Genomic DNA, 48,948 nt, shown 5'->3' on the forward strand with positions numbered 1-48,948 from the left:
CCGCCGCTGCCCGTCCTTGACCGGCAAAAACCCTGCAAAGAAGAACGCGTCCGACGGCAGCCCGGCGATCGAGAGCGCGGCCAGCGTCGACGACGCGCCGGGGATCGGCACCACGCGATGTCCGGCCTCCACCGCCTCGCCGACCAGCCGGAAGCCGGGGTCCGAGACGAGCGGCGTGCCCGCATCCGAGCAGAGCGCGACCGACTTTCCCTCACTGAGCGCCGCGATCAGCTTCGGCCCGGCCTCGGCCGCATTGTGCTCGTGATAGGCGATCAGCCTGCGCCTGATGCCATAGCGCTCCAGCAGGATGCGCGTCACCCGCGTGTCCTCGCAGGCAAGCACATCCGCGCCCGCCAGCGTCTCCAGCGCGCGCAGCGTGATGTCGGAAAGATTGCCGATCGGCGTCGCGACCAGATAGAGCGCAGGCTCGGGCACCGGCGCACGCATCTGCGCCTGTCCGATCATGTAGATTCGCTCGCCCTCCGCCATCGCCGTCTTCCTTTATCCGGGCGCCGAAAATTCGCCGCGATCGGTGGGAACAATTTGGGCATCTGCCCGGTTCGAAGGCAGAATGCGGAGGTTTCCCCAATGCCCCTGACCATCCAGGACAGTTTCGAACCCTATTACGCCGGCAAGACCGCGCGAAACGACAATCAGCGCGCCAAATCCGCCACCACCGCGTCGAGCACGATCATCCCGTCCGCCGTCGCCCGCAGCCGCGAATTGCCGACCGGCGCGACGAGGCGTTCCTCCTGGAGCACCGCGATCCGCTTCGACGACAAGGACCGCCCGGACAACGATTCGTAGCGCGCGAGGTCGATCCCCTCGGCCAGCCGCAACCCCATCAACAGGAACTCGTCGGCCTCCTCCTCGCGCGTCAGCCGCTCGCCGCCGGTAATGCCGTGCCCGCGCGCCTCGACGCGCTCCAGCCACGCCTCGGGCAGCTTCTCGGTAAACGTCACGATCCGCTCGCCATTCTCGACGAAACGCCCATGCGCCCCCGGCCCGATGCCGACATATTCGCCATAGCGCCAGTAGATCAGATTGTGCCGGCTCTCCGCGCCCGGCCGCCCATGGTTGGAAATCTCGTAGGCCGGCAGCCCGCGCGCCGCGGTCACCTCCTGCGTCAACTTGTAGAGGTCCGCCGCGTGGTCCGGCTCGGGCATCACGAACTTGCCCGCCTCGTGCAGAAGCTGGAACCGCGTCCCGTCCTCGATGGTGAGTTGGTAGAGCGACAGATGATCGGCCGCATAGCCGATCGCCCGGTCGAGTTCGCTTGCCCATTCGTCGAGACTCTGGTGCGGCCGCGCATAGATCAGGTCGAACGAAAGCCGCGGGAAAATCTCGCGCGCCAGCCCGATCGCGTGCAGCGCGCCCTCGACATCATGCAGCCGTCCGAGGAACCGCAGATCGGCATCGTTCAGCGCCTGAACGCCGAGCGACACCCGATTGACCCCCGCCGCCCGATAGCCGCGAAACCGCGCCGCCTCGACGGATGACGGATTCGCCTCCAGCGTGATCTCGATCCCGTCCGGCACGGTCCAATGCCGCGCGACGCTCTCCAGCACCGCCCCCACCGTCTCCGGCTCCATCAGCGACGGCGTGCCCCCGCCCAGAAAGATCGAATCGACCTTTCGACCACCCGTCCGCGCCCGCATCGTCGCCATCTCGCGATCGAACGCAGCGGCAAACCGCGCCTGGTCGACCGGCTGGTGGCGGACATGGGAATTGAAGTCGCAATAGGGGCACTTGGCTGCGCAGAACGGCCAGTGGATATAGATGCCGAAACCCGGATCGTCGGTCATCGGCCAGTCCTGACAGGGCGCGCACCCCCACCCCATACCCCTCCCCACAAGGGGGAGGGGGGCATCCACGCCCCGCCAAAGCTTGACCCGGCACCGAAAAGAAGGCGCCACGCCGACGCCCTCCCTCCCCCTTGTGGGGAGGGATAAAGGGTGGGGGTCACTTCAGAAAAACCGGCGATACCCAACTCACCCCGCCCCCAACATCTCGCGCGCAAACGCCTGAAACGCCCTTGCCCGGTGCGACAGCGCTTCGTCCTGCCCCGGCTTCCAGCCATGCTTCTCCTCGGCGCTCATCTCGCCGAACGTCCGCTCGTGACCGGAGGGCTGGAACATCGGATCATAGCCGAAACCGCTCGTCCCGCGCGGCGGCCAGACCAGCGTTCCCTGCGCCTCGCCGCGAAAATACTCCGCATGCCCGTCCGGCCAGGCAACGCAGATCACCGAGACGAACTTGCCCTGTCGGTCCTGCGGCATGTGCGCGTTTTTCTGGTCGAGCAGCTTCTGCGTCCGCTCCATCGCCACCTGAAAGTCGCGCGTGCCGTCGGCCAGCTCGGCCCAGTTCGCCGTATAGACGCCCGGATCGCCGCCCAGCGCATCGACCATCAGGCCCGAATCGTCCGACAGCGCCGGCAGCCCGGTCGCGCTCGCCGCCGCATGCGCCTTGATGTAGGCGTTCTCCTCGAACGTGGTGCCGGTCTCGTCAGGCTCGGGCAGGCCATACTCGGCCGCCGACTTCGCCTCGAAGCCGAACGGCGCGATCAGGTCGGCGATCTCCGCCAGCTTGCCCTTGTTGTGGCTCGCCACCACGATCTTGCGGTCGTCCAGAGTGCGCATTCAAAGTCCCCAGATCTTCGGATTGGCGATTTCCAGCGAATTGCCTGCCGGATCGCGAAAATAGATGGACCGCCCGCCGGAAGGCTCGTCCGGCTTCGACGACGGCCACCGGAAATCGGCCTCGATGGCAACGCCGTGCGTTTCCAGATGCCCCTTCCAGCGCTCGATCTCGTCTTCGGTGCCGGCGAAGCACAAATGCCCCGCACCGCTCGCGCCATGCGGCGGAACGGGAAGCCTGGCATCAGGTGCCGGCGGCTTCACAGTCTGCGCGGGATCGAACAGCAAGAGCACCCCGTCGCCGCACTTGAAGAACACGTGCCGGCCGTCAACCTTGGCGATGCGTTTCAGGCCCATCACGTCGCGGTAGAAGGCTTCGGCCGCGTCGAGGTCGTCGACATAGAGCGCGGATTCGAGGATGGCGGTCGGCGTCAGCACGAGACATCCCCTATCAAAGGCTGCGTTCTGTCGCGCCCCCCTCTGTCCTGCCGGACATCTCCCCCGCAAGGGGGGAGATCAATGTCCGGCAGGACAGAGGGGGGCAACGTAGGGCGCAACCATCGACAAACCTACCCCATCGCCATCTTCTGCAAATCCACCAGCCTTGCGATGCCCTTCTTCGCCAGCCCCATCAACTGCGCGAACTCCTCCTCCGAAAACGGCTCGCTTTCCGCCGTCCCCTGGATTTCGACGATCCCGCCGCGCCCCGTCATGACGAAATTCGCATCCGTGTCGGCCGCCGAATCCTCCGGATAGTCGAGGTCGATCACCGGCACGCCATTGTAGATGCCGCACGAGATCGCCGCGACATGGTCCTTCAGCACCTTGGAAACCTGCACCATCTGGCGCGCTTCCATCCAGCGCAAGCATTCGTGCAGCGCGACGAAGCCGCCGGTGATACCTGCCGTGCGGGTGCCGCCATCGGCCTGGATGACATCGCAATCGACGGTGATCTGCACCTCGCCCAGCGCCTGCAGGTCGACGACGGCGCGCAAGGATCGCCCGATCAGGCGCTGGATTTCCAGCGTGCGGCCGCCCTGCTTGCCGGCCGAGGCCTCGCGGCGCATCCGGTCGCCCGTCGCGCGCGGCAGCATGCCGTATTCGGCCGTCACCCAGCCCTTGCCGGAATTGCGCAGCCATCCCGGCACGCGCTCTTCGAGGCTCGCCGTGCACAGCACGTGCGTATCGCCGAACTTCACGAGGCACGAGCCCTCGGCATGTTTGGAGACGCCGCATTCGAAGGAGATCGCCCGCATTTCGTCGGGCTGGCGCTTGGATGGCCGCATGGGTCGGGGCTCTTTTCGTTCGGTTGAGGTTCGTCCCCCGTCTAGCGCCACCGGGATGACGAGGCAAAGGAAAACCGGCCGCCGCGATGGATCACCAGTTCCGCACCGGGCGCAAATGCCTATATTCAGAGGCCGAACGCTTGAAGATCGCGATTGAATGAACCCGTTGACCGACCTGACGCTGACCAATCTGGACGCGCGCTCGCGCGAAATCTTCCGGCTGATCGTCGACAACTACCTGCGCGAGGGCGAACCGCTCGGCTCGCGCAACCTGTCGCGCCTGCTGCCAAGCTCGCTGTCGCCGGCGACCGTGCGCAACGTCATGTCAGATCTCGAGCATCTGGGTCTCATCTACGCGCCGCACGTTTCGGCGGGACGTCTGCCGACGCAGGCCGGCCTGCGCTTCTTCGTCGATGCTTTCATGGAACTGGGCGACCTGACCACCGAGGAGCGCCGCCAGATCGAGGCGCAGGTGCGCGCGTCGGGCTCCGGCCAGACGTTGGAACACATCCTCACCGACGCAAGCCAGATGCTCTCCGGCCTGTCGCGCGGCGCCGGCCTCGTCATGACCGCCAAGAGCGAGGTACCGCTGAAGCATATCGAGTTCATCAGGCTCGAGCCGACGAGGGCGCTCGCCGTCATGGTCAGCCAGAATGGCGACGTCGAAAACCGCGTCGTCGATCTCCCGGCCGGCGTCACCTCCTCGCAACTCGTCGAGGCGTCCAACTTCCTCAACGCCCACATTCGCGGCCGCACGCTGGCCGAGGCGAAGGCGGAGATTGCGCGGCTGAAGGAAGAGACGCGCACCGCCCTCGACACGCTGTCGCAGGACCTGGTGGAGCGCGGCCTGGCGGTCTGGGCCGGCGAGGGCTCGGGGCTTCAGGCCCGGCTCATCGTGCGCGGCCATGCCAACCTCCTGGAAAACGTCACCGCCCAGGCCGATCTCGAACTCCTGCGCCATCTCTTCGAGGATCTCGAAACCAAGGACGGGATGCTGCAACTCCTCGACCTCGCCGAGGAAGGGCCGGGCGTGCGCATCTTCATAGGCTCGGAAAACAAGCTCTTTTCGCTCTCCGGTTCCTCGCTCGTCGTCGCGCCCTATCGCGACAAGGACGCCCGCGTCATCGGCGCGCTCGGCGTCATCGGCCCGACCCGGCTGAACTATGCCCGCATCGTTCCGATGGTCGACTACACCGCCCAGATCATCACCCGCATGCTCGGCTGAAATCCCGCCGACACGCTTTCATCACGGCATGACGCAGCGGAATATTCTTTCGCGCGACCCGTTGGCGAAGGGCGATTCAGAAAGGGTTAAGTCAAATTTTACTACAATTGATCGTTTCGTGGCCGGGAACGCTCTGTTCCGGAACCAACCCGCCCCGAAGGCGGTTCTTCTCCTGCAAACGAGGTTGTGAGTCATGTCTGCAAGGAAGCGAATTGAGATGAGAGAGGCAGAACTTTCCACCGTGATCGTCAAGGAACTGGGCTCGGAAACCAACCGCCGGTTTCTCAATCGCATGCCCGGCCTGCGCGCCGAGCACGCGCTGCCGCAAAACCTGCGCAGCCTGCTTGAGCGTCTCGACGACGTCGAAGACGGCCCGCGCACCTACCGGCACTGAAGGCTCCAGCCTCGTTGCAACAAAAAAGGCGGCCGGATGGCCGCCTTTTTGCTGTTCAGCGAAATTCTTATGCCGCCGAGCTTTCGGGGCGTGCGCCCGGACGGCCCGTCGGGCGTGCCGGCTTCTTCTTCATCGGCAGCAGGCCTTCGCGCTGCGCCTGCTTGCGGGCGAGCTTGCGCGACCGGCGCACGGCTTCCGCCTTCTGGCGGGCGCGCTTTTCCGACGGCTTCTCATAGGACCGGCGCGCCTTCATCTCGCGGAAGATGCCCTCGCGCTGCATTTTCTTCTTCAGCGCGCGAAGCGCCTGCTCGACATTGTTCTCACGTACGACGACCTGCAATGTGATCCTGTCCTTTCTCGAATTGAAATGGCATCGAACACCGCCGGAAGCGGGCCGATACAGCGAATTTTGCCGGAAGGAACCGACCGAACACCCCTGCGCCGCCGGGCGGCATGATTGCGGGACAATGGCCCGAAGCAGGGGCGGGATGACCTCTATATAGGCCCCTTTTCGCCAAAAGGCAAAACCGGATCACTCCGCCCTTCTGGACTCCGGCCCGCCAAGGCTTTAGGCGAAGCGCACTGTAAATCGCCTCGGAAATCCTGCAGCCATGACGACCAGCCCGACCCTCATCGCCCCGTCCGTCCTCTCGGCCGATTTCTCGAAGCTCGGCGACGAGGTCGAAGCCGTCGTCAAGGCAGGCGCGGACTGGATTCACCTGGACGTCATGGACGGCCATTTCGTGCCCAACATCACCTTCGGACCGCAGATCATCAAGTCGATCCGCAACCGCACCGACAAGGTTTTCGACTGCCATTTGATGATCGCGCCGACCGACCAGTACTTCGCCGCCTTCGCCGATGCGGGCTGCGACATCATCACCGTCCACGCCGAGGCCGGCCCGCATCTCGACCGCTCGCTGCAGGCGATCAGGAACCTCGGCAAGAAGGCCGGCGTCTCGCTCAATCCCTCGACCCCGGAGAACGTCATCGAATACGTTCTCGACCGGCTCGACCTCGTCCTCCTGATGACCGTCAATCCCGGTTTCGGCGGCCAGGCCTTCATCACCGCCGTGGTCGAAAAGGTCGCCCGCATCAAGGCGATGATCGGCGACCGGCCGATCGACATCGAGATCGACGGCGGCGTGACGCCGGAGACGGCGCCGCTGGTCGCCAGGGCCGGCGCCAACGTCCTCGTCGCCGGCTCGGCGGTCTTCAAGGGCGGGTCGGTCGACAGCTATGCGAAGAATATCGCGGCGATCCGCGATGCGTCGGACGGCGCGCGCGGGCTGATCGCCTGAACTTATCCGCGCCTCGCTGGAAACTGCGCATTTTCGCCCGAAACCTCCGATCAGCGGCAGATTTCCAGCGAATTTTAGACGACTTTTACCGCGAAACTTCAGCTTTCGTTAAGGTTTCGGTCGGGTTTTAACCCCGCATTAACACATCGGCGAACTTATCCGCGTATTGCTCTGGACAAAGCCTCATCGTTCGGAGTGAACGCAAGTGCAGACCGCCAACCGAGCAGCATTCGCCGATCGCGTCGGCTGGGTCGATGCCGCCAAGGGCATCTGCATCATCTTCGTGGTGATGATGCATTCGACGCTCGGCGTCGGTAAGGCGATGCAGGACCATGGCTGGCTGCACTATGTCGTCGAGTTCGCCCGGCCGTTCCGGATGCCTGACTTCTTCCTGATTTCCGGCCTCTTCCTCGGCCTCGTCATCGACCGGCCATGGATGCGCTTTCTCGACCGCAAGGTCGTGCATTTCGCCTATTTCTACGTGCTCTGGCTGACCATACAGTTCGCCTTCAAGGCGCCGGGAATCGCGATGGAGGAGGGCGCCGCAGCGCCGCTGCACCACTATCTGCTGGCCTTCGTCGAGCCCTTTGGAACGCTCTGGTTCATCTACATCCTGCCGATCTTCTTCGTCGTCACCCGGCTGGTGAAATCCCTGCCGGTGGCGCTCGTTTTCGCCGCCGCGGCGGCGCTGGAGATCCTGCCGATCGAGACCGGCTGGATGCTGGCCGACGAATTCGCCTCGCGCTTCGTCTATTTCTTCGCCGGCTACGCCTTCGCCGCCAACATCTTCCGCATCGCCGCCTGGCTGCAGGCGCGGCCGGTCGTGGCGCTGGCGATCCTGGCGCTGTGGGCTCCGGTCAATGGCTGGCTGGTCTTCACCCCCGCACCGACGCATCTGGCGCATCTCCTGACGGCGGAGATCGGCCAGTCCGGCGCGACGCACGGCCTTTCGGAACTGCCCTTCGTCTCGCTCATCCTCGGCCTTGCCGGCGCGCTGGCGGTGGTGGCGGTTGCGGCGCTGGTCGCCGAAAAAGCCTGGAGCCGCTGGCTTTCCTGGCTCGGCGCGCATTCGATCGTGATCTATCTCGCCTTCTTCCTGCCGATGGCGATTTCACGCGCGGTGCTGATCCGCACCGGTCTCGACACCGGCACGATCTCGGCCCTCGTCACCGCCGCCGGCATCGTCGGCCCGGTCATGCTCTACGGCCTGATCCAGCTCACCGGCTATGGACGGTTCCTGTTCGAGCGGCCCGGTTGGGCGAAGATCGACGGACGGCGCGGGGCGGAAGGCCGTATGGTCGCCGCGGAGTAGAACGCCCGGTCACTGCGCCCCCTCCACCATGCTTCGCATGGTCCTGGAGGGGGCGCTCTGGCGCTTAGCTATGGGCGAAGATGTCTTCCTCGGCCCAGCCCATCAGATCGAGCTTGGCGCGCGTCGGCAGGAAGGTGAAGCACGCCTCGGCTTCCGCCATCCGGTCTTCGCGGCGCAGGCGCTCCAGCAGCTTTTCGCGCAACTGGTGCAGGTAAAGAACGTCCGAGGCGGCGTAGTCGAGCTGTTCGGGCGAAAGCTGCGTCGCGCCCCAGTCTGACGACTGCTGCTGCTTCGACAAGGAGATGCCGAGAAGCTCGTTGCAGACATCCTTCAGGCCATGGCGATCCGTATAGGTGCGGGTCAGGCGCGAGGCGATCTTGGTGCAGAAGACCTGTTCGGCCAGCGCGCCGAAGGCGTTGTAGAGAACCGCGATGTCGAAGCGGCCATAGTGGAAGAGCTTGGTCTTCTGCGGATCGTTGATGAGCGCGACGATGTTCGGCGCTTCTTTCTGTCCGGGCGCGATCTGCACCACGTCGGCCGTGCCATCGCCCGGCGAAAGCTGGACGACGCAGAGCCGGTCGCGATGGGGATTGAGCCCCAGCGTCTCGGTGTCGATGGCGACGGCGAGGCCGCGATAATTGTCGAGATTGGGCAGGTCGCCCTTGTGGAAGCGAACGGTCATTTGGCTCAAGCCTTGGAAAGTGCGTCGAGGATGCGCGCCCAGGAGCGCTGGCCCTTGGCGAAGGAGGTGAGGTTGTACTTCTCGTTCGGCGAGTGGATGCGGTCGTCGTCGAGGCCGAAGCCGACGAGCAGCGATTCCATGCCGAGCATCCGCTTGAAGTCGCCAACGATCGGGATCGACCCGCCCATGGCGATCATCACGGCCGGCTTGTTCCATTCTTCGGTCAGCGCGGTCTGCGCCTTGACGAGGAAGGGCGCGTCGTAGCCCAGATTGATGGCGGGCGAGCCGCCATGCGGATGGAACTCCACCGAGCAGTCGGACGGAATCCGCTCCTCGACGAACTTGCGGAACGCGGCGCGGATGGCGACCGGGTCCTGGCTGCCGACGAGGCGGAAGGAGACCTTGGCGGAGGCCTCGGCCGCGATCACCGTCTTGAAGCCCTTGCCCGTATAGCCGCCGGAAATGCCGTTGAATTCGGCCGTCGGCCGCGCCCAGACCAGTTCGAGCACGTGACGGCCCTTTTCGCCCGACGGCTCGGACAGGCCGATCGGACCGAGGAACGTCTCGGCCGTCTCGCCGAGGCCCTTCCACGATTCCAGGATCTGGCTCGGCGTCTCCTCGACGCCGTCATAGAAGGCGGGGATGGTGATGCGGCCGGTCTCGTCGTGCACGTCGGCGAGGATCTTCGCAAGGATGCGGATCGGGTTGGCGGCGGCGCCGCCATAGGAGCCGGAGTGAAGGTCGCGATCGGCGGCCTTGACCGTGATCTCCTCGCCGACGAGGCCGCGCAGCGCGGTCGAGATGGCGGGCGTCTCGGCGTCCCACATGCCGGTGTCGCAGACCAGCGCGAAATCGGCGGTGAGTTCCTTGGCATTTGCTTCGAGGAACGGTTTCAGCGAAGGCGAGCCGGATTCTTCCTCGCCTTCGAACAGGATCGTGATCTCGCAGGGCAGCTCGCCATGGACTGCCTTGTAGGCGCGGCAGGCTTCGACGAAGGTCATCAACTGGCCCTTGTCGTCGGCCGAGCCGCGACCGGTGATGACCTTGACGCCGTCCAGCTCGACGATCTTCGCCTCGAACGGATCGGCGTTCCAGAGTTCGACCGGATCGACCGGCTGGACGTCGTAATGGCCGTAGAAGAGCACATGCGGAGATTTTGTCCCGGCTGGTCCGGCGTGGTGGGCGACGACCATCGGCCGGCCCGCCGTCGGGCGCACCGAGGCTTCGAAGCCGATCGACTGCAGGTCGGCGACCAGCCATTCGGCGGCGCGCTGGCACTCGGCGGCATAGGCATCGTCGGTCGAGATGGACGGGATCGCGATCAGGTCCACGAGGCGCTCGACGCTGGCGTCGAGATCGGCGTCGAGGCGGGAAAGGACGGGGGAAATATCGGACATGGGCAGGCCTTTCGATTCAATCGGGCCGGACCCTAGTCGGTTTGGCGCGAAGCGGGAAGCCGGAAGGCGTTGAGCCAGAAGGTTCGGCAGAAGATGACCGCGCGCCGCAGGCATGGGGCGCTGGCCGATGCCGCGAAAACAGAAAAGCCGGACCTTGCGGCCCGGCTTTCCTGATGGCGGTGTCCTGTTGCCTGGACGGTTCGCCTAAAGAACGATGACCTTGGCGCCGTTTTCGGCGCGATTGTAGAGGTCGATGATGTCCTGGTTGATGAGCCGGATGCAGCCCGACGACATCGCATGGCCGATCGATGCCCATTCGGGCGTGCCGTGCAGCCGGTAGCCGGTATCGCCGCCGGAATTGAAGAGGTAGAGCGCGCGGGCGCCGAGCGGATTGTCGAGCCCGCCGGGCTGGCCGCCCCGCCATTTGGCGAGTTCCGGCTGGCGCTTGATCATGGCGGCGGGCGGCGTCCAGCGCGGCCATTCGCGCTTCATGGCGATGCGCGCGGTGCCCTTCCACTCGAAGCCTTCGCGGCCGACGCCAATGCCGTAGCGCATCGCCTTGCCGTCCTCGAGAACGAGATGGAGGTGCTTGGCATTCGTGTCGACGATGATGGTGCCGGGCTTCTCGTCCGTCTGGTACTTGACGATCTGGCGCTGATACTGGCGCGGCAGCTTCGACAGCGGCACGGCGGGGACCTGATAGCCCGCATCGCGCACGGAGGCGTAATTGTCGCTGAAGACGCGCCCGCCGAGATCGGTCGAGCAGCCGGCAAGGCCAAGGCTGGCGAGAACTGTGAAGGCGACTGCGAATTTCAAGACGTTCATCGACGGGCGATCCCAAAGGCCGCAAGCCGACCTTTCTTCGGTCACGATTTATTCGCGCCGGACATGCTCTGCCAAGATAAAAACGGTTGAATGAGCGGTTGCGAGCGCATTGGCGCCTGCCGCTGCGGCAAAAGCGCAACAATTCGCGCGCGCTTCCTTTGCGAAACTCTTTGCCGCGCGGGCGAATCCTGCGAAAATCGCCTCATGCCGATCGTCTCTCCAGTCCCCATCAATCCGCTTGCCGACGGACGCCAGTCCGACCGCGCCCTGCTCGTGCGTCGCGGCGTCCAGCGGCTTTTCGCCCAGATGGGCGCCTCGGTCCTGCCGGAACTGTGCCTGCCGACCGGGCGCCGGGCCGATCTCGTCGCCCTGACCGCCAAGGGCGATATCTGGATCGTCGAGATCAAGACGTCGATCGAGGATTTCAGGGTCGACCGCAAATGGCCGGAATACCGGCTCCATTGCGACCGGCTCTTCTTTGCCACCCATCCCGGCGTGCCGGCCGAGATCTTCCCCGAGGAGTGCGGCTTCATCCTGTCGGACGGATATGGCGCCGAGATCATGCGCGAGGCCCCGGAGCACCGCCTGTCGGCGCCGTTGCGCAAATCGCTGACATTGCGGATCGCACGCGCCGCCGCGGCGCGGATCACGGCGGCCGAGATCGCCGGCGTGCCGGTGCCGCTGCTCGAACCAAGGGACGAATGCTGAAGGGCCTTGCCCTGATCGAAGGCGGATGCGGCTAGCGGTCCGAATGGCCGAGATCGCGCTGCGGCCATGCCACGTCGCGCACGCGCTGCTTCAGCACCTTGGCTTCGGGAAACCCGCCATCTTCCTTGCGGTCCCAGATGGTCTGCCCGTCGAGCGCGATGACGAAGACACCGCCGGTGCCTGGCACGAGGGCGACTTCGCCCAGATCCTGACCGAAGGTAGAGAGGAGTTCCTGCGCCATCCAGGCCGCGCGCAGCATCCAGTTGCACTGGGTGCAATAGGTGATGGCGATGCGCGGCCGGGGAGCGTCGGTCATCAGGCGGCGGAGAGCTTCGCCATCGTGGCCTCGTCGACCTCGAAATTGGCATAGACGTTCTGCACGTCGTCATCGTCGTCGAGCGTGGCGACGAGCTTCAGGATCGACTGCGCCCTTTCCTCGTCGACCGGCGTGCCGGTCTGCGGACGCCAGATCGCCTTGACCGATTCGGCCTCGCCGAGCGCTGCTTCGAGCGCGGAGGTGACGTCGCCGATATCCTCGAAGGCGCAATAGATCGTGTGGCCGTCCTCGTCCGACTGGACGTCTTCGGCGCCCGCCTCGATAGCCGCTTCCATCACCTTGTCGGCGTCGCCGACCTCTGGCTTGTAGACGATCTCGCCGACGCGATCGAACATGAAGGCGACCGAGCCGGTTTCGCCCATCGCGCCGCCGGACTTTGTGAAGGCTGCGCGCACGTTGGAGGCGGTGCGGTTGCGGTTGTCGGTCAGCGCCTCGACGATGACGGCAACGCCGCCGGGGCCGTAGCCCTCGTAGCGCACTTCCGCATAGTCGTCGCCTTCGCCACCGGCGGCCTTGTTGATGGCGCGCTGGATGTTGTCCTTGGGCATGGACTGGGCCTTGGCGTTCTGGACGGCAAGGCGCAGGCGCGGGTTCATCGCGGGGTCGGGCGCGCCCATCTTGGCGGCGACGGTGATCTCGCGCGCGAGCTTGGAAAACATCTTGGAGCGCACCGCATCCTGGCGGCCCTTGCGGTGCATGATGTTCTTGAACTGTGAATGGCCGGCCATGGCACCCCTGTCGATCGTTCGGCTGAGTGGAAATTTGGCCGGGTTATAATGAAAACCGCCATGGGCGTCCAGAAGCCCGGCCTCGCGCAATCGTGACCCCGGGGCGGTCATGCGGCGGTTACGCTGCGGCAGCCCTTCGCCCGGAGCCTTGCCCATGAAACTTCTGCTCGCCACCGCTCTCTTCGTTCTCATTGGCCTTCCAGCCGCCGCGCAGGACGCGCCCGTGCCCAGCCAGTGCCTGGCGATCGCGAATGCGGTGCCGAACGTCGTCTATGCGAATTTCACACCGGTCCAGGCCGAGGCGGAAACGGTCACGATCACCTATGCCGGGCATTCGACCTACATCATCGAGACGCCCGGCGGGGTCCGGATTGCGACCGACTTCTCGGGTGCCTACGGGGCCGAGCCGCTGCCCGATATCGTCACCATGAACAAGGCGCACGGCACCCATTTCACGCTCAACCCCGACCCGCGCATCGCCCATGTCCTGCCGGGCTGGGGCGAGGAGGGCCCGGCGCGGCATGCGCTGGTGGTCGAGGACGTCTATGTCCGCAACGTGCCGACCGACATCATGCGCTGGGGCGCCACGGAAGAAGGCGGCAACTCGATCTTCATCTTCGAGGTGGCGGGGCTGTGCATCGGGCATCTCGGCCATCTGCACCACGCGCTCGCGCCCGAGCATTACGGCGCGATCGGCCGGCTCGACGTGGTGATGGTGCCGATCGATGGCGGCATGACGCTGTCGCTCGGTGACGTGTCGGAGATCACGGCGCGGCTGCAATCCTCGATCGTCCTGCCGATGCACCGTTTCTCGACGCCGATCTCCACCTTCGCGGCGATGATCGGCGAGACTTTCGAGGTCGAGTATCGCGACAGCCGGTCCTTCGATGTGTCGCTCCGCTCGCTGCCGAGGCGGCCGACCGTGCTCATCCTCGAGGGAGTTTGAGCACGGCCGATTTTGGCCTCAGTGCGTGGGCGTGACGGTGTCCGCAGCGGGCGGCATGGACTTCGCCTTCCTGCGGCGAGCCAGCATGTTGAGCGCCTCGACCAGCGCCGAGAAGCCCATCGCAGCGTAGATGTAGCCCTTGGGAACGTGGAAGCCCATGCCTTCGGCGATCAGCGTCATGCCGATCATCAGCAGGAACGCCAGCGCCAGCATGACGATGGTCGGGTTCTTGCCGATGAAGTTGGCGAGCGGCGTCGCGGCGATCAGCATCACGGCGACCGTGATGATGACGGCGATGTACATGATCGCGATGTGCTCGGTCATGCCGACGGCGGTGATGATGGAATCGACCGAGAAGACGAGGTCGAGCAGCAGGATCTGGAAGATCGCCCCGCCCATCGTGACCGTCGCCGTGCGCGAGACCATGTCCTCCTTGTGGTCGACCGGGTCGACCGTGTGGTGGATCTCCTTGGTCGCCTTCCAGACGAGGAACAGGCCGCCGACCAGAAGGATGATGTCCTTCCAGGAGAATGGCTCGCCGAACAGGGTGAAGACGGGCTGCGTCAACTGGACGATGAAGGCGACCGTGCCGAGCAGGATCAGGCGCATGACGAGCGCCGCGCCGATGCCAAGCCGCCGGGCGCGCTCGCGCTGATGCTCGGGCAGCTTGTTGGAGAGGATCGAGATGAAGATGAGGTTGTCGATGCCGAGCACGACTTCCAGTGCGATGAGGGTGGCGAGCGCCACCCAGGCGGTGGGGTCACCGGTCCAGTCGAAGTAGCCGAGAAGCCATTCCATTGTCGTGATTCCAGCCGCAAAGGATCGGGTGCGGGTGCCCTGATGTCGTGAAGCGTTAGGCGCCGGCCAAAGGGCCGTCAACCAACGGTTCGCAACAATGGCGAAACACGCGTTTTAGTTCCAGAAGGCGGGAATGGTTTCTTCGAGCCTCGGCCCGAGCCGCAAGGGCGCGATCTTCTCGGCAAGGCCGGTCCGGTCGGAAATCTCGACGCTGACGCCGCAGATCGTCGCCGGGCCGGAAGCGGCCTCGAAGCGGCCCTTCGGCACCTTGGACAGGAACCGGTTCAGCGGCTCCTCCTTGTCCATGCCGAGCGAGGAATCGTAGTCGCCGCACATGCCCGCATCGGTGAGATAGCCGGTGCCGCCATTGAGGATCTGATGGTCGGCGGTCGGGTGGTGCGTATGCGTGCCGACGACGAGGCTGGCGCGGCCGTCGACGAAATGGCCGAAACACATCTTTTCCGACGTCGCCTCGGCGTGGAAGTCGATCACCACCGCATCGGCCTGTTCGCCAAGCGGGCAGGCGGCGAGTTCTTCCTCGGCGCATTTGAACGGATCATCGAGCTCGGGGTGCATGAACACCCGGCCCATGATGTTGGAGACGAGCACACGCGCGCCGTTCTTCGCCATATAGACCCCGGTGCCGCGTCCGGGCGTGCCCTTGGGAAAGTTGGCGGGGCGCAGGAAGCGTTCCTCGTGCGGGGCGAACTGAAGCGCCTCGCGCTGGTCCCAGACGTGGTTGCCGGTGGTAACGACATCGGCGCCGGCATCGAGCGTCAGGCGGAAGATTTCTTCCGTGATGCCGAACCCGCCAGCGGCGTTCTCGCCATTGACGATGACGAAGTCGAGCTTGAAATCGGAGATGAGGCCCGGCAGCCGGTCCCAGACCGCCGTCCGGCCCGTCCGTCCCACCATGTCGCCCAGAAAGAGAAGTCGCATCGCCTCCCTATAGCCCGTTCAAGAAGGGGCGCAACCCGCTTTCCGTCAGGATTTCGGGAAGCTGGACGTCGTGGTCCTGGTCGGGCACGCGCTCCACCTCCTGGCAATCGAAGGCGATGGCGACGAGGCGCGGGGCGTGGCCCTTTGCCTGCAGTCGGTCGATCGCGCGGTCGTAATAGCCCGCGCCATAGCCGATCCGGTGGCCGCGATCGTCGAAGGCGGCGAGCGGGATCAGCATCAAATCGGGGTCGAGCTCGGCGGCATCGGGGCCGGGCCCGAACGTGCCGAAGCCCATGTCGACCATCTTCCCGTCGCGCACGAGTTCACGAAAGACGATGGTCTGCTTGTCGAGGATGGCGGGCAGGCAAAGCCTTGCGCCGCGTTCGCGCAGGGCGAACATCAGCGGCCGCACGTCGACCTCCGAGCGCATCGGCCAGAATCCCGAGACGACCATGCCCGGCTCGACGCCGAGACGGTCGGCGGTCTCCGCCATGCGCAACGATGCCTCGATGCGCCATTGCGGATCGAGCCCGTCGCGCCGCGCAAGCGCTTCCTCGCGCAGGGCCTTCTTCAGTTCGCGTGGAGTCATGCTTCGCCCTCCTGTCCATCCCCGATTACAGATCGAAGCGGGGAGACGGAAGGGGAGAAGGCGACATGAAGGTGTCGTGTGCGGGCGAATGGAAATAGGAAAAGCGAACCACGACGACCGATGGAGAGGTTGATCCCGGGTGCCTACAACGTAGGTGGGCGCCGTGTGTCCGAACCCACGGGTCCGGCCAGGGACAGCTCCCTAGAGATCAGTAAGGCCCCGAGAATTAAGTTACTCCTGTCGAGAAGCGCAGAACGCCGATCCCAATATAGAGAGAGGCCGCCCGTTTCGCCAGTCGCGTTCACAAGGCGCCGCCGGATTTCGTGACGGCGCGCGTGAGCCGCGTCACGGCGCGGCGACGCTAAGGCGCGCATCCGTCCCGCCTCGTTGTTTTGCCAGTGAATTCGCAACCGCTCATATTCGCATCCAGAGCTAAGTGACCTCGGGCGGAGGGTTCCAAGGGTCCGGTCACGAAGCCGCGATGAAATCGGTGACGGATTGTTCAACGTTGAACACATTGCGACCCCTTAGCCGATTTCCCAAATGCCACTCATCGGACGGCGACATGGCCGCCTCGAAATTTCAACGGTCCCAAAAACGCATCCTCCCAAGGGCGTCGGACCAAACCAGGAGTACTACCATGAACCGCATTCTTCTCGCCTCCGCACTCGTCCTCGGCGTTTCGGGCGCAGCCTTCGCACAGCAGGCTCCCTACTATGCCGGCAATTACGACGGCGCTGTCCTGACCCAGCTCAACGATGCAGTCTCTGGCTCGAACGTCGCCGTGGCGCCTGCTCCGGCTGGCAATTTCGAGACGATCACGACCGCCTCGATCAACGACATGTCGAGCGCCCCGGCAACCGCGACGGACAACGTCTACAATGCCTGGCAGGTCGGTTCGGGTCGCTAAAGCCCGATCGAACGACGCTTCAAAGCCCCGTTGCGCACCTGCGCAGCGGGGCTTTTTTCATGGCTGGTTCTTGCGCCGCCGAAAAGCCCTCCCTACTGTCCGCCCCTGTTTGAAAACGGAGTTCGCGGATGCGTTTCGAAGGGACATCGTCCTATGTCGCCGACAAGGATCTGATGGTTGCGGTCAATGCGGCGATCGCGCTGGAACGCCCGCTGCTCGTCAAGGGCGAGCCGGGCACCGGCAAGACCGAACTCGCCAAGCAGATCGCGGCATCTCTCGGGCTCGACCTCCTCGAATGGCATGTCAAGTCGACGACCAAGGCGCAGCAGGGCCTCTACGAATATGACGCCGTCTCGCGCCTGCGCGACAGCCAGCTCGGCGACGAGCGGTTCAACGACATTCGCAACTACATCAAGCGCGGCAAATTGTGGGAAGCCTTCGCGGCCGACCGCAAGGTCGTGCTCCTGATCGACGAGATCGACAAGGCCGACATCGAGTTTCCGAACGACCTTCTGCAGGAACTCGACAAGATGGAGTTCTATGTCTACGAGACCGGCGAAACGGTGCGGGCCGTGCACCGGCCGATCGTCATCATCACCTCGAACAACGAGAAGGAACTGCCGGACGCGTTTTTGCGCCGCTGCTTCTTTCACTATATCCGCTTCCCCGACGCCGAGACGTTGTCGAAGATCGTCGATGTCCATTATCCGGGCATCAAGCAGGAACTGGTTCGCTCGGCGCTGACGCAGTTCTACGAGGTGCGCGAGGTGCCGGGGCTGAAGAAGAAGCCCTCAACCTCCGAGGCGCTGGACTGGATCAGGCTGCTCGTCGCCGACGATGTCGACCCCGCCGACCTTCGCGCCGATCCCAAGAACGCGCTGCCCAAGCTGCACGGAGCGCTGTTGAAGAACGAGCAGGACGTGCACCTGTTCGAAAAGCTCGCCTTCATGGCGCGCCGGCAGGGCTGAATTGACAGGCGTGGCCGTCCACGACCTGACGCCGGCTGACTATGCCGACTGGCGTCGGCTGTGGACCGGCTACCTGACTTTCTACAAGACGGCGCTGCCGGACGAAATCTACGATACGACCTGGCGGCGACTGTTCGCACCGGGTGAGTTCGAGCCGCGCGGCGCGCTGGCCATCGCCGACGGCCGGGCCGTCGGGCTCGTTCATTTCATCCAGCATCGCACCTGCTGGTCGACTGCCAACAATCTCTATCTGCAGGATCTGTTCGCGGACCCGGACATGCGCGGCAAGGGCGTCGGGCGCGCGCTGATCGAGGCGGTCTATGCGAAAGCCGACGCGGCCGGCATCCGAAACGTCTATTGGATGACCCAGGAAGACAACGCGGTCGGTCGCCGGCTTTATGATCGCGTCGCGCGGCGGACCGGCTTCATCGAATACGACCGCGGCTGACGCATACGAAAAAGCCCCGCTGCAAGAGCGGGGCTTGATCGGTGTGGGCCGCTGTTATTCGGCCGGTTCGGTGGCCGGAGCCGTATCGGCGGGAGCCTCGTCGGCAGGGGCCGGAGCGGTGTCTTCGGCAGCCGGAGCGGCCGGGGCCGTGTCAGCCGGAGCCGTCGTTGCCGGGGCTTCAGCCGCCGGAGCCGGGGCGGTCGCGTCACCGGCGGGTGCCGGTGCCGTCGCGGCGGGCTCCTCGACGGCTGCGCCGCCGGGATCGACCGCGGTGTCCGTGCCGGGCGACCAGTTCATGAACACCAGCAGCGCAACGACGATCGCCGCGGCGACCACGCCGATGACGAGCGCGTTGGAGCCACCGCCCGAGCGGCCGGTATTGTCGACGACGACCGTATCGGAAGGCCGCGCCGCGCCCGTCGCCGGGTCGACATAGCGGGGATCGTTGGCTGCATAGCGGGGGTCCGCCGGATCGGCGGGGTTCAGCGGATCATGCGCGATGGGATCGCGGTTACGCAGGGGGTCGGCCATGGTTCAGGCTCCTCAAGATGACTTATCGGAACCTAAACGTTCACAAGAGCGTGCAGTTCCCGCGGCTCAATCGCCGGAGGGGAGCGGGGTGGCGGAATAGCCGGCTTCCTGAAGCAGCGCGACGACGCCTTCCTCGCCGGGAAGGTGCAGCGCGCCGATGGCGACGAAGGCGCCGCCGGCGTCGAGGAGAGGCTGCATGCGCTCTGCCATCGTCCGGTTGCGGTCGACGATCACCGACTGCTCGAAGCCGGCAATGGCGATCCCGTCCGAGGCGTCGCCAGGCAGGGCGGCCTGGAAGAAGGGCCAGAACAGCCCCGGCTCGCCGCGCGCATGGATGACGACCATCGTCTCGATGACGTCGTCGATCGTCTCGCCCAGCGCGATCGTCTCGACGAGGGCGCGCATGTGGAAATCGAGCGGCAGGGCGGCCATCGCGCCAAGCTGCTCCGCCGTCGTCTCCAGCCCCTCGATCTCGATTCCCGCCGCCTTCGCGCGGGTGGCAAGCGCGACGTCGAGAATCTCGGCGCCGGCGGACTTGCGCGCGAGTTCGCAGGTCGGCAGCGTCGCCATCGCGGCGATCATCCAGGGCTTCATCTTGTCGACGGCGCCCAGAGAAAGCCCGCGCTCGTTCATCGCTGCCTCGATCCGTTCGCGATCGGCCTCTTCGAGAAGCGACGACAATGTGGTCGCGTCGGTGAACATCATCAGCTCGGGGTGCTCGGCCATCGTCGCCATGATCGCGGCGGGGTCGAGGATGTCGGTCGTCTCGATGACCAGCGTTTCGGAGGCGTCGAAGGCGGCGGTCGCCGCGGCGTCGAGCTCGACGATGCGCGGATCGGTGACGTGCATGGTGCCGTAGAGATGGGAGACGCCGCCGCCGGGCGCCTCGATCTGCCACAGCATGGCCTCGCCGTTGACCGTCGCGGCCGAGGCGTCGAGGAGGCGCGCATAGGCAGCCGGGTCGTCGCGCTCCATGATGGCGAGAAGATCGTCGCCGGTGCACACGGCTTCGGCCTGCGCCGTCCATGTTCCGGCGAAGAGGATGAGCGTGAAGCTTGCGAAGGCGAGCGTCGTCAGCGCGGCGAGGAGACGCAGCGCGGCATCGGCAATTCGGTCGGGATCGAGGCGCATCAACATGGCCGGAGCGTAGCTGGGATTTGAGGCGAAATCGTTAAGCGGCCGAGCGGCTGCGCGGATGGGCCTTGTCATAGATTTCAAGAAGGCGTGCGGAATCGACGCCGGTATAGATCTGCGTCGTCGAGAGGCTCGCATGGCCGAGCAGTTCCTGGATCGCGCGCAGGTCACCGCCACGGGCGAGGAGGTGCGTCGCGAAGGAATGGCGCAGCGCGTGCGGCGTCGCGGTCTCGGGCAGGTTGAGCGCGGAGCGCATCTTCTTCATAGCGCGCTGGATGATGGCCGGCGCGAGCGGCCCGCCCTTGGCGCCGCGAAACAGCGGCTTGGCGGCGTCGAGGTGATAAGGGCAAAGGCGGCGATAGTCTGCGATGGCGGCGAGGGCTGCGGGCAAGACCGGGACGAGCCGCGTCTTGCCGCCCTTGCCGGTGACGCGCAGCACGGTGTCGGACGTGGTCGAGAGGTCGTCGCCGGTGAGGCCGAGCGCTTCGGAAATGCGCAGGCCGCAGGCGTAGAGAAGCGTCAGCACGGCGGCGTTGCGGGCGGCGATCCAGGGTTCTTCGGCAAGCTGGTCGCCTTGCGAGACGACGCGGCGGGCGTCCGATGCCGTCAGCGGCTTGGGCAGCGATTTCGGCTGTTTCGGCGAGCGCAAGGCCGACGCACCGGCGGAATTGACGAGGCCGCGCCGTTCGAGAAACTTCAGCAGCGAGCGGATGCCGGCAAGGCCGCGACCCAGCGTGCGCGCGCCTGCGCCTTCGCCGCGCCGTGCGGCGAGATAGGCGCGCAGATCGGCCGGGCGCAGGTCGGCGATGTCGGAAATTGCGGGCGGCGCGCCGAGATGGCCTGTCAGGAACTGGAAGAACTGGCGCGTGTCGCGCTCATAGGCCTCGACCGTCAAGGCGGCGAGGCGGCGCTCGACGGCAAGCGATTTCAGCCACGCCGTGCGGGCATCCTGCAGGTCGGGCCGGGCGATGACGAGGAATTCGGACATGACGTCATCTTCACCGTCCAAGGTTGACAGGCGGTGAAGGGCGGCGTTTGAAGCTGGCCGAAACAGGAAAGAGAATAGATGAGCGACCAGCGAGTTCTGATGGCGGTGATCGGCGCGCCGCACGGCGTGCGCGGCGAGGTGCGGATCAAGACCTTCACCGGCGATCCGCTGGCGCTCGGCGACTACGGCAAGCTGACCGACGCCAAGGGCGCGGCCTACACGATCGCCAATCTGCGACCGGCGAAGAACGTCGTCGTCGCGCGCATCAAGGAGATCACGACGCGCGAGGCGGCGGAAGCGGCAAACGGGACCGAACTCTTCGTTTCGCGAAGCGCGCTGCCGGACGATCTGGGCGAGGACGAGTTCTACCATGCCGACCTGATCGGGCTCGAAGCGGTGGACGCGGCCGGCGCAAGGCTCGGGACGGTCAAGACGATGCACGATTTCGGCGCCGGCGACATCATCGAGCTGACGCTTTCGACCGGCGGCACGGCGATGGTGCCGTTCACCCGCGCGGCGGTGCCGCAGGTTTCGATCGCCGAGCGGCGGATCGTCGTCGACCCGGCAGCGGCAGGCTTGCTTCCCGACGAGGACGAGGACGAGGAGCGCCCGTGACGTTCCGCGCGACGGTCCTGACGCTCTATCCGGAGATGTTTCCCGGCCCGCTCGGTCTGTCGCTCGCCGGCCGGGCGCTGGGCGAGGGCACTTGGGCGCTCGACACGGTGCAGATTCGCGACTTCGCCACCGACCGCCACCGCACGGTGGACGACACGCCGGCCGGCGGTGGGGCGGGGATGGTGCTGAAGGCGGACATCATCGCGAAGGCCGTCGACCATGCCTCGCCGCAGGGCGACCTGCGCCCGCGCCTCCTGATGAGCCCGCGCGGGCGACCGCTGACGCAGGCGCGCGTGCGCGAACTGGCCGCCGGGCCCGGCGCGGTGATCCTGTGCGGCCGGTTCGAAGGCGTCGACCAGCGCGTGATCGACGCGCGCGGCCTCGAGGAGGTTTCGATCGGCGACTACATATTGTCGGGCGGGGAGATCGCCGCGCAGGTGCTGCTCGATGCCGTCGTGCGGCTTCTGCCGGGCGTTATGGGCAACATGGCGTCGGGCGAAGAGGAAAGCTTCGAGAGCGGCATGCTGGAACATCCGCACTATACGCGTCCGGCCGCGTTCGAGGGCATGGCGATCCCCGACGTGCTGACCTCTGGAAATCACAAGAAGATCGCCGAATGGCGGCGGGCGCAGGCGTTGGAGCTGACGCGCGCGCGGCGGCCGGACCTGCTGGACGAAAAATGACGCGGCGGGCGTGACAATCGCGCCAAAGCCATGTATGAGCGCGTCGCTGAGCCCGGATTGCGTGTCCGGACCCGTCAAGAATTACTGACCACCGCTCCTGCTTCCGGCCTCGGCCGGTTCGCATAGCCTGCCGGTCCATCGAGACTGAGAAGGCGAGTGCCGAGCGCTCTGGCTGTTCGAAGAACAAGAAGAGGTTTAGTCCGATGGACATCATCCGTCAGCTCGAGGCCGAACAGGCCGCCAAGATCGAAGAGAAGCGCAAGCTCCCCGAATTCCAGCCGGGCGACACCGTCCGCGTGCTGGTCCGCGTCACGGAAGGCACGCGCACCCGCGTGCAGGCCTATGAGGGCGTCTGCATCGCCCGCTCCGGCGCCGGGCTCAACGAGAACTTCACCGTCCGCAAGATCTCCTATGGCGAAGGCGTGGAGCGTGTGTTCCCGGTCTATTCGCCGATGGTCGAGGGCGTCGAGATCGTCCGCCGCGGCAAGGTGCGTCGCGCCAAGCTCTACTACCTGCGCGATCGTCGCGGCAAGTCGGCCCGCATCGTCGAGAACACGAGCGTTCGCGCCCGCAAGCTCAACGATTCCGAGCGCGAAGCCGCCAACGCAGAGAAGGCCCGCATCGAGGCCGAGAAGGTCGCAGCCGCACAGGCGCTCGCCGCCGAGAAGGCGGCAGCCGACAAGGAAGCCGCCGACAAGGCCGCTGCCGAGGCCGACAACGCATAAGTTTCCTGCCTTTCGGGCAGATCGAGAAGGGCGCGGGTTTCCGCGCCCTTTTTCGTTTTGCGGCGGGAAAAAGCCGGCTATGGATGACGACGCCGTCAACCGGACACCGACACACGCATGAACGACATTCTCGCCGATTTCGGCCATCCGACCTACCTGCCCTTTGGCGTCATCACGGCCCGGCTGCTCGTCGCTGCGCTGTTCGGGGCCATGATCGGCTTCGAGCGCGAATGGCGCGACCATCCAGCGGGCCTGCGCACGCACATGCTCGTTTCGCTCGCGGCAGCATCCTTCGCGATCCTCGGCATCGAGATCGTCCATTCCTCGCAGTTCGATGCCGATGCCTCGCGCCTCGATCCGCTGCGCCTGATCGAGGCCGTGACGGCGGGCGTCGCCTTCCTGGCGGCCGGCACGATCATCTTCGCGCGCGGCAAGGTGAAGGGCCTGACGACCGGCGCGGGGCTCTGGCTCTCCGGCGCCATCGGGCTCGCGGCCGGGCTCGGCTTCTGGCAGGTGGCCGCGCTGGCGACCGTGCTCGCCATCATCGTGCTCGGCGCGATGCATGTTCTGGAAAAGAAGGTCGGCCGCATCGACGGCAGGGATGGCCCGCCCGACGACTGAGACGGACAGATTGAAGGCCGGCCGAAAGGCTGGTAATGAAACGGTCCATGGAAAAGCTCTTCGGGAACCCGGCCTATAAGAGGTTCGTGCTGCAGGATCACAAGCGCCTGCCGTCCCGTTTCTTCGCCCGGTTTTCCGGCGCGACGGCGAGCCTCGCGCGCTAGGCGCGCGCCCCGCCTTTCGCCCTTTTCCGCCCGCATTCTCGACCGAACGGATTTCACGCCATGAGCGCACCGCGTACACTCTACGACAAGATTTTCGACGACCACGTCGTCGACCGCCAGGATGACGGCACCTGCCTCCTCTATATCGACCGTCACCTCGTCCATGAGGTGACCAGCCCGCAGGCCTTCGAAGGGCTGCGCATGGCCGGCCGCAAGGTGCGCCATCCCGAGCGTACGCTGGCCGTCGTCGATCACAACGTGCCGACCTCGCCCGACCGCAAGCTCGGCATCAACCGGAACGAGGAAAGCCGCATCCAGATCGAGGCGCTGGCCAAGAACGCGGCCGATTTCGGCGTCGAATATTATGACGCCGCCGACATCCGCCAGGGCATCGTCCACATCATCGGGCCGGAGCAGGGCTTCACCCTGCCGGGCATGACGATCGTGTGCGGCGACAGCCACACCTCGACCCATGGCGCGTTCGGCGCGCTCGCCCACGGCATCGGAACGTCCGAGGTCGAGCACGTGCTCGCCACGCAGACGCTGATCCAGAAGAAGGCGAAGAACATGCTGGTGCGCGTCGACGGGCAACTGCCCCAAGGCGTCACCGCCAAGGATATCATCCTCGCCATCATCGGCGAGATCGGCACCGCCGGCGGCACTGGCTACGTCATCGAATATGCCGGCGAGGCGATTCGCGCGCTGTCGATGGAAGGCCGCATGACGATCTGCAACATGTCGATCGAAGGCGGCGCCCGCGCCGGCCTGATCGCGCCCGACGAGACCACCTTCGCCTATGTGAAGGACAAGCCGCGCGCGCCGAAGGGCAAGGCGTGGGAGATGGCACTCGACTACTGGAAGACGCTCAACTCCGACGAGGGCGCGCATTACGACAAGGTCGTGGTGCTCGACGCCGCCAATCTGCCGCCGATCGTCTCCTGGGGCTCCTCGCCCGAGGACGTCGTCTCGGTGATGGGCGAAGTGCCGGACCCGGCCGCGATCACGGACGAGAACAAGCGCACCTCCAAGCAGCGCGCGCTCGACTATATGGGCCTGAAGCCGGGCACCAGGATCACCGACATCGCCATCGACCGCGTCTTCATCGGCTCCTGCACGAACGGCCGGATCGAGGATCTGCGCGCGGCCGCCGCCGTCATCGAAGGCCGCAAGGTGGCGGCGACCGTCGACGCCATGGTCGTTCCGGGTTCGGGCCTCGTGAAGCAGCAGGCGGAAGAAGAAGGTCTCGACAGGATCTTCATCGAAGCCGGCTTCGACTGGCGCGAGCCGGGCTGCTCCATGTGCCTGGCTATGAACGACGACCGGCTGAAGCCGCAGGAACGCTGCGCCTCGACCTCGAACCGCAATTTCGAGGGCCGGCAGGGTTTCAAGGGCCGCACCCATCTCGTCTCGCCGGCCATGGCCGCGGCGGCTGCGATCGCGGGTCATTTCGTCGACATCCGCGAGTGGAAATGAGCGCTGGCGGGGCCCGCTTCGGCGGGCCCTCCCGAACGCCCTGTTGGTTCGGGGGATGCACAACGCATTTGCGAAGCTGAGAAAGCTGAAGTGACGTTCGGGCATCACGCAACTACCTAACAGTAAGTTACTATCAAATGACGGCATTGTTCATGCGTGTATATTGCACGCATGGGTTTAAGTGTTGCATGCTTGCTACAGACATCTGCGGTTGCGGTTTGTAATAGGGCGTTACTTCTGACTCACGAGGAAATGCCCCAATGAAAAAGTTCCTTCTCGCTTCCGTCGCCGCTTCGGTATTTGCCGTCCCGGCCATTGCTGCCGACGCCATCGTCTACGCTGATCCGGCTCCGGCACAGCCCGTCGCCGAGCGCTTCGCCTATGACTGGACCGGCCTCTATATCGGCGGCATCGGCGGTCTTGGAACCGGCGATTTCGACTATGCCGGCGGCTTCGTCGGTGGACCTGAGGATATTTCCGGATCGGTTTCGGCCGGTGGCGCCTTCGGCGGCGTGCAGGTTGGTTACGACTGGCAGGTCGGTTCGTGGGTGTTCGGCGCGGTGGCCGACATCGCCAAGACCAACATCGAAGCCGATGCTTCCCTGACGGACGGCACGGACACGCTTTCGGCATCGTCCGAGCTCGACTATCTCGGCACCGTTCGCGGCCGCGTCGGCTATGCCTTCGACCGCGCGCTCGTCTATGCCCACGGTGGCTATGCCTATGGCCGCACCGAGCAGAACATCAACCTTTCCGGTGCGGACTTCTTCGACGGCCGCACGCGTCGCGACGGCTATGCAGTCGGCGGCGGCATCGAATATGCCGTGACGGACATGATCTCGATCGGCACGGAATACAGCTACGTCGACCTCGGCACCAAGGACGTGTTCGTGGGCGATCTCGGCTTCGGCGGCGGCGATGTCTTCATCAATGAGGACGTCAAGTTCCATCAGGTCAAGGCCGCGGTGAACTTCCGCTTCTAATACTCCTGGCCTCCAGCCAAACTTGAGAAGGCCGGGCTTCGTGCCCGGCCTTTTTTGTCGCGGAGCCCGGCATGATGGCCGGTATCCAGCGCTGTTTGGAGCAAGTCGAGGCGACGGTCGTGCGGCGGGTTAACGGCTTGTTCGGCTTTCCCGCCTAGCTTCGGCGAAGGTTGGGTGGGGCCGGCGGTCTTGGATTCATCTTTGTTCATTGCGCTGATCATACCGACGCTCAGCGGTATCTTTTCGGCGGCGCTTTTCCTGCTTGCACGGCATCAGGCTGACCACGTCGTGGAACGCGCGGCCTGGTCCTATGCCGGCTTCGCCATCGGCATGTCGCTCCAGTATTTCGAGCCGTTCGGCTTCGAACTGTCGCGGTTCTTGTCGAACGCGATCTTCCTTGGAAGCATGGTGCTCTTGTCGACCGCGCTGATGGCGCGGCATGGCAGGCGCGCGCCGTTGGGCGCGATGTGCGCGATCACGGCAATCTCGCTGACGGTGCTCGCCGCCGGTCTCGTCGGAGAGCCCAACCTTGCGCTGCGGGTCGCGGCGGCCAGCCTCGGGTTCGCCGCCGTTTCGGGCCTTCTGGCATATAAATTGTGGCGGGCCGGCGCGCAGACGCTCGTCGATCGCCTTCTGCTCGGATCGGTCGCTTTCATTTCGGCGGGATCAGTGATCCGGCCGACGGTGATATACCTGCTGCAAGGTGGGCTCGGCACCGAACAATTGTTCTTCCAGTCGCTCTACTGGCTGTCGCTGGTCCTGTCCGCGGTGTTCTTCCTGTCGGTCATCGCGCTGACGCTCATTTCCTCCGCCTCGCTCGATACGATCGAGGCGCTGCGAACCGAGGCGGGCACCGACATGCTGTCGGGCGTGCTCAACCGGCGCGGCTTCGAGCAGGGTGCGATCCGGCTCATCCGCAAGGCCGAGCGGCAGGGCCAGCCCGTGTCGCTGGTTCTGGCCGACCTCGATCATTTCAAGCAGGTCAACGACCATTTCGGCCATGCCTGCGGCGACGCGGCGATCCGTCAGTTCGCCGCGTGCCTTGCCGCACGGGCGGGAGCGGATGCGGTGGTCGGCCGGATGGGCGGCGAGGAATTCGCCATTTTGGCGAGCGGTACGACCGCCCAGGCGGGACGGTTGATGGCGGAAGGCATGCGGATGGGATTGTCCGTCTGCGAACTCGACTTCATGCCCGCCGGCAGGCGGCTGACCGCCAGCTTCGGCGTCGCGCAGCGCGTGCCGTCCGACACGCTCGCCAGCCTGATCGACCGTGCCGACCAGGCGCTGTACGCGGCCAAGGCTGCGGGCCGGGACCGCGTTCGCGTGTCAGCGGAAGTCGACGAGGAGCGCGACGGCGACGAGGTGGCGGCGCCGGTCCGCGCCGGCCATCGTCACTGAAGACGAGCCATCGGCCCGGTCGAGGTGACGAGCTTGTAGCCGGCCATTTCCTCGGTCGACAGATAGTAGAGCGCGCGCGGCGGCGTATCGAGCGCGTGCAGCCACATGGCCGGATCGACGCCCATTTCCGACAGATAGCGCGAGATGCGCGCGGCGGTGACCTGCGCGTCCGACATCGCCTGCTCGGGACCGGGCAGGCTGGACGTGCCGGCATAGAACTGGTGGAGGCCGATGGCGGCCTTGTCGCCGACCGTGCGCGTCGTGCCGCCGGCGAAGACCAGCGGGCAGGACGAGGCGCAGAGCGCGCCGTCCGGCACCAGCGTCGCCAGGTCGCGCTCGCGGATCATCCGCGCCATCGCCATCGCATCCTCGAGCGAGCCGCCGGGCGAATTGAGCGAAACCGTCTGGACATATTCGCCGCGCGCGTCGAGCTCGGCGGCAAGGCGCGCAGAGGAACCGACATCGATCGAGCCGGTCGCGGCGAGGACGCCGCCGGGCTTCAGCTCGAACCGGACGGCATCCTTCAGAAGCGCCTCGTCGGTCTGGACGTTCTCGCGCGGGTCCTGCGAGCCGGAAGACGAACCATCGGTCTCGACGGCCGGCGGCAGGATCGGCTCGGTGACGTGCACGGATGCCTGGTCGGACGGCCACAGCCCGCCGGCCTGCTGGCGCAGCTCGTAGAGGTCGAAGGCGAGGACGCCGACGACGCCCGCGAGCATCGCGCCGAAGGTGAAGCGCATGACGTTGCCGTCGTCGACGCGATCGACGAGCCGGGCGAAGCGGCCCTGCGGAGCGATGTCGGAATGGTGCGCGTGGTCGGTCATGGCTCGAACCGCTTGCGTTCGTTGAGGGAAAGGGGCGTGACGTTTTCGTTCGTCGCCGGCTGCGCGGGCGGCGTCTCGGCTATTTCCGGCTCGGGCTCTGGAGCCGGCGCAGGCTGGCGTGCGGCGCGGGCGGCGGCCAGCGTCTCGTGCAGTTCGATCGAGCGCAGCATGTCGGCTGCGGTGATGCGGTCGGCGTCGGTGAGGCCGTCCTCGTTCCGACGTAGCGCCGCCATCACCACCGCCATCACGGCGACGAAGACGCCCGGCAAAAGATCGATCGATATCGCGCCAGCCCAGCTCGGCAGGAAGCTCGTCGCGTAGACCAGAACGGCTTCGGCCGAGGACAACGGCACGAAGCGGCGCTCGTCGACGCGGGGCTGGGCGAGGATTTCGTTGGCGGCTTCCGAAAGGGCGGCGGACTGAGCGGCGACCGAGGCGCGCACGGTTTCCATGACGGTGGACTGGCGGCCCGCGAGATCGGCATCGGCGCCGCTCGTCACCGGGGCGATGAAGCCCATCGACAGATCCTGCGCGGCGCGGGCGACCGAGGGCGCGATCGAGGTCTGTTCGAGCGAGGCGATGACGCCGGACAGCGCGACCGTTTCCTGCGCGAACTCGTTGGCGCGCGGCTCGACCGGGCCGGAGGCGGAGACGAGCTGGCGCATCGCCGTCAGGTGAAGCTGGCCTTCCTCGAACAGCGTCTGCACGCGCTCGCGCGAGCCTTCGATCGTCGCCTGCAGCTCGTTCATCTGCGCCGACATCTGCGTCAGGAGCTGGACGACGCTGCCCGAACCGGACGTGCCGGTGAGCGCGCCGGACGCGCGCTCGTCTTCGGCGAGGCGGGCGAAACGCTCCTGCGCGCGCTGGATATCGGGCAGGAGCGAGAGTGCGCCGAGCGCGTTCGAATGGGCCTGGTCGAGATCGGCGGTGTATTCCTGCTGGGTCGTCGCCAGATGCTGCTCGACGGCGGCCGAGCCGGCGAGCGCGGCGGCGTTCAGCCAGGACGACATGGCGATGATCATCACCGAGCCGACGATCATGATCAGGAAGAGCGCGATGCGCGAGGCGCCGTCGCGCATCTCGGGAACGAAGCGGATCAGATAGGTCCAGAAGCCGTAGATGCCGACCGAGACGGCGACGGAGTAGATGATGGCGCCGAGGAAGACGAGCGTCGCCGAACCGTCGAGCAGGCCGCGCACGCCGAGATAGGTGTAGACGCCGCTTGCCAGCGCCAAAGTCGCCAGGACGAAGCGCGTCATCGTCTGCAGCGAGGCGATGTGGTTGCGCAGGCGGCTCGCGGATGCCGATGTCGAATGGTTACTCATTTCTTAACCTCTTCATTCGCAAAGGCAAAAGAAAGGTGTCGAAATGTGGACGCGCGCCCGCGCGCCGGCATCACGAGGATGTGTGCGCTCAGCGGCAAAGCGCGTCCGCCGGGGTCGGCACGACATGGTCCGGCAGGCCATACATGTAGCTGCGGCCGTGGAGGAGGACGGCGCCGAATTCGCAGTCGCGATAGGGGCGCAGTTGCAGGCGCTGGCCGCCGTGATAGGCGACGCGCGGCGCGTCGGTCTCGTGGTAGGAGCCGGTCGCGCGGTAGCCCGAGGCCGCTTCGCCCGCGCCGACGATGATGCGCTTGTAGCCGGCCGGAGAGTAGATCACGAGATTGCCGAAACTGTCGGCATGGACTTGGTCCTGGTAGAGGCTGCCGGCAGTGGCGGCCGATGCCGTGGCGGCGAAGAGCGCGGCGGTGAGGGCGTATGCGAGCGTGTTCATCACGGTCCTCCGGAACGGGGCTTGCGGCATGTTAAGACAAGTTAACGCTTTCTTAACCCTTGTCACCCGAAACGGGGCGCTTGCCCGCGCGTCTTTCTGCGGACATGGTTAACGCCGGACCGTCGCAGTCGCGCCTTGAACAAGGACACGCATGAAACGCATCCACATTCCGCTGGCCTTGGCGGGCGTCCTCTTCGCCTCCGGCTGCGTCGCCGATCTCGACGATGTCGCGACCGGCTCGGTGCCGGCCCAGCCGCCGCTCGCGACCTATGCCTGCGAGGACGGGAGCCAGCTCAAGGTGGCGGCAGCCGGATCGTCGGTCGTGGTCGATGCGCAGGGCGAGGAGGAACCGGTCGCGCTGCCCGCAAGCCCGCCCAACCAGCTCTACCGATTCGCCGAAGGGCTCTACTCGCTGGTGGTCGAAAACGGCGAGGCGCCGTGGATGAAAAACGGCGAGGGCGCGCTCGCCTGCCGCACCTGACCAAACATTTCAGCGGTTAATCGATTGAAGCGGCGAGGGGGCGCTTTTCATTTGCGGCCGCACCGCTAAATGGGCGCTGGTCCAGCGTTTTCCGGCTTTGACGCATTGCAAAAACCGCATTAGAAAGCGCCCAACACTTCACGTCGCAGTCCGGCGACGGCATGACGCATAAAGGGTCCGTGCCGCCGTCGAACGGGGGAGCCATGAGCAAGACCACAGCCACCCGTGCGAGACCCCTGTCTCCGCATCTCCAGATCTACAAGCCGATCCCCACGATGATGATGTCGATCATCCATCGCATCACCGGCTGCGCGCTCTATTTCGGAACGCTGCTGGTCGCAATCTGGCTGATGGCGGCTTCCGGCACACCGGAGACCTTCGCCCGCGTGCAGGCGATCTACGGTTCGTGGCTCGGGCTGGTCGTTCTGTTCGGCTTCACCTGGGTGCTCGTCCACCACATGCTCGGCGGCATCCGCCACCTCGTCATGGATACGGGCAGCGAAGCTGCTCTCGGCAAGGATCAATCGAGACGGGCAGCCGTTGCCATGCCGATCATCTCGATCGTGCTGACGATCCTCGTCTGGATCGTCGCCATCATGGCGCGGGGAGCCTGAACATGACCGATATGCGCACTCCGCTCGGCCGCGTTCGCGGCCTCGGTTCGGCCCGCGAGGGCACGATCCATTTCTGGCGCCAGCGCCTCACCGCCATCGCCAACGTGCCGCTCGTCCTGTTCATGGTCGGGCTGATGGTGGCGCTGGTCGGCGCGCCCTATGAGGAAGTCCGCGCGACGCTCGCCAACCCGTTCGTGACGCTGGTGGTGATCCTGTTCCTCGTTTCGGTGCTCTATCACATGAAGCTCGGCATGCAGATCGTCATCGAGGATTACGTGCATCGCGAAGGCGCGAAGGTGGCGCTGATCGCGCTCAACATCTTCTTCCCGCTCGTCATCGGCGTCGCCTCTGTCTTCGCCCTTCTCAAAATCGCATTCGGAGGCTGATCCGTGGCCGACGCTGAAACCAGAATGAACGCCTCGCGGCCCGCCAGCGACAGCTACACCTATGTCGACCACAAATATGACGTCGTGGTCGTCGGTGCCGGCGGCGCGGGCCTGCGCGCCACGCTCGGCATGGCCGAGCAAGGACTGAAGACGGCCTGCATTACCAAGGTCTTCCCGACCCGCTCGCACACGGTCGCCGCGCAGGGCGGCATTGCCGCCTCGCTGCAGAACATGGGCGCGGATTCGTGGCAGTGGCACATGTACGACACCGTCAAGGGGTCGGACTGGCTGGGCGACGTCGACGCGATGGAGTATCTCGCCCGCGAGGCGCCCGCCGCCGTCTACGAGCTCGAGCATTACGGCGTGCCGTTCAGCCGCACCGAAGAGGGCAAGATCTACCAGCGCCCGTTCGGCGGCCACATGCAGAATTTCGGCGACGGCCCGCCGGTCCAGCGCACCTGCGCCGCCGCCGACCGCACCGGCCACGCCATTTTGCACACGCTCTACGGCCAGTCGGTCAAGAACAACGCGCAGTTCTTCATCGAATATTTCGCGCTCGACCTGATCATGACGGACGGCGTGTGCACCGGCGTCGTCGCCTGGAACCTCGACGACGGCACGATCCACCGCTTCTCGGCGAAGATGGTGGTGCTGGCGACGGGCGGTTATGGCCGCGCTTATTTCTCCGCGACGAGCGCCCACACCTGCACCGGCGACGGCAACGGCATGGTCGCGCGCGCCGGCCTGCCGCTCCAGGACATGGAATTCGTTCAGTTCCATCCGACCGGCATCTATGGCGCGGGCTGCCTTATCACCGAGGGCGTGCGCGGCGAGGGCGGCTATCTCGTTAATTCGGAAGGCGAGCGCTTCATGGAGCGCTATGCGCCGTCGGCGAAGGACCTTGCCTCACGCGACGTCGTCTCGCGCTGCATGACCATGGAAATCCGCGAAGGACGCGGCGTCGGCAAGGCGAAGGACCACATCTTCCTTCACCTCGACCATCTCGACCCTGCCGTCATCCATGAGCGCCTTCCGGGCATCGCCGAGAGCGCGCGCATCTTCGCCGGCGTCGACGTGACGCGCGAGCCGATCCCGGTCCTGCCGACGGTCCACTACAATATGGGCGGCATCCCGACCAATTACTGGGGCGAGGTGCTGAACCCGACGGCCGAGAACCCCGATGCGATCGCGCCCGGCCTGATGGCCGTCGGCGAAGCGGCCTGCGCCTCGGTCCACGGCGCCAACCGCCTCGGCTCCAACTCGCTGATCGACCTCGTCGTCTTCGGTCGCGCCGCCGCCATCCGCGCCGGCCAGGTGATCGACCGCGATGCGTCGATCCCGGCGATCAATGTGGCGGCTTGCGACAAGATCATGGAGCGCTTCGACCGCATCCGCCATTCCAATGGCGGCACGCCGACCGCGAAGCTGCGCGACCGGATGCAAAAGGCGATGCAGGACGACGCGGCCGTCTTCCGCACGCAGGACTCGCTCGAGAATGGCTGCAGGCAGATTTCGGAAATCTGGAACGGCCTCGCCGACATCAAGGTCACCGACCGCTCGATGATCTGGAACTCGGACCTCGTCGAGACGCTCGAGCTCGACAATCTGATGGCCAACGCGATCACCACGGTCTATTCGGCCGAGGCGCGCAAGGAAAGCCGCGGCGCGCATGCCCGCGAGGACTTCTCCGAGCGCGACGACGCCAACTGGCGCAAGCACACGCTCTCGTGGGTCGACGAGGCCGGCAACGTTCGCCTCGACTACCGCCCGGTCCACACCGAGCCGATGCTCGCATTGGCCGATGGCGGCATCGACCCGGCGAAGATCGCCCCGAAGAAGCGGGTTTACTGAGGCTGTGATACTGTCCGGGCGAAAGGATCTCGCCATGAACGTGATTGGGCACAACAGTAGGAGTTTCGGCAAGTCCATGTTTGCGATTGCATTCGATCTCGATACCGACACCCTCAAGAAAAGCTACCACAATGCTTCGTGGCAGAACGCCTACAACGACATCGCCCGGTTTCTGCGCGATCAAGGGTTCGATCGGCAGCAGGGCAGCGTCTATTTCGGCGGACCCGACGTGGACATGGTGAAATGCCAGACCGCCGTTCAGCGGCTGACTCTGAACTATGAGTGGTTTGCACCCGCCGTTCGAGACATCCGAATGCTCCGGATCGAAGACAACAACGACCTGACGCCCGCAATCGAGTTGGCGTTGGAAGCAAAGAAGATGGCGCGGTAAATGGTCGAAATCACCCTTCCCAAGAATTCGCGGATCAACGAGGGCAAGACCTGGCCGAAGCCGGCCGGCGCCACGAACTTGCGCGAATACAAGATCTATCGCTGGTCGCCGGATGACGACGAGAACCCGCGCACCGACACCTATTATGTCGACATGGACGATTGCGGACCGATGGTCCTCGACGCGCTCCTGTGGATCAAGAACAATGTCGATCCGACGCTGACGCTGCGCCGCTCGTGCCGCGAGGGCATTTGCGGTTCGTGCGCGATGAACATCGACGGCACCAACACGCTCGCCTGCACCAAGGGCGCGGACGAGGTGTCGGGCGTCGTCAAGGTCTATCCGCTGCCGCACATGCCGGTGGTCAAGGACCTCGTGCCGGACCTGACCGTGCCTTACGCGCAGCTCTCCTCGATCCAGCCCTGGCTGCAGACGGTCTCGCCCGAGCCCGCCAAGGAATGGACGCAGAGCCATGAGGATCGTCAGAAGCTCGACGGCCTCTATGAGTGCATCCTGTGCTTCTGCTGCCAGACCTCGTGCCCGTCCTACTGGTGGAACGGCGAGCGCTATCTCGGCCCTGCCGTGCTTTTGCAGGCCTATCGCTGGCTGATCGATAGCCGCGACGAGGCGACCGGCGAGCGGCTCGACAACCTCGAAGACCCGTTCCGCCTCTATCGCTGCCACACGATCATGAACTGCACGCAGGCCTGCCCGAAGGGACTCAACCCGGCCAAGGCGATCGCGGAAATCAAGAAGATGATGGTCGAGCGGCGGGTGTAAGCCAGCCCCAAGGCGCGTCATCCCGGAAGGGGATCGGCGCGTAGCGGCGATACTCTATCCGGCAACTGTATTGTTTCATGCCGCGTATGGTGTTTTCGACCGCAGCATTGCATTGAGCGTGACGAGGATTTTGCGGGCGAGCGCGATGAGGGCGACCTTGGCGGGTTTGCCGGCATTGCGCAGCCTGTCGTAGAAGGCTTTCAATGGGGAGCGGGTGCGCAGAGTGACGACGGCTGCCATGTAAAGTGCCTGCCGGACGCGAGCCTGCCGCCGCGGATCGAACGCTGTCCGCGCCTCGTGCCGCTGTCCTGGTTGACCGGGGCGAGGCCGGCCAGCATGGCGATCTGTCTGGCCGGGCGGCATCCCAGTTCCGGCAGAAGCCCGATCAGGACGGCCGCCCCGACCTCGCCGATGCCGGGCGTCGAGCGCAGCAACGTCTCGGCCTCGGTGAGTTCGCTCGAGGCTCTGACGAGATCGCGAATGGCGGCCTCGATCTCGCCGACCGCCCGATCGAGCCAGTCGAGATGTGCGTCGAGGCCGGCGCAGACGACCGGGTCGGCCGCCTCCATCCGGCGTAGTCTCTCTTGCTGGCGCATCGCCACCAGCTNATTGAGCTTTTCGCGCGTGCCGTCTGGCACCGGATCCGGCGCAAGGCACAGGGCCCGGCCCATTTCGGCCAGCATTGCGGCATCGATGGCGTCGGTCTTGGCGAGCCGGCCCGTCGCCCGGGCAAAGTCGCGGGCACGCTGCGGGTTGACCCGCACACAGGCGACGCCCGCCGCCGCCAATGCATGGCGCAGGCATGTGTCATAGACGCCGGTCGCCTCGAACACGACGATGACGTCGCGTCCTGCCAGCGTCGCTGCGAACGCGGCGATCGCCGGCTCGCCATTGGCCACCCGCGCAGCCCGTTCCAGCGCCGGGTCGGCGATGTCGAGCCATGCCTTGGAGATGTCGATTCCAATCCAGGACGGTGTTATGCTCATGGTGCCTGCCCCTGTGATGCGAGGTCCGCGCCAACGGCCTCGTGCAACTGTTCAGGTGTATCAAAGCGGGCGGGGACCAGAGCCGGATATCGGTCTCAAGACCAGGGACCCAACGGTCTCCCGCCCGCAGCCACTATGACATGGACACGATACACAGGGACCCATGCCGTGACATTCGACCGCACGGAATGGTTCCCGGCTCTCGCCTCGCTTCGCTCGGACTTCGGCCGGGATGACGCCGGCCGCGGAAGATCACATTCGCTTCCCGCAGCCTTGATTTGAAACTGCCGCGCGCGGCGTTACGTTCCTTCGCAACACCCTCGGAGGACGACCATGTTCCGCACTGCCGCGCTTGCGCTCACCCTTGCCTTTACCGCCCTGCCGGCCTCCGCGCAGAACACCGAGCGGGCGATTTTCGCCGGCGGGTGCTTCTGGTGCGTGGAGTCCGATTTCGACAAGGTCGGCGGTGTCATCTCGACGACGTCGGGCTATATCGGCGGGACGAACGAGAATCCGACCTACGAAAACCACACCGCCGCGCGGCACCGCGAGGCGGTCGAGATCGTCTACGACCCGTCGCGGGTCAGCTATGACGCGCTGCTGTCGGCCTTCTTCCGCTCGGTCGATCCGACCGATGCGGGCGGGCAGTTCTGCGATCGGGGCTTCAGCTATTCGACCGCGGTCTATGCGGTCGGCGACGCCCAGCTTGCAGCCGCGCAGGCCGCGAAGACGGAAGCCGCGCAGGCGCTCGGCGGCGTACAGCTTGCGACCGAGATCGTGCCGGCGCCGCAATTCTGGCCGGCCGAGGAATACCATCAGGACTATTACACCAAGAATCCGCTGCGCTACCGCTACTATCGCGGCGCATGCGGCCGTGATGCGCGGGTGAAAGAGGTCTGGGGCTCCGAGGCGATGGCCGGCATCAAGGGCAGCTAAGCAGGACGTGCCGATATCAGGCCTGAGCGGACTGCAAATGGCAGCTTTCTGCGCTTCCGATGCTCATGGACCGAATGTCCATTCCGCTCCGGTTCTCGAAATCCGCCATTTTCGTCTCGCCCATGCCAGATATCGACACGTCCTGAGCCCATTCCGGCCGGGGTCGGTTTTCCGATCTCCCGGCCGGTTCCCCCGGAAGCGATCAGTGGCGCGCGGCGACGCGCTCGTCGGCGATTTCCTCGGCGATCGCATTGGTCGGGCGCTTTTCGGCGTCCGCGCGGCTGAAGATGTCGGCAAGCGTCGCGGGGATCGTCTCGACGAGCTTCATCGCGCGGGCGCGGACATAGCCGCCGGGCAGGAGTTCGCTCGCGACGTTGATCAGGCCGCCGGCATTGATGACGTAGTCGGGTGCGTAGAGGATGCCGCGTTCGGCGAGGAGCGCCGCGTCGGCCTCGTCGGCGAGCTGGTTGTTGGCGGCGCCCGCGACCACCTTCGCCTTGATGGCACCGATCATGCCCGCATGAATGACGCCGCCAAGCGCGCAGGGGGCGAATACGTCGACATCGGCGGTCGCCATGGCGTCGGAAGCGAGCACGGTCGCGCCGAAGTCGCGGACGGCCTGATCCACGCGCGCCTTGTCGATGTCGGCGACGACCAGCGTCGCGCCGGCTTCGTGCAGTTGCTCTGCCAACCGGCGGCCGACGGAGCCCAGACCCTGCACGCCGATGCGCAGACCCTTCAGATCGTCGCGGCCGAAGCGGTGCTTCACGGCAGCCTTCAGGCCAAGGAAGACGCCGTGGGCGGTGACGGGCGAGGGGTTCTCGCTGCCGCCGATCGTGGTGCCGGTAACGTTGGGCGTGCGGGCGCGCAGGAAGTCGGCGTCGGCGAGCGTCAGGCCGACATCCTCGCCGGTGTAGTAGTCGCCGTCGAGTTCGGCCAGCATCTCGGCATAGGCTTCGAGGAGTTCGGGCGTCTTGTCCGTCTTCGCATTGGCGAGGATGACCGCCTTGCCGCCGCCGAAGGGCATGCCGGCGATGGCGGATTTATAGGTCATGCCGCGCGAGAGCCGCAGCGCATCGGTGATCGCGGCCTCCAGGCTTTCGTGCTTCCAGACGCGCGTGCCGCCGAGCGCGGGGCCGAGCTTCGTGTCGTGGATCGCGACGATGGCGATCAGGCCGCGCGTCTCGTCGCGGCCGAGCACGATGCGCTCATGGCCGTCGAAGCCGGGCAGAAGCTTCGCGTCGTCGGTGATGTCGGTGAGTTCGAGCGTGGAGCGCATCGCGGTGCGCTGGATGGGCTTGTGAGCCTGCAACATGGCGTTTCCTCCCGTCTGTTACATGTGCAACAGTCTAGGCGAAACGCGCGGTTCTTTGGTTGCGAAGACGCAAGGGAAACGGATGTTCCCTTGCGTAAAAGCCGGTCGGCTGCTCAGGAAATTACGCGAGCTTCGCGTCGAGCGTGACCTTGATCGCGCCGAGCGCCTTGGAGACCGGGCAACCGGTCTTGGCCTTTTCGGCCAGTTCCCGGAACTTGGCCTCGTCGACGCCCGGAACCTTGGCGTTGAGCTTCAGTGCGCTTTCGGTGATCTCGAAGCCGCCGCCGGCAGCCGGGCCGTAGGTGACGGTCGCGGTCGTCTCCAGCTTTTCGGCCGGGGTGCCGCTTTCGGCCAGAAGATGCGAGAGCTGCATGGAGAAGCAGCCGGCATGGGCGGCGGCGATCAGTTCTTCCGGGTTGGTGCCGGACTTGCCGCTCTCGTCCTCGAAGCGGCCCTTGAAGGAATAGGGCTGCTTGGAGAACGCGCCGCTCTGCATGTCGAGCGTGCCCGATCCGTCCTTGAGCGCGCCTTGCCAGATTGCCGTTGCGTGCCTGTTCATGTTGCTCTCCTTCAAGAGGTTGGTGTCGTCCACAACGTAGGAGCGGGCCGCATGGTTTCCAGTGGCTATTGGCAGACGTCGATCCATTCGGCGCCGGTGAGCGCGACGAGGCGGGTCGTCGGCAGGCGGATCGCGGCGTTGGTGGCGCCGGCGGCGGGGACGACCTCGTCGAACTTTTGCAGCGACACGTCGCAATAGATGGGCAGCGCCGAGGGCAAGCCGAAGGGGCAGACACCGCCGACCGGGTGCGACGTGACTTCCACCACCTCGTCGGCCGGCAACATGCGCGCCTTGCCGCCGAAGCGGTCCTTGAACTTGCGGTTGTCGAGCCGCGCCAGCCCCGAGGCGACGATCAGCATCGGCGCCTCGCCGACGCGCAGGCAGATCGTCTTGGCGATCTGGTCGGGCGCAACGCCATGCGCTTCGGCCGCGAGCGCGACGGTGGCGGAACTCTGTTCGGTTTCGATGACGGAAATGTCGGGGGCGTTCTCGGCGAGAAACGCGCGCACGCTTTCAAGGCTCATGGATTGTCCTGAAGGTTCAGATGGCTTCGCCGCGCAGGAGGCGCGGGGCGGCGGGCGAGAGGCCGGAGGCCTGGCGGATGAAGAACTCCTTCAGGCGCGGCATGCGCTCGACGAGGCCGAGCCCGATGTCTCGGACGGCGCGGACGGGCGCGATGTCATTGGAGAAGAGGCGGTTCAGGACGTCGGTGGTGACGCCCATCTGAACCGTGTCGAAGCGGCGCCAGCGCTCGTAGCGCTGGAGAACGTCGAGCGCGCCGATGTCCTGGCCGAGCCGGTCGGCCTCGACGATGGTTTCGGCGAGCGCTGCGGCGTCCTTGAAGCCAAGATTGAGGCCCTGACCGGCGATCGGGTGGATGCCGTGCGCGGCGTCGCCGACGAGGGCGAAGCGGTCCTTGACGAAATCGCGCGCGAGCGTCAGCCCCAGCGGCCAGGCGCGGGGCTTGCCCTCGACATGGATTTCGCCGAGTTCGAGGCCGAAGCGCTGCTCGAGCTCGTGCTCGAAGACGATCAGGTCGTCGGCGACGAGCCGGTCGGCGTCCTCGGTGCGCTCGGTCCAGACGATCGAGGAGCGGTTGCTGCCGTTCTCGTCGGGTGCGAGCGGCAGGGTGGCGAAGGGGCCGGCGGGCAGAAAGTGCTCTTCCGCCCGGCCATTGTGCGGGCGCTCGTGGCGGACGGTGCAGACGATGCCGGACTGGCCGTAATCCCAATGGACGGTCCGGATGCCGGCCATGTCGCGCAGCCGCGATTTGACGCCATCGGCGGCGGCGAGCAGCCGCGCCTCGACACTCGACCCGTCGGCAAAGTCGACGCGGGTCGTCGCGGCAAGCGGCGCGAAGCCGGTGACGCCAAGCCCCTCGCGGATTTCGACGCCGAGTTCATCGGCACGACGACGCAGCGCGCCGTTGAGATTCCTGTTGGCGACCATGTGGGCGAAGGCTTCGCCGGGGCCGACTTCGCCGTCGAAGGTGAGGAAGACCGGCCGCACCGGGTCCGAAGTGCGCGAATCGGTGACGATCATCTCGGTCATCGCCTGGGCGCCCGGTGCGATCTCGTCCCAGCAGTCAAGTTGGTCGAGCATCCGCGTCGCCGCCGCCGCAATGGCCGAGGCGCGGGTGTCGCGCTGCCAGACGCCTTCGGGCGCGGCATCGACGATCAGCACCGACAGGTTCGGCCGCGCCGCCTTGATCGAGACGGCGGTCGCCAGACCGACATAGCCCGCGCCAGCGATGACGATGTCGACCGCGCGCGTCTTCGTGTCTTCAACCATGGATCGGTCCTTCCGAATGCTGTGTCTTCTTGACTTCGCGGTGCGTAGCTGTTGCAACCCGCGCATATTTCCAAGGAATGTCGGCCTTCGCCGGGGGATTTCAACATGACGACCGCCATGCAGGAACTTCTGTCCATACTCGATCTCGAGCGGCTGGAACACAATCTGTATCGTGGTCGCAGCCCTCAGGCCGGCTGGCAGCGGGTTTTCGGCGGTCAGGTGATCGGCCAGGCGCTGGTCGCCGCGCAGCGCACGGTGGAGGCCGAGCGCCACGTCCACTCGCTGCACTGCTACTTCATGCGGCCGGGCGATCCGTCCGTGCCGATCATCTACGAGGTCGACCGCATCCGCGACGGCGGCTCGTTCACGACGCGGCGCGTGGTCGCCATCCAGCACGGCCATGCGATCTTTTCGCTCGAGGCCTCGTTCCAGGCCGAGGAAGAGGGGCTGGAGCACCAGATCGACGGCCCGACCGACGTGCCGGAGCCGGAGACGCTGAAGTCGCAGACGGAGCTCATCGAGATGATGGGCGACAACGTGCCCGAAGCGATCCGCAAATTCTGGGCGCGCGAACGGCCGCTCGAGATCAAGCCGGTTATCCTCGAGCATTACACGACGCGCAAGAAGCTGCCGCCGCAACAGCGCGTGTGGGTGCGCACCTCCGGCGACGTGCCGGACGACCGGGCGCTGCAGGCGGCGATCCTCGCCTACCTCTCCGACATGACGCTGCTCGACACTTCGACCTTCGCGCACGGCCGGACCGGTTTCGACCCGGACCTGATGATGGCGAGCCTCGACCACGCGATGTGGTTCCACCGCCCGCACAAGCTCGACGACTGGCTGCTCTACAGCCAGGACAGCCCTAACGCGATCGGCGCCCGCGGCTTTACGCGCGGCTTCCTCTACGCCCGTGACGGACGGTTGATCGCTTCGGTGGCGCAGGAAGGCCTTGTCCGCGTGAAGACGACGCCCAAGAAATAGGCAATACGCGCCCGGCTTCACGAAACTGATCATTAATTAGGCGACCGCTCGCTTCGCGGCGGTCGCCAATGCCCCATTTCGGCCCTGATTCCCGCACGCGCGCCAATTGGCACGCGGCTTGATTCCCTTTTGCCTGATCGTCAGCTCGCACGGCCGGCCGGCGATGTCACGCAACGGCGGGGGACCGCAGGGAAAAGGGCGAAAGCTTATGAAAATCGTGATGGCTATCATCAAGCCGTTCAAGCTCGACGAGGTGCGCGAGGCGCTGACCGCCGTCGGCATCCAGGGCCTGACCGTGACCGAGGTGAAGGGTTACGGACGCCAGAAGGGGCACACCGAAATCTATCGCGGCGCCGAATACGCCGTCTCGTTCCTGCCGAAGATCAAGATCGAGGTCGCCGTCGGCGCAGAGCTCGTCGACCGGGCCGTCGAGGCCATCTCGTCGGCGGCCAAGACCGGCCAGATCGGCGACGGCAAGATCTTCGTCTACGGCATCGAGCAGGCGCTGCGCATCCGCACCGGCGAAACCGACACCGACGCGCTTTGACGGCCGGCCCAGTTCTCAGGAGAAAATCATGAATAGTCGCAATTACCTGGCCCTCGCGCGGCCAATGGTCGGAGCGCTCGCGCTCATCGGACTGACGATGCTGCCGGCCGGCGCGCAGGAAGCGGCCCCCGAGGCGGCCGAAGCCGTGGCGGGCGAGGCTGCCCAGCACACCCAGTTCATCCTCAACTCGCTTCTGATGCTCATCGGCGGCATCCTCGTCTTCTGGATGGCGGCGGGCTTCGCCATGCTTGAGGCCGGCTTCGTTCGCACCAAGAACGTGTCGATGCAGCTTCTGAAGAACATCACGATGTATTCGCTCGCCTGCTTCGCCTACTACCTGATCGGCTACCAGATCATGTATCCGGGCGATGGCTGGACGATCGCCGGCGTGATCGGCGCCTTCGGCGTCGCGGCGCTCGAGCCCGTAGCCGTCGGCGCGGACGGCGTCGACCTGACCTATGCCACGGTCAGCGCCGACTTCTTCTTCCAGGTCATGTTCTGCGCCACCGCCGCCTCGATCGTCTCGGGCACGGTCGCCGAGCGCGTGCGCCTGTGGCCGTTCCTGGCCTTCACCTTGTTCCTGACCGCGCTGATCTACCCGATCCAGGCCTCCTGGAAGTGGGGCGGCGGCTTCCTCGATGAGGCGGGCTTTCTCGACTTCGCCGGCTCGACAGTCGTACATTCGGTCGGAGGCTGGGCGGCGCTGGTCGGCGCGATCGTCATCGGTGCGCGCAAGGGCAAGTACAATGCCGACGGCTCGGTCAACGTGCTGCCGGGCTCGAACATGCCGCTGGGCGTCCTCGGCATGTTCATCCTGTGGATGGGCTGGTACGGCTTCAACGGCGCATCGCAGCTCGCCATGGGCACGATCGGCGACATCGCCGATGTCGGCCGCGTCATGGCCAACACCAATGCGGGCGCCATCGGCGGCGCGCTGGCAGCGGCCATCTTGACTCAGCTCCTCTACAAGAAGGTCGACCTGACATTCGTTATCAACGGCGCGCTCGCCGGCTTGGTCTCGATCACGGCCGAGCCGCTGACGCCGGGCCTCGGCACCGCTTCGCTGATCGGCGCGGTCGGCGGCGCGATCGTCGTCTTCTCGGTCCCGCTCCTCGACAAGTTCCGCATCGATGACGTCGTTGGTGCGATCCCGGTCCATCTCCTGGCCGGCATCTGGGGCACGATCGCGGTCGTCTTCACCAATGCCGAGGCGAGCCTCGTCACTCAGCTCTACGGCATCGTGGTCGTCGCGATCTTCGTGATCGTCACCAGCGCGGTCGTCTGGCTGGTCCTCAAGGCCGTCATCGGCCTGCGCCCGACCGAGGAAGCCGAATATCTCGGCCTGGACAAGGCCGAGGTCGGCGTGGAAGCCTATCCGGAGTTTCCCGGCGCGACGATCCGCTGATCGTCATCCATCCCGTCGCAATGTCCGGACCTCCGGCATTGCAACCTTGGGGCCCGGTTCGCCGGGCCCCTTTTTCTGGACGGCTCGGCGGGCAAATTCCGAGAGCTCAGTGCGCGCCTGCTGCGTGCAGTGCGGTTGCTGGTCTTGCAAACCAAGAGAGCACTTCTCAGAATCGTTTGAACGATGATAGCACTCGACAGCGCTTTAATTGAAAGCGATGGGGACGGGGCCTAGATGTGGCGGACAGCAACGTGAGCGCTTGGTTGGGCCGCTGGCTCTTACGAACGTATATCCCCGCCCTTGTGGCGCAAGCTGGACTTCCACTCACGCTACTCTCGCTTTACGGTATGGGTTCGGTGGTCGAAGATTATCTGAGAGACAATCGTACAGCCGTGTCGGTCGTTCTCTTCGTTCACTTTTGCTGCTATCTTATAAGTGAGATTGCAAGCGCTGATCGGCGGCGAATGGACGAATTTCGGAGACAACATCTAGGCGATGCCGATGAATGAGTTGCTAAATGAGCCGGCGGTTTGGGTCCTTGTGGGCTTGCTGACGTGTGCATTCTTGACGTTGTTGACCGCGATTCGGCTCCGTCCTGTCAGGCGCAGAATGCTTGTGCTGATGCATGAGATTCAAGCGGAGGGGAGGTTGACCCCCGCCGACAAAGCGTGGATGCGAACGGAAATAGATCGTTCGCGCGGATATCATCTCCTGCTTGTTTCGCCATTTGCTCCATTTGCCATTTTTGCCGCCATCGCCGCAGGAATCGCCGAGGGCTGGAGACCGAGCATAGGGTATGAAAATCGTATTGATGAAATTAAGCGCGATACAGATTTGCTTCATCGAAAGGGTGTGGAGATTTCCGAAGGCATTGACCCGATGAAGGGGCGTTATTGGAACGATATCCGTCGTCAGGAAATTTATGAATTATCGGCGACGCTTGAAACTTGGAGCAATCCAATTGCCATGCTTTGGATATTGATTTGGCTGGGCCTTGCTGCACCATTTCTCCTTATCGGTTATCTTGTCTCGGGTACTTTGAGACCCTTTCTGGTAAACGTCTGGGAGCCCTTTCGAGATCCTGTTCTGAAGCTTTTTGATTTGGCGCGATGGAAAGCGGCATAGGGACGTAAGCAGCTTCTATCCCAGTAGTGTGCGGCAGATCCCGAATACACTTTCCTTGATGCGGCGTCGTACTTCCCGGATGCCCTCTGCCCATGGTTAATGCAGCCTTAACCCCCTGTCGTTAGCGTCGGTGCGAATCTGGCGCCGATCACGCGGCGCGACGGGCATACGGGGTCAGCCATGCGTTCGCAGTCACACGCACTCACCTTGAACGAGGGCGATAGCGGTTTCACCGGCTTCCTGCGCAGGCAGATGCGCAAGCTGACGGGCACCGCGATTCTCGTTGGCGTCGCCGCGATCGTCGCAAGTCTCGCCACCTGGAACGTCGCCGATCCGAGCTTCAGCCACGCGACCGACAATCCCGTCACCAACGCCGCCGGCTATCCGGGCGCCGTCGTTTCCGATCTCCTGATGCAGTTCTTCGGGCTCGGCTCGGTCGTCGCGCTGGTGCCGGCGATCGTCTGGGCGATCGGGCTGGTGCTCGGGCGCGGCATCCTGCAGCCTGGCAAGCGCGCTTTCGCGTGGTTCGGCGCGGCCGCGCTCGGCGCGGGCATCATCGGCTGCATGGAAGCGCCGCCCACCTGGCCGCTGCCGTCCGGCCTCGGCGGCGTCTTCGGCGACATCGTGCTGGCGCTGCCGGGCAAGTTCATCGGCGCCTATCCGAGCGGCCTTGCCGGCTTCGTCACGGCTGCGCTGCTCTTCATTCCTGCCGGCGCGCTGCTCTACGTCGCCTGCAATGCGCTGACGTCCAAGCCGGTCGAACGCAAGAAGCTCGCCCGCAAGCCGGTCGAGGAAGAGGTCGACGCGGACGAGGACGACGACGAGGATTATGACGACGAGGGCACCGAAGGCCGGTTCCTGGCCCTCGGCGCGGTCGCTCACATGTGGCTTTCGGCGCAGGCTTTCTTCCGCCGTCACGGCGGTGGGGCCCTGGCCGCCCGCACCCGCCATCGCGACGACACGCTCGACGCGTTGGACGAGATCGAAAAACGCCCCGTTCGCCCGGTGGGCCGTGTCGAGCCCGGCTTCGAGCTCGCGCCGCGCGCGGCAGCCCCCTCGATCGAGCCGCCCTTCGATATCGACGATATCGGCCTCGACGAGGACGATCTCGACCCCAATACGCCCGTACCGACACCGCAGGAGATCGCCGCGCGGCGCGCGCAGGCGGCTCCGCGTGCGGCAGCGGCGGCACCGTCCTCCGCCCGCGTCGAGCAGGCCGCGCCGCGCCCGGCGCCGAGCGCTTCGAACGCGCGTTCGCCCGTTTCCGACGGTTTCGAGATGCCGGACCTCGAATTCCTCTCCGAGCCGAAGGCGATGGCGCGCGACGCCTCGCTTTCCAAGGATGCGCTGGAGCAGAACGCCCGCATCCTCGAAGGCGTGCTGGAGGATTTCGGCGTCAAGGGCGAGATCATCCAGGTTCGCCCCGGCCCGGTCGTCACGCTTTATGAACTGGAGCCGGCGCCCGGGATCAAGTCCTCACGCGTCATCGGCCTTGCCGACGACATCGCCCGCTCGATGAGCGCGATCGCCGCGCGTGTCGCCGTCGTGCCGGGCCGCAACGCCATCGGCATCGAACTGCCCAACGCCAAGCGCGAGACGGTGTACCTGCGCGAAATCCTCGCCAGCCAGGATTTCGACCAGACCAAGGCGAAGCTGGCGCTGGCGCTCGGCAAGTCGATCAATGGCGAGGCGGTGATCGTCGACATCGCCAAGATGCCGCACGTTCTCGTCGCCGGCACCACCGGCTCGGGCAAGTCGGTCGCCATCAACACGATGATCCTGTCGCTGCTCTACCGCATGACGCCGGACGAGTGCCGCCTGATCATGATCGACCCGAAGATGCTGGAACTGTCCGTCTATGACGGCATCCCGCATTTGCTGACCCCCGTCGTCACCGACCCCAAGAAGGCCGTCGTCGCGCTCAAATGGACCGTGCGCGAGATGGAGGACCGCTATCGCAAGATGTCGAAGGTCGGCGTGCGCAACATCGACGGCTACAACCAGCGCGTCGCGACCGCCGAGAAGAAGGGCGAACAGATCAGCCGCACGGTGCAGACCGGCTTCGACCGCGAGACGGGAGAGGCGATCTACGAGACCGAGACGCTCGAAATGGAGCGCATGCCCTATATCGTCGTCATCATCGACGAGATGGCCGACCTGATGATGGTCGCCGGCAAGGACATCGAAGGCGCGGTGCAGCGCCTCGCGCAGATGGCGCGCGCGGCCGGCATCCACGTCATCATGGCGACGCAGCGCCCGTCGGTCGACGTCATCACCGGCACGATCAAGGCCAACTTCCCCACCCGCATGTCCTTCCAGGTGACCTCGAAGATCGACAGCCGCACCATTCTGGGCGAGCAGGGCGCCGAGCAGCTTCTGGGCATGGGCGACATGCTCTACATGGCCGGCGGCGGGCGCATCCAGCGCGTCCATGGGCCGTTCGTGGCCGATGACGAGGTCGAGAAGGTCGTCGCGCATCTGAAGCTTCAGGGCGTGCCGGAATATCTCGATTCGATCACCGAGGACGACGAGGAGGACGAGGGCGGCGGCGCGTCGGGCAAATCCGGCGGCGGCAACGGCAACAGCAATCTCGACGATTCCGACGATCCCTACGACCAGGCGGTCTCGGTCGTGCTGCGCGACGGCAAGGCGTCGACCTCCTACATCCAGCGCCGTCTCGGCATCGGCTACAACCGCGCCGCCTCGATCATCGAGAAGATGGAGCAGGAAGGCATCGTCGGCCCGGCCAACCATGCCGGCAAGCGCGAGATTCTCGTGCCGACCGAGGAAGAGACGTACTAGCAGGGGAGGGGCGCGACAAATTTGCCGCGCTTCCGGCCAAACTAAAGCCCCACTGGCGCGTTATCCGCCTCAGTTGAGGGCAACACAGATGATTTCGCGAGTTTCAAGAATGGCAAAATCCAGTTCGAAGACCCGCCGCGGCGTTCTTGCGCTTGGCATGGGCGCGGCGCTTCTCGCCGCCTCCGGCATCCTGCCGGCAGGCAAGGCCATGGCGCAGCCGGCCGAGGCGCAGCAGATCGCCGACCATTTCTCGTCCGTGAAGACCATGATGGGCGATTTCGTGCAGTTCGGCCCGAGCGGCGAGCAGACCGGCGGCAAGTTCTTCATCGAGCGGCCCGGCAAGGTGCGCTTCAACTACGAGAACCCGTCGACTTTCAAGGTCACGGCGGACGGCACGTCGGTCGTGCTCGAAAATGCGCGGATGAACACGGCGGACCTCTATTCGCTGTCCTCGACGCCGCTGAAGCTGCTCCTCGACGAGCGCATCGACCTGTCCGGCAACAAGGTGCAGGACGTGCGCCAGGAAGCCGACGCCACCACGATCACGCTCGCCGACCGTTCGGTCTTCGGCAATTCGACCATCACCATGATGTTCGACCCGCAGAACTACGAACTGAAGCAGTGGACGATCCGCGACGCGCAGGGCAAGGACACGACGGTGATGATCTACAACGTCCAGTCGGGCGTCACCTTCGACCGTTCGGTCTTCGCGATCAATTACGACCGCATCAACGAGATGGTCTCGCCCAACCGCTGATCATCGGCGCTGACCTGTGGACGAGCCGCCGAAACGGCCGGTTCTCGTGGCTGATGCTTGAGTTCGAAGGATGCGGCTGGCAGGGTCCGGCCGCATTTCTCATTTCGGGCGCAGCTTCTCCATGCCGTTTTCCATCGCCACCTGGAACATCAATTCCGTTCGCCTGCGCATGCCGCTGGTCGAGCAGTTCGTGACGCAGTATCGGCCGGACGTGCTGTGCCTGCAGGAGACGAAGTGCCCGGACGATCTGTTCCCGCTGAAGGCGCTGCGCGCGCTGGGCTACGAGCACATCGAGATCAGCGGCCAGAAGGGCTATCACGGCGTCGCCACCATCTCGCTGCGCCCCCTCGAAATCGTCGAGAAGCGCGATTTCTGCACCATGGGCGACTGCCGGCACCTCGCCGCCAATGTCGAGGCGGGCGGCCACAAGATCCTCGTCCATAATTTCTACGTGCCCGCCGGCGGCGACGAACCGGACCCGGCGATCAACCCGAAATTCCGCCACAAGCTCGACTTCGTGTCCGAGATGCACGGCGTGCCGGCGACGAACGGCGAAACGGCGGCGTCGATCCTGGTCGGCGATCTGAACATCGCGCCGCTGGAGGCCGATGTCTGGTCGCACCGCCAGCTCCTGAATGTCGTCAGCCACACGCCGATCGAGACGGAAAGCTTCGAGGCGATGCGCCGGGCGGGCAACTGGGTCGATCTGATGCGCCAGGCGATCCCGGAGCCGGAGAAGATCTACACCTGGTGGAGCTACCGCGCCAAGGACTGGGAAGCCTCCAACCGCGGCCGCCGGCTTGACCATGTGTGGTCGTCCGCGAACATCGCGCCGAAGCTGTCGTCGATCGAGGTGCTGAAGGAAGCGCGCGGGTGGGAGCGGCCGTCGGACCATGT

57 protein-coding genes and 1 other RNA gene (1 of these 58 running past the window's edge) are annotated in these 48,948 nt (G+C 65.5%); 31 read left to right on the top strand and 27 right to left on the bottom strand.

What is annotated here, in order from left to right; translation table 11 throughout:
- From rsmI to rph, 5 genes are all read right to left on the bottom strand, one after another.
- Positions 1-489, bottom strand: the 5' portion of a protein-coding gene (rsmI, locus tag ALII_RS0108675; RefSeq protein ID WP_024586929.1) for a 16S rRNA (cytidine(1402)-2'-O)-methyltransferase. It extends 408 nt beyond the left edge of the window; 489 of the gene's 897 nt are visible here — the first part of the coding sequence; its start codon is at positions 487-489; the stop codon falls past the left edge of the window.
- Positions 490-653: 164 nt separating this feature from the next.
- Positions 654-1,805, bottom strand: coding sequence for a radical SAM family heme chaperone HemW (gene hemW / locus ALII_RS0108680; protein WP_024586930.1), 1,152 nt, complete (start codon positions 1,803-1,805; stop codon positions 654-656).
- Between the two features lie 186 nt (positions 1,806-1,991).
- Entirely contained in the window at positions 1,992-2,639 is a 648-nt protein-coding gene (gene rdgB, locus ALII_RS0108685) for an RdgB/HAM1 family non-canonical purine NTP pyrophosphatase (protein WP_024586931.1), read from the bottom strand.
- Entirely contained in the window at positions 2,640-3,071 is a 432-nt protein-coding gene (locus ALII_RS0108690; RefSeq protein ID WP_024586932.1) for a VOC family protein, read from the bottom strand.
- Between the two features lie 134 nt (positions 3,072-3,205).
- Entirely contained in the window at positions 3,206-3,922 is a 717-nt protein-coding gene (gene rph / locus ALII_RS0108695; RefSeq protein WP_024586933.1) for a ribonuclease PH, read from the bottom strand.
- Positions 3,923-4,079: 157 nt separating this feature from the next.
- On the opposite strand from rph, the gene hrcA reads away from it, so the two are divergent.
- Both hrcA and ALII_RS22680 read left to right on the top strand, forming a co-directional pair.
- The gene (gene hrcA / locus ALII_RS0108700) at positions 4,080-5,147 is read left to right on the top strand and encodes a heat-inducible transcriptional repressor HrcA (protein ID WP_024586934.1); all 1,068 of its coding nucleotides are present in this window, start codon (positions 4,080-4,082) and stop codon (positions 5,145-5,147) included.
- A gap of 217 nt (positions 5,148-5,364) precedes the next feature.
- Positions 5,365-5,541, top strand: coding sequence for a hypothetical protein (locus ALII_RS22680; protein WP_161632253.1), 177 nt, complete (start codon positions 5,365-5,367; stop codon positions 5,539-5,541).
- Positions 5,542-5,608: 67 nt separating this feature from the next.
- Here ALII_RS22680 and rpsU read toward each other — a convergent pair whose 3' ends face one another.
- The gene (gene rpsU / locus ALII_RS0108710; RefSeq protein ID WP_024586936.1) at positions 5,609-5,881 is read right to left on the bottom strand and encodes a 30S ribosomal protein S21; all 273 of its coding nucleotides are present in this window, start codon (positions 5,879-5,881) and stop codon (positions 5,609-5,611) included.
- 271 nt (positions 5,882-6,152) lie between these two features.
- On the opposite strand from rpsU, the gene rpe reads away from it, so the two are divergent.
- Positions 6,153-6,842, top strand: coding sequence for a ribulose-phosphate 3-epimerase (gene rpe, locus ALII_RS0108715; RefSeq protein ID WP_024586937.1), 690 nt, complete (start codon positions 6,153-6,155; stop codon positions 6,840-6,842).
- 205 nt (positions 6,843-7,047) lie between these two features.
- Positions 7,048-8,154, top strand: a complete 1,107-nt coding sequence (locus ALII_RS0108720) for an acyltransferase family protein (protein WP_024586938.1) — start codon at positions 7,048-7,050, stop codon at positions 8,152-8,154.
- A gap of 64 nt (positions 8,155-8,218) precedes the next feature.
- Here ALII_RS0108720 and ALII_RS0108725 read toward each other — a convergent pair whose 3' ends face one another.
- From ALII_RS0108725 to ALII_RS0108740, 3 genes are all read right to left on the bottom strand, one after another.
- Positions 8,219-8,836 (bottom strand): ribonuclease H-like domain-containing protein, encoded by a 618-nt coding sequence (locus ALII_RS0108725; RefSeq protein WP_024586939.1) that lies wholly within the window; start codon positions 8,834-8,836, stop codon positions 8,219-8,221.
- A gap of 5 nt (positions 8,837-8,841) precedes the next feature.
- Complete coding sequence (locus ALII_RS0108730) at positions 8,842-10,233, bottom strand: M20/M25/M40 family metallo-hydrolase (protein ID WP_024586940.1); 1,392 nt, start codon at positions 10,231-10,233, stop codon at positions 8,842-8,844.
- Positions 10,234-10,437: 204 nt separating this feature from the next.
- Complete coding sequence (locus tag ALII_RS0108740) at positions 10,438-11,058, bottom strand: L,D-transpeptidase (RefSeq protein WP_024586941.1); 621 nt, start codon at positions 11,056-11,058, stop codon at positions 10,438-10,440.
- A gap of 204 nt (positions 11,059-11,262) precedes the next feature.
- Here ALII_RS0108740 and ALII_RS0108745 point away from each other — a divergent pair, with 204 nt between their 5' ends.
- On the top strand, positions 11,263-11,766 hold the full coding sequence (locus tag ALII_RS0108745; protein ID WP_024586942.1) for an MmcB family DNA repair protein: 504 nt from the start codon (positions 11,263-11,265) through the stop codon (positions 11,764-11,766).
- Between the two features lie 31 nt (positions 11,767-11,797).
- On the opposite strand, the gene ALII_RS0108750 is transcribed toward ALII_RS0108745, so the two are convergent.
- Positions 11,798-12,082, bottom strand: coding sequence for a SelT/SelW/SelH family protein (locus ALII_RS0108750; RefSeq protein WP_024586943.1), 285 nt, complete (start codon positions 12,080-12,082; stop codon positions 11,798-11,800).
- Positions 12,082-12,831: a YebC/PmpR family DNA-binding transcriptional regulator gene (locus tag ALII_RS0108755; RefSeq protein ID WP_024586944.1), complete on the bottom strand. Its 750-nt coding sequence runs from the start codon at positions 12,829-12,831 to the stop codon at positions 12,082-12,084. Before ALII_RS0108755 ends, ALII_RS0108750 begins: the two co-directional genes overlap by 1 nt.
- 154 nt (positions 12,832-12,985) lie before the next feature.
- On the opposite strand from ALII_RS0108755, the gene ALII_RS0108760 reads away from it, so the two are divergent.
- Entirely contained in the window at positions 12,986-13,777 is a 792-nt protein-coding gene (locus ALII_RS0108760; protein ID WP_029660357.1) for an MBL fold metallo-hydrolase, read from the top strand.
- An 18-nt stretch (positions 13,778-13,795) separates the two neighbouring features.
- Here ALII_RS0108760 and ALII_RS0108765 read toward each other — a convergent pair whose 3' ends face one another.
- The 4 genes from ALII_RS0108765 to ssrS form a co-directional block, all read right to left on the bottom strand.
- Entirely contained in the window at positions 13,796-14,584 is a 789-nt protein-coding gene (locus ALII_RS0108765) for a TerC family protein (protein ID WP_152529571.1), read from the bottom strand.
- A gap of 105 nt (positions 14,585-14,689) precedes the next feature.
- Positions 14,690-15,514 (bottom strand): YmdB family metallophosphoesterase, encoded by an 825-nt coding sequence (locus ALII_RS0108770; RefSeq protein ID WP_024586947.1) that lies wholly within the window; start codon positions 15,512-15,514, stop codon positions 14,690-14,692.
- A gap of 7 nt (positions 15,515-15,521) precedes the next feature.
- On the bottom strand, positions 15,522-16,103 hold the full coding sequence (locus ALII_RS0108775) for a 5-formyltetrahydrofolate cyclo-ligase (protein ID WP_024586948.1): 582 nt from the start codon (positions 16,101-16,103) through the stop codon (positions 15,522-15,524).
- Between the two features lie 101 nt (positions 16,104-16,204).
- Positions 16,205-16,362, bottom strand: a non-coding RNA gene (gene ssrS / locus ALII_RS21910) — 6S RNA.
- 381 nt (positions 16,363-16,743) lie between these two features.
- Here ssrS and ALII_RS0108780 point away from each other — a divergent pair.
- From ALII_RS0108780 to ALII_RS0108790, 3 genes are all read left to right on the top strand, one after another.
- Positions 16,744-17,013 carry a hypothetical protein gene (locus tag ALII_RS0108780; RefSeq protein ID WP_024586949.1) on the top strand — a complete coding sequence of 90 codons (270 nt, stop codon included), beginning with the start codon at positions 16,744-16,746 and terminating at the stop codon, positions 17,011-17,013.
- A 128-nt stretch (positions 17,014-17,141) separates the two neighbouring features.
- Positions 17,142-17,981 carry a MoxR family ATPase gene (locus tag ALII_RS0108785; protein WP_024586950.1) on the top strand — a complete coding sequence of 280 codons (840 nt, stop codon included), beginning with the start codon at positions 17,142-17,144 and terminating at the stop codon, positions 17,979-17,981.
- A gap of 10 nt (positions 17,982-17,991) precedes the next feature.
- Complete coding sequence (locus ALII_RS0108790) at positions 17,992-18,429, top strand: GNAT family N-acetyltransferase (protein ID WP_244437383.1); 438 nt, start codon at positions 17,992-17,994, stop codon at positions 18,427-18,429.
- Positions 18,430-18,483: 54 nt separating this feature from the next.
- On the opposite strand, the gene ALII_RS22950 is transcribed toward ALII_RS0108790, so the two are convergent.
- The 3 genes from ALII_RS22950 to ALII_RS0108805 form a co-directional block, all read right to left on the bottom strand.
- Positions 18,484-18,960 carry a hypothetical protein gene (locus tag ALII_RS22950; RefSeq protein WP_024586952.1) on the bottom strand — a complete coding sequence of 159 codons (477 nt, stop codon included), beginning with the start codon at positions 18,958-18,960 and terminating at the stop codon, positions 18,484-18,486.
- A gap of 66 nt (positions 18,961-19,026) precedes the next feature.
- Positions 19,027-20,091, bottom strand: a complete 1,065-nt coding sequence (locus ALII_RS0108800) for a TraB/GumN family protein (RefSeq protein WP_244437385.1) — start codon at positions 20,089-20,091, stop codon at positions 19,027-19,029.
- Positions 20,092-20,131: 40 nt separating this feature from the next.
- Positions 20,132-21,082: a tyrosine recombinase XerC gene (locus ALII_RS0108805; RefSeq protein ID WP_024586954.1), complete on the bottom strand. Its 951-nt coding sequence runs from the start codon at positions 21,080-21,082 to the stop codon at positions 20,132-20,134.
- A 78-nt stretch (positions 21,083-21,160) separates the two neighbouring features.
- Here ALII_RS0108805 and rimM point away from each other — a divergent pair, with 78 nt between their 5' ends.
- From rimM to ALII_RS0108850, 8 genes are all read left to right on the top strand, one after another.
- Positions 21,161-21,697 carry a ribosome maturation factor RimM gene (gene rimM, locus ALII_RS0108810; RefSeq protein ID WP_024586955.1) on the top strand — a complete coding sequence of 179 codons (537 nt, stop codon included), beginning with the start codon at positions 21,161-21,163 and terminating at the stop codon, positions 21,695-21,697.
- Positions 21,694-22,380 carry a tRNA (guanosine(37)-N1)-methyltransferase TrmD gene (gene trmD / locus ALII_RS0108815; RefSeq protein WP_029660359.1) on the top strand — a complete coding sequence of 229 codons (687 nt, stop codon included), beginning with the start codon at positions 21,694-21,696 and terminating at the stop codon, positions 22,378-22,380. The genes rimM and trmD overlap by 4 nt, the downstream gene beginning before the upstream one ends.
- Positions 22,381-22,583: 203 nt before the next feature.
- Entirely contained in the window at positions 22,584-23,105 is a 522-nt protein-coding gene (gene rplS, locus ALII_RS0108820; protein ID WP_024586956.1) for a 50S ribosomal protein L19, read from the top strand.
- 117 nt (positions 23,106-23,222) lie between these two features.
- Positions 23,223-23,726, top strand: a complete 504-nt coding sequence (locus tag ALII_RS0108825; RefSeq protein WP_024586957.1) for an MgtC/SapB family protein — start codon at positions 23,223-23,225, stop codon at positions 23,724-23,726.
- A 35-nt stretch (positions 23,727-23,761) separates the two neighbouring features.
- Positions 23,762-23,890, top strand: coding sequence for a hypothetical protein (locus tag ALII_RS23230; protein WP_280113763.1), 129 nt, complete (start codon positions 23,762-23,764; stop codon positions 23,888-23,890).
- Between the two features lie 60 nt (positions 23,891-23,950).
- Positions 23,951-25,363, top strand: a complete 1,413-nt coding sequence (gene leuC, locus ALII_RS0108835; RefSeq protein WP_024586958.1) for a 3-isopropylmalate dehydratase large subunit — start codon at positions 23,951-23,953, stop codon at positions 25,361-25,363.
- A gap of 260 nt (positions 25,364-25,623) precedes the next feature.
- The gene (locus ALII_RS0108840; protein WP_024586959.1) at positions 25,624-26,346 is read left to right on the top strand and encodes an outer membrane protein; all 723 of its coding nucleotides are present in this window, start codon (positions 25,624-25,626) and stop codon (positions 26,344-26,346) included.
- 201 nt (positions 26,347-26,547) lie between these two features.
- Positions 26,548-27,744, top strand: a complete 1,197-nt coding sequence (locus tag ALII_RS0108850) for a diguanylate cyclase (protein ID WP_051375816.1) — start codon at positions 26,548-26,550, stop codon at positions 27,742-27,744.
- Here ALII_RS0108850 and ALII_RS0108855 read toward each other — a convergent pair.
- The 3 genes from ALII_RS0108855 to ALII_RS0108865 form a co-directional block, all read right to left on the bottom strand.
- A complete protein-coding gene (locus tag ALII_RS0108855; RefSeq protein ID WP_024586961.1) occupies positions 27,738-28,568 on the bottom strand; it encodes a hypothetical protein in 831 nt (276 codons plus the stop codon). The genes ALII_RS0108850 and ALII_RS0108855 overlap by 7 nt on opposite strands.
- On the bottom strand, positions 28,565-29,893 hold the full coding sequence (locus ALII_RS0108860; protein ID WP_024586962.1) for a hypothetical protein: 1,329 nt from the start codon (positions 29,891-29,893) through the stop codon (positions 28,565-28,567). Before ALII_RS0108860 ends, ALII_RS0108855 begins: the two co-directional genes overlap by 4 nt.
- Before the next feature lie 88 nt (positions 29,894-29,981).
- Complete coding sequence (locus ALII_RS0108865; protein WP_024586963.1) at positions 29,982-30,344, bottom strand: hypothetical protein; 363 nt, start codon at positions 30,342-30,344, stop codon at positions 29,982-29,984.
- Between the two features lie 151 nt (positions 30,345-30,495).
- On the opposite strand from ALII_RS0108865, the gene ALII_RS0108870 reads away from it, so the two are divergent.
- The 6 genes from ALII_RS0108870 to ALII_RS0108895 all read left to right on the top strand — a co-directional run bounded on the left by ALII_RS0108870 (position 30,496) and on the right by ALII_RS0108895 (position 34,847).
- Positions 30,496-30,825 (top strand): hypothetical protein, encoded by a 330-nt coding sequence (locus ALII_RS0108870; protein WP_024586964.1) that lies wholly within the window; start codon positions 30,496-30,498, stop codon positions 30,823-30,825.
- A gap of 203 nt (positions 30,826-31,028) precedes the next feature.
- Entirely contained in the window at positions 31,029-31,439 is a 411-nt protein-coding gene (sdhC, locus tag ALII_RS0108875) for a succinate dehydrogenase, cytochrome b556 subunit (RefSeq protein ID WP_024586965.1), read from the top strand.
- A gap of 2 nt (positions 31,440-31,441) precedes the next feature.
- A complete protein-coding gene (sdhD, locus tag ALII_RS0108880; RefSeq protein WP_024586966.1) occupies positions 31,442-31,825 on the top strand; it encodes a succinate dehydrogenase, hydrophobic membrane anchor protein in 384 nt (127 codons plus the stop codon).
- Between the two features lie 24 nt (positions 31,826-31,849).
- A complete protein-coding gene (gene sdhA, locus ALII_RS0108885; RefSeq protein ID WP_024586967.1) occupies positions 31,850-33,676 on the top strand; it encodes a succinate dehydrogenase flavoprotein subunit in 1,827 nt (608 codons plus the stop codon).
- A 34-nt stretch (positions 33,677-33,710) separates the two neighbouring features.
- On the top strand, positions 33,711-34,067 hold the full coding sequence (locus ALII_RS0108890; protein ID WP_244437387.1) for a virulence factor: 357 nt from the start codon (positions 33,711-33,713) through the stop codon (positions 34,065-34,067).
- A complete protein-coding gene (locus tag ALII_RS0108895) occupies positions 34,068-34,847 on the top strand; it encodes a succinate dehydrogenase iron-sulfur subunit (RefSeq protein WP_024586969.1) in 780 nt (259 codons plus the stop codon).
- A 75-nt stretch (positions 34,848-34,922) separates the two neighbouring features.
- Here the strand turns inward: ALII_RS0108895 and ALII_RS23095 are convergent, their stop codons facing one another.
- Together ALII_RS23095 and ALII_RS21150 are read right to left on the bottom strand one after the other, a co-directional pair.
- On the bottom strand, positions 34,923-35,087 hold the full coding sequence (locus ALII_RS23095) for a hypothetical protein (RefSeq protein WP_244437275.1): 165 nt from the start codon (positions 35,085-35,087) through the stop codon (positions 34,923-34,925).
- Entirely contained in the window at positions 35,048-35,833 is a 786-nt protein-coding gene (locus tag ALII_RS21150; protein ID WP_244437388.1) for a transposase, read from the bottom strand. Before ALII_RS21150 ends, ALII_RS23095 begins: the two co-directional genes overlap by 40 nt.
- A gap of 333 nt (positions 35,834-36,166) precedes the next feature.
- Here ALII_RS21150 and msrA point away from each other — a divergent pair, with 333 nt between their 5' ends.
- Positions 36,167-36,769 (top strand): peptide-methionine (S)-S-oxide reductase MsrA, encoded by a 603-nt coding sequence (gene msrA / locus ALII_RS0108905; protein WP_024586970.1) that lies wholly within the window; start codon positions 36,167-36,169, stop codon positions 36,767-36,769.
- Between the two features lie 202 nt (positions 36,770-36,971).
- Here msrA and ALII_RS0108910 read toward each other — a convergent pair whose 3' ends face one another.
- The 4 genes from ALII_RS0108910 to ALII_RS0108925 all read right to left on the bottom strand — a co-directional run bounded on the left by ALII_RS0108910 (position 36,972) and on the right by ALII_RS0108925 (position 40,434).
- On the bottom strand, positions 36,972-38,084 hold the full coding sequence (locus ALII_RS0108910) for an amino acid dehydrogenase (RefSeq protein ID WP_024586971.1): 1,113 nt from the start codon (positions 38,082-38,084) through the stop codon (positions 36,972-36,974).
- 121 nt (positions 38,085-38,205) lie between these two features.
- Positions 38,206-38,643 carry an OsmC family protein gene (locus tag ALII_RS0108915; protein WP_024586972.1) on the bottom strand — a complete coding sequence of 146 codons (438 nt, stop codon included), beginning with the start codon at positions 38,641-38,643 and terminating at the stop codon, positions 38,206-38,208.
- Between the two features lie 65 nt (positions 38,644-38,708).
- Positions 38,709-39,167 (bottom strand): YbaK/EbsC family protein, encoded by a 459-nt coding sequence (locus ALII_RS0108920; protein ID WP_024586973.1) that lies wholly within the window; start codon positions 39,165-39,167, stop codon positions 38,709-38,711.
- A gap of 16 nt (positions 39,168-39,183) precedes the next feature.
- The gene (locus ALII_RS0108925; RefSeq protein WP_024586974.1) at positions 39,184-40,434 is read right to left on the bottom strand and encodes a ubiquinone biosynthesis hydroxylase; all 1,251 of its coding nucleotides are present in this window, start codon (positions 40,432-40,434) and stop codon (positions 39,184-39,186) included.
- A 105-nt stretch (positions 40,435-40,539) separates the two neighbouring features.
- Here ALII_RS0108925 and tesB point away from each other — a divergent pair, with 105 nt between their 5' ends.
- The 7 genes from tesB to ALII_RS0108960 form a co-directional block, all read left to right on the top strand.
- On the top strand, positions 40,540-41,415 hold the full coding sequence (gene tesB / locus ALII_RS0108930; RefSeq protein ID WP_024586975.1) for an acyl-CoA thioesterase II: 876 nt from the start codon (positions 40,540-40,542) through the stop codon (positions 41,413-41,415).
- Positions 41,416-41,623: 208 nt separating this feature from the next.
- Positions 41,624-41,962: a P-II family nitrogen regulator gene (locus ALII_RS0108935; RefSeq protein WP_024586976.1), complete on the top strand. Its 339-nt coding sequence runs from the start codon at positions 41,624-41,626 to the stop codon at positions 41,960-41,962.
- Between the two features lie 28 nt (positions 41,963-41,990).
- A complete protein-coding gene (locus ALII_RS0108940) occupies positions 41,991-43,367 on the top strand; it encodes an ammonium transporter (RefSeq protein WP_081718941.1) in 1,377 nt (458 codons plus the stop codon).
- 501 nt (positions 43,368-43,868) lie between these two features.
- On the top strand, positions 43,869-44,492 hold the full coding sequence (locus ALII_RS0108945) for a hypothetical protein (protein WP_161632254.1): 624 nt from the start codon (positions 43,869-43,871) through the stop codon (positions 44,490-44,492).
- Between the two features lie 180 nt (positions 44,493-44,672).
- Complete coding sequence (locus ALII_RS0108950) at positions 44,673-47,294, top strand: DNA translocase FtsK (RefSeq protein ID WP_024586979.1); 2,622 nt, start codon at positions 44,673-44,675, stop codon at positions 47,292-47,294.
- A 109-nt stretch (positions 47,295-47,403) separates the two neighbouring features.
- Complete coding sequence (locus ALII_RS0108955; protein ID WP_024586980.1) at positions 47,404-48,051, top strand: outer membrane lipoprotein carrier protein LolA; 648 nt, start codon at positions 47,404-47,406, stop codon at positions 48,049-48,051.
- Between the two features lie 121 nt (positions 48,052-48,172).
- On the top strand, positions 48,173-48,948 hold a 776-nt coding region (locus tag ALII_RS0108960), incomplete at its 3' end, for an exodeoxyribonuclease III (RefSeq protein WP_024586981.1).

The organism is Aliihoeflea sp. 2WW (assembly GCF_000497755.1).
Taxonomy (GTDB): Bacteria; Pseudomonadota; Alphaproteobacteria; order Rhizobiales; family Rhizobiaceae; genus Aliihoeflea.

What these genes read in the sequence shown, in the direction of transcription:
- hemW (WP_024586930.1), bottom strand. Translation starts at nt 1,805, where the DNA reads ATGACCGACGATCCGGGTTTCGGCATCTATATCCACTGGCCGTTCTGC.
- rdgB (WP_024586931.1), bottom strand. Translation starts at nt 2,639, where the DNA reads ATGCGCACTCTGGACGACCGCAAGATCGTGGTGGCGAGCCACAACAAG.
- rph (WP_024586933.1), bottom strand. Translation starts at nt 3,922, where the DNA reads ATGCGGCCATCCAAGCGCCAGCCCGACGAAATGCGGGCGATCTCCTTC.
- hrcA (WP_024586934.1), top strand. Translation starts at nt 4,080, where the DNA reads ATGAACCCGTTGACCGACCTGACGCTGACCAATCTGGACGCGCGCTCG.
- ALII_RS22680 (WP_161632253.1), top strand. Translation starts at nt 5,365, where the DNA reads ATGAGAGAGGCAGAACTTTCCACCGTGATCGTCAAGGAACTGGGCTCG.
- rpe (WP_024586937.1), top strand. Translation starts at nt 6,153, where the DNA reads ATGACGACCAGCCCGACCCTCATCGCCCCGTCCGTCCTCTCGGCCGAT.
- ALII_RS0108725 (WP_024586939.1), bottom strand. Translation starts at nt 8,836, where the DNA reads ATGACCGTTCGCTTCCACAAGGGCGACCTGCCCAATCTCGACAATTAT.
- ALII_RS0108730 (WP_024586940.1), bottom strand. Translation starts at nt 10,233, where the DNA reads ATGTCCGATATTTCCCCCGTCCTTTCCCGCCTCGACGCCGATCTCGAC.
- ALII_RS0108740 (WP_024586941.1), bottom strand. Translation starts at nt 11,058, where the DNA reads ATGAACGTCTTGAAATTCGCAGTCGCCTTCACAGTTCTCGCCAGCCTT.
- ALII_RS0108745 (WP_024586942.1), top strand. Translation starts at nt 11,263, where the DNA reads ATGCCGATCGTCTCTCCAGTCCCCATCAATCCGCTTGCCGACGGACGC.
- ALII_RS0108750 (WP_024586943.1), bottom strand. Translation starts at nt 12,082, where the DNA reads ATGACCGACGCTCCCCGGCCGCGCATCGCCATCACCTATTGCACCCAG.
- ALII_RS0108755 (WP_024586944.1), bottom strand. Translation starts at nt 12,831, where the DNA reads ATGGCCGGCCATTCACAGTTCAAGAACATCATGCACCGCAAGGGCCGC.
- ALII_RS0108760 (WP_029660357.1), top strand. Translation starts at nt 12,986, where the DNA reads ATGAAACTTCTGCTCGCCACCGCTCTCTTCGTTCTCATTGGCCTTCCA.
- ALII_RS0108770 (WP_024586947.1), bottom strand. Translation starts at nt 15,514, where the DNA reads ATGCGACTTCTCTTTCTGGGCGACATGGTGGGACGGACGGGCCGGACG.
- ALII_RS0108775 (WP_024586948.1), bottom strand. Translation starts at nt 16,103, where the DNA reads ATGACTCCACGCGAACTGAAGAAGGCCCTGCGCGAGGAAGCGCTTGCG.
- ALII_RS0108780 (WP_024586949.1), top strand. Translation starts at nt 16,744, where the DNA reads ATGAACCGCATTCTTCTCGCCTCCGCACTCGTCCTCGGCGTTTCGGGC.
- ALII_RS0108785 (WP_024586950.1), top strand. Translation starts at nt 17,142, where the DNA reads ATGCGTTTCGAAGGGACATCGTCCTATGTCGCCGACAAGGATCTGATG.
- ALII_RS22950 (WP_024586952.1), bottom strand. Translation starts at nt 18,960, where the DNA reads ATGGCCGACCCCCTGCGTAACCGCGATCCCATCGCGCATGATCCGCTG.
- ALII_RS0108800 (WP_244437385.1), bottom strand. Translation starts at nt 20,091, where the DNA reads ATGCGCCTCGATCCCGACCGAATTGCCGATGCCGCGCTGCGTCTCCTC.
- ALII_RS0108805 (WP_024586954.1), bottom strand. Translation starts at nt 21,082, where the DNA reads ATGTCCGAATTCCTCGTCATCGCCCGGCCCGACCTGCAGGATGCCCGC.
- rimM (WP_024586955.1), top strand. Translation starts at nt 21,161, where the DNA reads ATGAGCGACCAGCGAGTTCTGATGGCGGTGATCGGCGCGCCGCACGGC.
- rplS (WP_024586956.1), top strand. Translation starts at nt 22,584, where the DNA reads ATGGACATCATCCGTCAGCTCGAGGCCGAACAGGCCGCCAAGATCGAA.
- ALII_RS0108825 (WP_024586957.1), top strand. Translation starts at nt 23,223, where the DNA reads ATGAACGACATTCTCGCCGATTTCGGCCATCCGACCTACCTGCCCTTT.
- ALII_RS23230 (WP_280113763.1), top strand. Translation starts at nt 23,762, where the DNA reads ATGAAACGGTCCATGGAAAAGCTCTTCGGGAACCCGGCCTATAAGAGG.
- leuC (WP_024586958.1), top strand. Translation starts at nt 23,951, where the DNA reads ATGAGCGCACCGCGTACACTCTACGACAAGATTTTCGACGACCACGTC.
- ALII_RS0108840 (WP_024586959.1), top strand. Translation starts at nt 25,624, where the DNA reads ATGAAAAAGTTCCTTCTCGCTTCCGTCGCCGCTTCGGTATTTGCCGTC.
- ALII_RS0108855 (WP_024586961.1), bottom strand. Translation starts at nt 28,568, where the DNA reads ATGACCGACCACGCGCACCATTCCGACATCGCTCCGCAGGGCCGCTTC.
- ALII_RS0108860 (WP_024586962.1), bottom strand. Translation starts at nt 29,893, where the DNA reads ATGAGTAACCATTCGACATCGGCATCCGCGAGCCGCCTGCGCAACCAC.
- ALII_RS0108865 (WP_024586963.1), bottom strand. Translation starts at nt 30,344, where the DNA reads ATGAACACGCTCGCATACGCCCTCACCGCCGCGCTCTTCGCCGCCACG.
- ALII_RS0108870 (WP_024586964.1), top strand. Translation starts at nt 30,496, where the DNA reads ATGAAACGCATCCACATTCCGCTGGCCTTGGCGGGCGTCCTCTTCGCC.
- sdhC (WP_024586965.1), top strand. Translation starts at nt 31,029, where the DNA reads ATGAGCAAGACCACAGCCACCCGTGCGAGACCCCTGTCTCCGCATCTC.
- sdhD (WP_024586966.1), top strand. Translation starts at nt 31,442, where the DNA reads ATGACCGATATGCGCACTCCGCTCGGCCGCGTTCGCGGCCTCGGTTCG.
- sdhA (WP_024586967.1), top strand. Translation starts at nt 31,850, where the DNA reads ATGAACGCCTCGCGGCCCGCCAGCGACAGCTACACCTATGTCGACCAC.
- ALII_RS0108890 (WP_244437387.1), top strand. Translation starts at nt 33,711, where the DNA reads ATGAACGTGATTGGGCACAACAGTAGGAGTTTCGGCAAGTCCATGTTT.
- ALII_RS0108895 (WP_024586969.1), top strand. Translation starts at nt 34,068, where the DNA reads ATGGTCGAAATCACCCTTCCCAAGAATTCGCGGATCAACGAGGGCAAG.
- ALII_RS23095 (WP_244437275.1), bottom strand. Translation starts at nt 35,087, where the DNA reads ATGGCAGCCGTCGTCACTCTGCGCACCCGCTCCCCATTGAAAGCCTTC.
- msrA (WP_024586970.1), top strand. Translation starts at nt 36,167, where the DNA reads ATGTTCCGCACTGCCGCGCTTGCGCTCACCCTTGCCTTTACCGCCCTG.
- ALII_RS0108910 (WP_024586971.1), bottom strand. Translation starts at nt 38,084, where the DNA reads ATGTTGCAGGCTCACAAGCCCATCCAGCGCACCGCGATGCGCTCCACG.
- ALII_RS0108915 (WP_024586972.1), bottom strand. Translation starts at nt 38,643, where the DNA reads ATGAACAGGCACGCAACGGCAATCTGGCAAGGCGCGCTCAAGGACGGA.
- ALII_RS0108920 (WP_024586973.1), bottom strand. Translation starts at nt 39,167, where the DNA reads ATGAGCCTTGAAAGCGTGCGCGCGTTTCTCGCCGAGAACGCCCCCGAC.
- ALII_RS0108925 (WP_024586974.1), bottom strand. Translation starts at nt 40,434, where the DNA reads ATGGTTGAAGACACGAAGACGCGCGCGGTCGACATCGTCATCGCTGGC.
- tesB (WP_024586975.1), top strand. Translation starts at nt 40,540, where the DNA reads ATGACGACCGCCATGCAGGAACTTCTGTCCATACTCGATCTCGAGCGG.
- ALII_RS0108935 (WP_024586976.1), top strand. Translation starts at nt 41,624, where the DNA reads ATGAAAATCGTGATGGCTATCATCAAGCCGTTCAAGCTCGACGAGGTG.
- ALII_RS0108940 (WP_081718941.1), top strand. Translation starts at nt 41,991, where the DNA reads ATGAATAGTCGCAATTACCTGGCCCTCGCGCGGCCAATGGTCGGAGCG.
- ALII_RS0108945 (WP_161632254.1), top strand. Translation starts at nt 43,869, where the DNA reads ATGAATGAGTTGCTAAATGAGCCGGCGGTTTGGGTCCTTGTGGGCTTG.
- ALII_RS0108950 (WP_024586979.1), top strand. Translation starts at nt 44,673, where the DNA reads ATGCGTTCGCAGTCACACGCACTCACCTTGAACGAGGGCGATAGCGGT.
- ALII_RS0108955 (WP_024586980.1), top strand. Translation starts at nt 47,404, where the DNA reads ATGGCAAAATCCAGTTCGAAGACCCGCCGCGGCGTTCTTGCGCTTGGC.